This is a genomic window from Micromonospora sp. CPCC 206171 (genome assembly GCF_036906755.1).
In the GTDB taxonomy this organism is placed as follows: Bacteria; Actinomycetota; Actinomycetes; order Mycobacteriales; family Micromonosporaceae; genus Micromonospora; species Micromonospora purpureochromogenes.
In genome coordinates this window covers 112,823-168,941 of sequence record NZ_JBAKHT010000004.1, presented here as the reverse complement: position 1 = coordinate 168,941, position 56,119 = coordinate 112,823, and the positions used below count along the sequence as shown (strand labels likewise).

The window sequence follows — 56,119 nt, the reverse complement described above, 5'->3', positions numbered from 1 at the left end:
CGGCAGCGAGCCGACGCCCAGCTCGGCCATCCGCTTGGCGGCGGCCCGCAGGTCGTCCTGCTCACGGACGCAGGTCACGTCGTTGGTCATGATGTCGCGTGCGGTCGGCATGGGACACCTCGCTTTCCGGGGGTTGGTAACTGAATCGGTACCCCCGGTCCGCGCGACCATGCATCCGAGCGTCAGCCGGCCGGGTCCCAGGTGGCGGCGGCGCGACGCAACCGGTCGTTGATCGCGCGGCCCACCCCGGTGTCGGGCGCCGCCTCGGCCAGGATCTCGGTCACCCCGGCCGCGTCCAGCCGGTGCAGGGCGTCGAAGAGCCGGGCGGCGGCCTCGGTCACGTCCCCGGCCGGCGAGAGCACCTCGACCGCCGCGTACCCGTCGGCCGGCCGCTCCCGGAAGGCCAGGAAACCGCGCCGGCCGCCGTCGGCCGGCGCCGGCTGCGCCCCCGCCACCACCCGCAACGGGGTACGCGGCGCGTAGTGCGCGGCCAGCGTCCCCGGCGCCACCGGCTGCCCGGAACTGCCCGGCCGTACGCTCACCGGCCCGACCGCCTCGACCAGCTCCTCCAGCGCGAGCGCACCGAGCCGCAGCACCACCGGCTGCGCGCCGCGCGCGTCGACGATGGTCGACTCGATCCCGCACCGGGTCGGCCCGCCGTCGAGCACCACGTCCACCGCCGCGCCGAGCCCCTTGACCACGTGCTCGGCCCGGGTCGGGCTGAGCTGCCCGAAGCGGTTCGCGCTCGGCGCCGCCACCGGCACCCCGGCGGCCCGGATCAGGGCCCGCGCGGAGGGCTCGTCCGGCACCCGGACGGCCATGGTGTCCAGCCCCGAGGTGACGATCGGCGGAATCTCGGCGGGCCGGTCCACGATCAGCGTGAGCGGCCCCGGCCAGAACCGCTCGGCCAGCGCGGCCACCGCCGGCGGCACCGGCCCGACGAGCTTCTCCAGGTCGGCGGCGTCGGCCAGGTGGGTGATCAGCGGGTCGAAGCTGGGCCGGGCCTTGGCTTCGAAGATCCGGGCGGCGGCCCGGGCGTCCAGGGCGTTCGCACCGAGGCCGTAGACGGTCTCGGTCGGGAAGGCCACCAGCCCGCCGTCGCGCAGGACGGCGGCAGCCTCGGCGATGCCGCTGTCGGCGGGCAGGACGCGTGGGGATCCGGTGCTCACGCCCCGACGCTAGCCTGCCGACGTACCGGTCCTCCGGTCGGCCGGGCGGTGCGTCGCCCGGTCAGGGCCGGCCGCTGCCCACCCGGGCTCACCGTGCTGGGCGACCTCTGCCCGGCACGCCCCGCCCCGGAACTCCACTCCCGGCACGTCGTCGAGGATCCGGCTGATGTCGGCGACCGACCCGAGCGCACGGGCCGCGTCGCCGCGCAGTTCCGCGACCGCCGAGTCCAGGTCGTCCTCCTCCCGCGACCAGTCGATGTCGGCCGTGCGGAGCTGGGCCACCGCGTGTGCGGTCAGGGCGGCGGGGTCGGTGACCGACACCTCCACCCGGCAGTACAGCTGGAGGACCTGCGGCGTGGGGTCGCTCATCGGCGGTTGCGTGAGCGACGGACCGCCCAGACCCCGCCCACGACCGCCGCCGCGGTCGGTAGGAGCACACAGATCATCAGAGCGAGCAGATGCCACGGTTTGAGAGCGCCCATGGCGCAGAGGATAGGTAGCCCCTGCCGCCGCCCGCTGTCCCGGCCGACGGACTTGGCTGTACGGATCCCGTACAGCCAAGCCTCGTCGTTCCTGCCGCACGCGCTCGGTGGGGCAGGCAGCCGCGGCGGTCAGCAGCAGCTTGCGGCGGCTCCGCTGGTGGCGGGCTCCTTCTCGGCGGCCGGGGTGCAGCAGGCGCTCGCGGTCGCCTTCTCCAGCTGGGGGGAGTCGGCCTTGACGGTGTAGACCTCCCACGGCTCGTTGCCGGGTCCGCGTACCCAGACCTTGTCCTGGAGGGCGTAGCAGCACTCCGTGCTGTTCTCCTCCAGCGTGATGAGACCGGCGTCGGTGAGGCGCCGGGTCGCCGCGCTGACCTCGTCGGTGCTGAAGACCTCCACCCCGAGGTGGTCCATCACGGTGGGCTGGTCGGGCTCGCCTTCGAGCAGGACGAGCTTCAGCGGCGGGTTCTCGACGGCGAAGTTGGCGTAGCCGGGGCGACGCTTCGCCGGCTCGACGCCGAACAGCTTGGAGTAGAAGGCGACGGAGCCTTCGAGGTCGGAAACGCGCAGGGCGAGCTGGACGCGGGACATGGTTCTCCTCCTGGGACGGCTCAACCGGCTTGTCTAGACGGTTTTCGAAACAGGACCCCACTGTTGCACCTTGTTTTGAGGTCTGTCAACCTAGAGGTATGTCGAAACAAGCGCTGCCGGTGGTGGACCTGCAAGCGGTGGCCTGCTGCCCTCCGATCGCCGCGAGTCCGCTGGACGCCGCGCAGGCGGAGGTCGTCGCGCCGATGTTCAAGGCCCTGGGTGACCCGGTCCGGCTGCGGCTGATGTCGATGATCGCCTCGGTGCCGGAGATCTGCGTCTGCGACCTGACCCCCGCGTTCGACCTGTCCGGGCCGACCATCTCCCACCACCTGAAGGTGCTGCGCGAGGCGGGCCTGGTCGACTCGGAGCGGCGCGGGACCTGGGTCTGGTACCGGGCCAAGGCGGAGGCGTTCCGCCAGCTCGGCGTGCTCCTGGACATCCCCGCCCGGCCCGCCGTCGAGGCCGGCGCGTGAGCCTGGCCCTGCCGCGCCGGGCCACTGCCGAGTTCGCCGGCACCGCACTGCTCGTCGCCGCCGTCGTCGGCTCCGGGATCGCCGCCGCCCGTCTCTCGCCGGACGACGTCGGCCTCCAGTTGCTGGAGAACGCGATCGCCACCGCCCTGGCCCTCGGCGCGCTGATCCTGACCTTCGGGCCGGTGTCGGGCGCGCACTTCAACCCGGTCGTCTCCGCCGTCGACTGGTGGCTCGGGCGACGCGCCGGCACCGGCCTGACCGTCCGGGACCTCGCGGCCTACACGGCAGCCCAGGTCACCGGGGCGATCGCCGGGGCGATCCTGGCCGACCTCATGTTCGGGCTGCCCGCCGTGACCTGGTCCGGCACCGCCCGCACCGGCGGGAACCTGTGGCTGGCCGAGGTCGTGGCCACCGCCGGCCTGGTCGTCCTGGTCTTCGCTCTCGCCCGCAGCGGCCGCTCCGCCGCCGCGCCGGCAGCCGTGGGCGCCTACATCGGCGCCGCCTACTGGTTCACGTCGTCGACCTCGTTCGCCAACCCGGCGGTCACCATCGGGCGTGCCTTCACCGACACGTTCGCCGGCATCATGCCGACATCCGTGCCCGGCTTCGTCGCCGCCCAGCTCGCCGGCGGCCTGGTCGCCGTCGCCGCGCTCGCCCTCTGGTACCCCGACAGCGGGGACGCGGCCGACGCCGTCGTCGTCCCCCAGCTCGACGAGGAGAACCGGTGAACGGGATCAGGATCGCCGCGATGGGCGACGCGCACGCCGAAGCCGTGCTCGACATCTACCGGCTCGGCATCGCCACCGGCCACGCCACCTTCGAGACCGAGCCGCCGACCTGGGAGAGGTTCACCGCCACCCGGATGCCGGACCAGCGCTGGGTCGCCGTCGACCAGACCGGCCGCGTCCTGGGCTGGATCGCCTGCTCGGCGGTCTCCGACCGGTGCGTGTACGCCGGTGTGGTCGAACACTCCGTCTACGTCCACCCCGAAGCCCGCGGGCGAGGAGTCGGTCGTCTGTTGCTCGACGCCCTGATCACCTCCACGGAGCAGGCCGGGATCTGGACCATCCAGTCCGGCATCTTCCCCGAGAACACCGCCAGCCTGGCCCTGCACACCGCCTGCGGCTTCCGCGTCGTCGGCACCCGCCGGCGCATCGGCCGCCACCACGGCACCTGGCGCGACGTCACCCTCATCGAACGTCGCAGCCCCACCATCAACTGACAGGAAGACCCACTGATGAGCGACAAGACCAGCGTCCTGTTCGTCTGCGTCCACAACGCCGGCCGATCCCAGATGGCCGCCGGATGGCTGCGCCACCTCGCCGGAGACACCGTCGAGGTCCGCTCCGCCGGCAGTGAACCCGCAGACCGGATCAACCCCGTTGCCGTCGACGCCATGCGCGAGGTCGGCATCGACATCACCGGCCAGATCCCGAACCGCCTCACCTGGGACACGGCCGAAGCCAGCGACGTCATCGTCACCATGGGCTGCGGCGATGCCTGCCCCGTCTTCCCCGGCAAGCGCTACGAGGACTGGAAGCTCACCGACCCGGCCGGGCAGCCCGTCGAGGTCGTACGTCAGGTTCGCGACGAGATCAGGAGTCGGGTCGTCGAGCTGCTCGCCAGCATCGAGCAGGGCCGCTAGCGAGAGGCGGCTCGCCCGCGCCACCGGCGGGACTGGGCGCAGGTCCTACCTGCCACTCCCGCACCGACCTCTCCAAAACCGCCTTGTTGTCCTGTTGGCCCGTGTCTACCGTGCAGTGATGCTCTCCCCGATGCTGACGGTGACCTTCGATGCGCACGACCCGGCTCGCGTGGCGCAGTTCTGGGCCGGCCTGCTCGGCCGAGAGGTCGTCGAGGACGCCGGTGGCGCGCTCCTGCCTGGTGACGACGCCCAGCTCAGCCTCCGGTTCGTCCCGGGCGGCGCGGAGCAGGTGGGGCCGAACCGCCGCCTGCACCTTCACCTGACCAGCGCCAGCAACGCCGACCAGGAGCACACGGTGGCGACGGCGCTGGGGCTCGGCGCCGGCCACCTCGACGTCGGGCAGCGCCCCGAGGAGGGGCATGTCGTCCTGGCCGACCCCGAGGGCAACGCGTTCTGCGTGATCGAGCCGGGCAATGCCTTCCTCGCCGGCTGCGGCCTGCTCGGGGAGGTCGCCTGCGACGGCACCCGGGAGGTCGGCGTGTTCTGGAGCGAGGCGCTCGGCTGGCCGCTGGTGTGGGACCAGGACCAGGAGACCGCGATCCAGTCACCGCACGGCGGCACAAAGGTCGCGTGGGGAGGCCCGCCCGTGGCCCCGAAAGAGGTGCGGAACCGGCAGCGCTTCGAGCTCGCCCCGGCCGGTGGCGACCAGCAAGCGGAGGTCGACCGGCTGGTCTCCCTCGGGGCCACTCGGCTCGAGGTCGGTGAGGACGGTGCCGTCGTGCTGGCCGATCCCGACGGCAACGAGTTCTGCCTGAGAGGAAACTGACCACAGCGCGGCCGGGTAGCCCAGCGGGTCGGACCGGCTCGCCGACAAGCTGGTTGTAGCGGCGCTGGACGGGTCACCGCTTCTGGCTTCGGCTGCCGATCATCGACATCAGCAGCCCGTGGGTCTCTGCGTCGCCGGCCACCACAAGCCCGCGGCCCGCGCGCCCCATCGGGGCACCGTCGATTCCGGTGACGACGCAGCCGGCGGCCCGGCACAAGGCGATGCCGGCGGCGAAATGCACGCTCTCGGCCAGGTCACCGCCATCGGTGACGTACGCGGCGCGCTTGCCGGCCGCGACCCAGGCCAAGGCCAGCGTTGTGGACACGACCCGCGGCCGGAACCGTTCGACGAACCCAGGGTGGGCCAGCAGGTCCACGGCCCGGAATCCGGGCGCGCTCGGAAACGGCGGATCCAGGTTGACGTCCACCAGCTGGGTGGCGGGCGTGGGCGTCAGCTGCGCATCGACACCGTCATGCCGTACCCAGGCGGTCTCACCGTCGGTGAAGAAGACCTCGCCGCTGAACGGGTCGGCCACCGCCGCTGCCCCATTGCGCAGCGCCACGTTGACGGCCACCAGCATGTTGCCGACTGCGTAGTTGAGCGTGCCGCACAGGGGATCCACCAACCACTGGCGCACGGCGTCGGCCACGCCCCGCTGCCCGCCTTCCTCGCCGAGCACCGCGTCATCGGGCCGAGCAGCCCGGATGACGGCGAGAATCCTCTGCTCAGCCTCCACATCGGCGGCGGTGGCGAAATCCCCCGCGCCTTTGTCGATGCGGGTGAGCCGCTGGCCGTACATGTTGCGCACCACGTCCGCGCCGGCACCGGCCGCTGCTACCGCAACCCCGGCATCGTCAAGGTTCGCGTACGAATTGATCATGCCCCGCACAATATCGGGGCGGAAACGCTACCGACCCTTGCTCAAAGGGCTTCGCGGCTTGCCATCGTTGCTGGCTGGTTGACGGCGTCTGACGGTGTCTTGTGTTCCATCTTCGCCCCGAGCGCCTGCCGGGCGGCCTCGCCCATGGGGTCGTCGCGGGTGGGCAGCCCCTGGATGGTCGGCAGCACTTCCTGCTGGAAGACGCCGTGCAGCCGGCGCAGTTCCCACGCCGGATGCTCGGCGTCGTCGACCCGCACGTCCCAGAGCGGGTACGGCTGATCGCCGACCACCGTCACGGTCGCCGATCGTGCGCCGTGCCGGTCACCGCCGGCCTCCTCGGCGGCCGCGATGGCGAGCACGAGCCGCTCCGCCAGGTCGAGTTCCCGACTGTCCTCGAACACCCGGATGATCTCCGCGAGGGTCTCCGGGCCCCCAGGCGGTTGCCCTGCACCGCGTAATCCCGCCCGGTGCGGTGCCCCGCCCAGGCACTTGTCCGGGAGCCGGTGAAGGCGTGCGAGCGACCCTGGCGGTCGACCATGCCGACCTGCCGCACCTCCCGACCGGGGTCCCGGGCCAGCAGCTCGGTCACGACGTCCTGCGGCGAGCGGCCCTCGTCGAGCATCGGCAGGCCGTCGTAGGCCAGGAACGGGTTGGGGGTGGCCTGGGTCGCCACCGCACCCCTGCCCGAGTGGACGTGTGCGACGAGCTTGCCGACCGCGGGTCTGGCCGTCAGGGCTCCCACCCGGAGTTGGCCGGTACGCGGACACCGTGCGGCGATCGAGAAGGTCACGGTCGGCACGTACCCGGACGAACGCCCGGCATGCCGGAGCCCGCCTCGGTTGCTGTCACCGTTGGTACCGCAAGGGCCTAGCAGGCCGATGGCAGGAGTTTCGGGCGGGTCAGCGCGGGACGACGTCTGAGGGGGTCTGTCACACCCTCCCAGCGGGGCCGACGCAGAAGTTTCATGGGTCGGGAAGACGGGGATGCCGCAGCTTCCAAGACTCGGCTCGGCGCCGCAGGCACCATCAGAGCAAGGAGATACACCCGATGCGCGGAGTAGTTATGCACGCCGCCGGCGATGTCCGCGTCGAGGAGCGTGAAGACCCGAAGATCATCGAGCCCACCGACGCCATCATCCGCGTGACCGCGAGCTGTATCTGCGGTTCCGATCTGTGGCCGTACCGGGGCCTCGAGCCCGTCAAGGATCAGATCATGGGTCACGAGTACGTGGGCGTCGTCGAGGAGATCGGCCCCGAGGTGAAGAACGTCAAGGTCGGCGACTTCGTCGTCGGGTCGTTCGTCATCTCCGACAACACGTGCGAGATCTGCCGGTCCGGCTACCAGTCCCGCTGCGTGCACGGCGAATTCGTGTCGGCGACGGTAGGGACCCAGTCCGAGAAGGCGCGTATTCCCCTGGCGGATGGCACCCTGGTTGCCACGCCGGGGCAGCCGGACCCGGGGCTGATCCCGTCGCTGCTGGCCGCGTCCGACGTGCTCGGCACCGGTTGGTTCGCTGCCGTCGCCGCCGAGGCCGGCCCTGGCAAGACGGTCGCGGTCGTCGGTGACGGCGCTGTTGGCTTGATGGGCGTCCTCGCCGCCAAGCAGCTGGGCGCAGCGCGGATCATCGCGATGTCCCGCAACCCTCAGCGGCAGGAGCTGGCCCGGTTCTACGGCGCGACCGACATGGTGCAGGAGCGCGGCGACGAGGGCGTGGCGAAGATCAAGGAGCTTACGAACGGACTGGGTGCGCACAGCGTGATCGAGGCGGTCGGCACCCAGGAGTCGATGATGCAGGCCATCCGGTCCACCCGGCCCGGCGGGCACGTCGGCTTCGTGGGCGTCAGCCACGATGTCGAGCTGCCCGGCCTGGAGCTGTTCTTCGCCGACATCCATCTGCACGGCGGCCCTGCGCCGGTGCGCCGGTTCCTGCCCGACCTGATCCAGCTGATCTGGGACCGCAAGATCGACCCCGGCAAGGTCTTCGATCTGACGCTGCCGCTGGAGGAGGCCGCGGAGGGCTACCAGGCGATGGACGAGCGGCGCGCCATCAAGGTGCTCCTCACCGCCTGACGCGACCCGCACGCACTCCCCGCCCGCCCCGCACCGTCACAGCGGGGCGGGCGGAGGCGTTCTTACGAATCCGGCAGGAACCAGCCGCTTGAGGCGTCGGGGTACTGACGGGCCCCCTCAAGCGACTCTGAAGCGTGGCTACCGTGGAAGTCATGAGCACCAAGGACGAGGTCGGAGAATTTCTGATCTCTCGTCGCGCGAACGTGACCCCTGAGCAAGCGGCGTTCCCGACTACGGCGGAGAGCGACGCGTGCCGGGCTTGCGGCGCGAAGAGGTCGCCATGCTCGCCGGGGTCAGCCTCGACTACTACACCCGTCTCGAGCGTGGCAATATCCGTGGCGCTTCCGAAACGGGCCTGTCCATCCCCACCTACAGCGTTAGATCGCGTTGTCGTCCTGCCACGCCACACCCGACCACCTATCCAGGCTGGCGAGGAAGTGGGTCACGATCGGCACGACGTGGCGGACGTCGACGGTGTCACGGTCGGCGTACTGATCCACCTGGCCGTTGGCCAAGACGTACTCTCCGGACCGTTCCGGCGACGCCTCCGGGTCGATGGCGTGGAAGCCGGCGTCTCCGGACTCCGCCAGCCGCAGCACCATCGCACGGTTGCCACCGATGACGATGCCGAGGACGGGGCCCTGCTGGTGCTCTAGCCAGATCTCGCCATGGCTCGCGGAGATCGCTCTCCGGACGGCGGACAGCATCTGCTCATCTACTGGGCCCTCCAGCGTGGTCCGGTCCGCGTGCAGCATCCACACACCCACACCCACACCCACACCCTCAGCCACGACACACGCTAGAACAGACGTTGATGTCAGGCTTCCTCCGGGCCGGCGCACCGTCATTTCGGAAGGACGAAGAACACGGCCGACAAGGACCTGGTGGGCCAGGTCAAGGCAGGAAGCGCGTGACCGTTCGTGCCCCCTGGGGGCCGTCCGGGGTACCGGCTACTGGCACGTGGATGGCACGGAGACCGGAGAATTATGAGATCAAGTTGAGCGACCTGGCGAGCTGCACGTATGGACCTCTAGCTGTACCCGGCCATAACGTTGGTGACAGGCGGCTGGTCGGCGGAAGTCCTCCGAGTGCGGTGTGACACCGTTGAGTGTTGTACTGCTCGAGCCATGGGGCGAAGGCGGCTGATCGGGCATCGTTCCCTTGCGGACAGGGCCCCGATGAGTTTCCGCCCCGCCAGTTGTCCATCTCTGAGAGGCAACCCCAGTCGCGCACGTTCAACGCGACGCATACCACCGGCGGGGACGCGTAGCTTGTGCCGCCGTTCCCGCGCCACCGGTCCACTACGCCGCCCCGGAGGTTCATGATGTATCCGACGGTCCACTCGTTCCGCACGTCCGGCGGCGTCATCGCGACGGCGGAGGCATGATGACGACGGTCGAGGCGGACGGCGTCACGCTCGGGGTCGAGCACTTCGGCGACACGGCGGCGCCGCTCGTCCTGCTCGCGGGCGGCACGACCATGCTCTCCTGGCCCGACGCACTCTGCGAGGCGCTCGCGCGCGGCGGGCGCCACGTTGTGCGGTACGACCTGCGCGATTCCGGCGCGTCGACCACCGTCGATCCCGAGGCTCCGGCGTATACGCTGCGCGATCTTGCAGCCGACGCCGCGGCGCTCGCCCGCGAACTCGACGACCGGCCGGCGCACCTGGCAGGCATCGGCGTTGGCGGAATGGTCGCCCAGGTCGCCGCGCTCGACCACCCGGACGCGTTCTCGGCGCTCACCCTCGCAGGAACGCGGCCCGTCGCTCCAGGCCCGGTCGACGACGACCTGCCTGACCATGACGCGGCGACGATGGCCCGGTTGTTCTCGCGTTCGATGCCCGATTGGTCAGACCGCGCCGCGGTGGCCGAGTTCGCCGCCGCAGGCGCAGAGATCCTCGGTGACGACCCCGTCGCCGCGCGCGCGACCGCCGAGCGCAGATGGGACCGCACGCCGGGCACGGAGCCCGCGGTGCAGATGGCCAACCACCTGGGCATGGTGTTCGCCAAGCTCGACTGCGAGCCGCGCTGGCGCGAGCGCCTGTCCGAGCTCGCGATCCCGTCGCTGGTGGTGCACGGTCGCCGCGACCCGTTCTTCCCTGTCGGCAACGGCGAAGCGCTCGCGCGCGAGATCCCCGGTGCGCGGCTGCTCGTGCTCGAACGGGCCGCGACGGCGATCCCCGATGCGGCCGCCGGTGAGGTCGCGGCGGCGATGCTCGCGCTCTAGCAGCGGAAACGCCACTCGGTATCTCTCACCACTCCCTCGCCGTCCGTGGACCTCCTGCGGACCTGGCCTCGCTGGCGGATCTCCTCGTCGGGCAGTCGTAGACCGTCCAGCCTCCCCGGACGGCGACAAGGTGGAGCGCCCTACCGGACGTACGATCTTGGCCCCGTCCGGGGAGGCTGGTAGCCCTTGTGGTGCCCGGCGAGGTGATCCGCTCCCGGCCGATCTCTGAGGAGGGCCGGGGTTCGGGGCGGAGCCCCCGAGGTCTTCGAGTCCTGGTCGTCTCCAAGCATGGCCGGCCGGCCCGGCCGATGCCGGCCGGAGATCGCCAGCAGGCCGGGGCCGGGCCGGCGCGGCCCGCTTTGCGGGCCGCCTTGATCTGATAGAGCGGAATTCGGCAACTGTTCGCGCTGCCCCGGTGTCCCGTCACGTCACGCATCAGGTGGGACTAGACAGCGCACGGCAAGGCGTGTCTTGTGCCATACACGGTCTGTGATCCGGGACGGGTATCACGATCGCCTCGAAACACAGCGCCACGAGATCCTTGGGCGGCCCGAAGCCCGGGCCGATCCGAGGTTGGGGTACTCAGCGCCTGGTCTCGTACCTGGTCAGGACCACGCCGTCAGGGAACGTCCGGGTCTCCACCAGGGTCAGTTTCACCCAGTTGTCCAGGGCCGCAAAGAACGGCGTGCCGCCACCTACCAGGACCGGATGGGTGACGATCGCGTACTCGTCGATCAGCCCGTCCCGCATGGCCACTGCGGCGAGTGTGGCACCGCCGATATCCATGGGGCCGCCGTCCTCGGCCTTGAGCCGGGTGATCTCGGTGACCGCGTCGCCGGTGACCAGGCGGGTGTTCCAGTCGACCGTGCTGGTCGTCGAGGAGAACACCACCTTCGGCATGTCCCGCCAGCGGCGGGCGAACTCGATCTCCGCCGGTGTGGCACCCGGCTGCTGGTCGGCGGTCGGCCAGTGGGAGCTCATCGTCTCCCACAGTTTGCGCCCGTACAGCGCCATCCCTGTCGCCCTCACCCGGTCGGACCACCACTGGAACAGCTCGTCGCTCGGCACACTCCAGCCGAGGTCGTCGCCGGGCGCGGCGATGTAGCCGTCCAGGCTCAGGTTCATGCCGAAGGTCAGTTTTCGCATGGTGTCAGCCTCCCGTGAGTCGGTACTCGGCGTACAGACCAGCACGGCGCGGAAGAATCATCGGCCAGGCCACACCGAGGGCCGGTTCACCACCACGCCAGGACCCCGTAGCGCCAGGACGCGATGCGATCTCTGCACTTATCTCTAGGCCAACCGTCAAGCAACACCTGGGACGGATTCGTCAAGCGTCAGGTGGGACTCGCACATTCGCGCTGCCCCGGTATGATCCGCCAACTGATCCGCTACACATCTCCGTCAGGTGTGTGCGACAGAGGGTCTAGGACCTAGCGGCGAGTCGGCAGAGCGTGAGCCACGGATCAGGCGATGAGCGGATGCCCTACTGTGCCGGTCGTGCGGCTTGATCGGTTTCGCGGGGTCGGCTTCCACCGGAACGGACGGTCGGGCAGGATCTGTTCGTGATCTCCGAGGTTCATCGACTCCAGCGTGCCTTCGACGAGGCCGAGCTACGCGCTGACACTGACGTGCTGAACGCATTGCTGGCCGACGACTTTCGGTCCATCGGCGAGCAGGGCTATGTACTTGACAAAGCACAGTGGGTCGGCAAGTTCGCCGAGTTCGACTACACCAGCCTGGAGAGCAGCGAAGTAGAGGTGTGTTTCTACGGTCACGCGGCCATCGTCCGGTGCGTCCAGCGCAGCCACTCGACCTGGCGCGGGCAGGAGATGGCGTTGACCGTCCGCGTCAGCCAGACCTGGATCGAGTTACCCGAGGGCTGGCGGCTGGCCGGCATCCAGTTCAGCTCCCTTGGCGGCGCGTGACGGGGACATTCGACATGCCGCGATCCGCGCGGACGTCCAGCGGTTCCTGACCGGTCCGCGGGGCAAGCTCGCGCCGGCCAGCATCATCAATGCGCACGCCGTGCTGCGCGTCGCCCTGGCCGACGCCGAGCGGATGGACCTGTTCCCGCGCACCGTCGCCAAAGCAGCCAAGCCGCCCGCCCTCGGCCGGACCGAGCGACGTGCTCTAACTCCCGAAGAAGCCAAGACGCTGCTGTCGATGCTGACCGGTGGCTGTACGAATGGCTGTACCCGGGACCGAGGCCAACCAAGGAAAGTGCTGGTGGAGCCCAGGGGACTCGAACCCCTAACCCCTGCCTTGCAAAGGCAGTGCTCTGCCAGTTGAGCTAGGGCCCCGAGGGCGGGTGGAGCCGCCGGTGCTGGCTCGGTGCCAGCGCGATCAGCGCAGATCGGGCGCGGTGGTGGCCTCGTGCCAGAGGGCGCGCTCGTCGTTGGAAGCCTTGACCTTCTTGGCGACCAGGGCGGCCACGCCGACGACGCCGACCAGGAACAGAAGCTTCTTGAACATGGGGCGACCCCTCGCGCTCGACTAGCCGTCGGAACGGTGTGCGGTGGGGCTAGCTGGAATCGAACCAGCGACCTCAGAGTTATCAGCTCTGCGCTCTAACCGACTGAGCTATAGCCCCGCGTGGCGACGAGCAAGGTTAACCCATCGCCACGTCCGGTCCCAAATCGGGGTGGTCGTGGCGCCCGTCCCACCCGACGGTACCCGTGCCGGCGACGAGGCGGCGACTGCTTTCCCCCGGGCGGTGCCACGACAAGATCCAGAGCTGACACCGCGACACGCCGCAACCGTGCGCCGTCACGCCCGCGGGCGCGCCGACGACGGGCGGGTGGGCAGAGGGGGCCGGACACGGCGACGCCGGGGCGCCCGCGGTTGGCGGTGCCCCGGCGTCGTCGGGTGTCAGTCGCGCTCGGCGAGCGTCAGCTCGATCCCGCCGACCAGGTCGGCGCAGACGTTGTAGACGAACGCGCCGAGGGTGGCGAGCGCCGTGAACAGGACGACGTTGACCAGGCCGATCAGCGCCGAGCTGAGGATCACGCCCTTGGCGGTGATCTGGAACCCGCCGGAGCTCTGCCCGCCGGCGTTGACCAGGTCGGTGAGGCTGTCGTTGACGCTCTGGAAGACGCCCATCGCGTCCAGGGCCAGATAGAGCACCGAGGTGGCGACGACCACCACGATGAAGAGCACCACCGAGACGGCGAAGGCGAACTTCATCACGGACCACGGGTCGATCCGCTTGAGGTTCAGCCGGGCCCGGCGCGGCCCGCGGGAGGCGGCCGAGCTGACCGAGTTGCGCGCGGCGCGTACCGCGTCACCCACGCGGGCGGCCCCGACGGCCGCCGCTCCGCTGATGCCCGGCGGCAGGCCGCCGCCGTTGGCGGGGCGGGCGGTGCCGGACGGACGGCCCCCGTCGGGCGACGGCCTGGTCGGGCCGCCCACCTTCGGCTGGGTGCCGGTGCTGGACGGGGACGTGGCGGTGCCCGCCTTGATCGGCTGGGTGGTGGTGGCCGGCGCGACCGGGGCGCTGACCGGCGCGGCCACGGAAGCCGGCGCCTCACCCGGCGTCTCGGCCTTCTCGCTCGCCCCCGAGTCCTCCCCGGGCTTGTCCGGCGGCGGTGCCATGCCGGGAGCCCGGGTGAACTTCGGGGCAGGCGCGTCGGCGGGGACGGTCGCCCGGCCCACGGCGGCGCGGCCGGCCGCCGATGTGCCGCTGTTGGCGGCCTCTTCGTCGACCGGGGTGGCCGAGGTCCCCTTGTTCCCCGACTTCGCCTGTGTCTCCGTCATTCAACTAGTCCTGTTCGTCAGGCTCGTCGGCATTGCGAGCAATCGCCACGATAGTCACGCCGTCCGGGAGGTCCATCAGCTTGACCCCCATTGTGTTCCGGTCACGCGTACGGCGTACAGGCTTCACCGGAGTCCGGATGACGCCGCCGTTGCTCGTGATGGCGAACAGCTCGTCCTCCGGGTCGATCACGACCGCGCCGACCAGACCACCGCGTCGCTCGGTGATCTTCGCAGTCAGCACGCCCTTACCTCCCCGGCCCTGGACCGGGTATTCCTCGATCGGGGTACGTTTCGCGTATCCCCCGTTCGTGGCCACCAGAACGTCCAGACCCTCCCGAACCACCTCCATGGCCAGGAGCACGTCGTCGTCGGTGAAGCGCATGCCGATCACGCCCGTGGTCGCCCGCCCCATCGGCCGCAGCGCCTCGTCGGAGGCGTTGAACCGGATCGCCTGCGCCTTCTTCGACACCATCAGCAGGTCGTCGGAGGGCGCGACGAGGGCAGCACCGACCAGCTCGTCCTCATCGCGCAGGTTGATCGCGATGATGCCGCCGGAACGGGGGGAGTCGAACTCCTCGAGCCGCGTCTTCTTCACCAGGCCGTTCTTCGTGGCCAGTACCAGGTAGGGAGCCACCTGGTAGTTCGGGATTTCGATGATCTGCGCGATCTGCTCGTCCGGTTGGAAGGCGAGCAGGTTGGCCACGTGCTGGCCCTTGGCCACCCTACTGGCTTCCGGCAATTCGTACGCCTTGGCCCGGTAGACGCGGCCCTTGTTCGTGAAGAACAGGATCCAGTCGTGGGTGGAGCATACGAAAAAGTGGCTGACGATGTCGTCCTGCCGCAGCGTCGCGCCGCTGACGCCCTTGCCGCCGCGCCGCTGCGAGCGGTACAGGTCGACCTTGGTCCGCTTGGCGTACCCGGTGCGGGTGATCGTGACCACCACGTCCTCGCGGGCGATCAGGTCCTCCATGGAGACCTCGCCGTCGAACGGCACGATCTTCGTACGCCGCTCGTCGCCCCACTTCGCGACGATCTCGCCGAGCTCCTCCGAGACGATCCTGCGCTGCCGCTCCGGCTTGGCGAGGATGTCCTTGAGGTCGGCGATCTCGATCTCGAGCTTGGTGAGGTCGTCGATGATCCGCTGCCGCTCCAGGGCGGCCAGGCGGCGCAGCTGCATGTCCAGGATCGCGGTCGCCTGGATCTCGTCGATCTCCAGCAGCCGGATCAGGCCCTGCCGGGCGTCGTCCACCGTGGGCGAGCGCCGGATCAGGGCGATCACCTCGTCGAGGGCGTCCAGCGCCTTGGCCAGACCGCGCAGGATGTGCGCCCGCTCCTCGGCCTTGCGCAGCCGGAACGCGGTCCGCCGGCGGATCACGTCGATCTGGTGCTCGACGTAGTAGCGGATGAACTGGGCCAGGTTCAGCGTGCGCGGCACCCCGTCGACCAAGGCCAGCATGTTGGCGCCGAAGGTCTCCTGGAGCTGCGTGTGCTTGTAGAGGTTGTTCAGCACCACCTTGGCGACCGCGTCGCGCTTGAGCACGAGCACGATCCGCATGCCGGTACGCCCGGAGGACTCGTCGCGGATGTCGGCGATGCCGGCGAGCTTGCCCTCCTTGATCAGCTCGGCGATCCGTTCGGCCAGGTTGTCCGGGTTGACCTGGTAGGGCAGCTCGCTGACCACCAGGCAGGGGCGGCCGCGCTTGTCCTCCTCGACCTCCACCACGGCGCGCATCCGGATCGAGCCGCGCCCGGTCCGGTACGCGTCCTGGATCGCGGCCTGGCCGACGATCAGGCCGTAGGTGGGGAAGTCGGGGCCCTTGACGATCTCCAGCAGCGCTTCGAGGGTGGTCGCCTCGTCCGCCTCCGGGTGCTCCAGGCACCACTGCACCGCCGCGCCGATCTCGCGCAGGTTGTGCGGCGGGATCTTGGTGGCCATGCCGACCGCGATGCCCTCGGAGCCGTTGACCAGCAGGTTGGGGATCCGCGACGGCAGGATGGTGGGCTCCTTGGCCCGGCCGTCGTAGTTGTCCTGCAGGTCGACGGTGTCCTCGTCGATGTCCCGCAGCATCTCCATGGCCAGCGGGTCGAGCTTGCACTCGGTGTACCGCATGGCGGCGGCCGGGTCGTTGCCCGGGGAGCCGAAGTTGCCATTGCCGTCCACCAGCGGGTACCGCAGCGACCAGGGCTGCGCCATCCGGACCAGCGCGTCGTAGATCGCCGAGTCGCCGTGCGGGTGGAACTGACCCATCACGTCACCGACGACGCGGGAGCACTTCACGTAGCCGCGGTCCGGCCGGTAGCCGGAGTCGAACATGGCGTAAAGGATCTTGCGGTGGACCGGCTTGAGCCCGTCCCGGACGTCCGGCAGGGCCCGCCCGACGATGACGCTCATCGCGTAGTCGAGGTACGAGCGCTGCATCTCGACCTCGAGGCCGACCGGCTCGATCCGGTCGTGCTGCACGACGGCCGCGACGGTTGTCTCCGGGGTCTCCGGCTCGTTCGGGGTGGACTCGGGAGTATCGGTCACTGTTAACCCTTATCAGACTCAGAGTCGTTTTCGTGCTGTGGATAACGGCTGTGGAAACCGGCCAAGCTGTGGATAACTCTGTGGACCGGCGGGTCGGCCGGGGAGTCCCCGGCCGACCCGCCCACCACCGTCAGATGTCGAGGAACCGCACGTCCTTGGCGTTGCGCTGGATGAACGAGCGGCGCGCCTCGACGTCCTCACCCATCAGCACGCTGAACAGCTCGTCGGCGGTTGCGGCGTCGTCGAGCGTGACCTGGCGCAGGGTGCGGGTGGCCGGGTTCATCGTGGTCTCCCACAGCTCGGGATAGTTCATCTCGCCGAGACCCTTGAACCGCTGGATGTCGTCCGGCCGGGCGTTGGCCTTCTTCTGCTGGCGCAGCGCGATCAGCCCGTCCCGCTCCCGGTCCGAGTACGCGTACTGGGCGTCGTCGCCCTTCTTGTTCCACTTGATCTTGTAGAGCGGCGGGGCGGCCAGGTAGACGTGGCCCAGCTCGACCAGCGGCCGCATGAAGCGGAAGAGCAGGGTGAGCAGCAGTGTCTGGATGTGCTGGCCGTCGACGTCGGCGTCGGCCATCAGCACGATCTTGTGGTACCGCAGCTTCTCGATGTCGAAGTCGTCGTGGATGCCGGTGCCCAGCGCGGTGATCAGCGCCTGGACCTCGTTGTTCTTCAGCACCCGGTCGATCCGGGCCTTCTCCACGTTGAGGATCTTGCCGCGGATCGGCAGGATCGCCTGGGTCCGCGGGTCGCGCCCCTGCTTGGCCGAGCCACCGGCCGAGTCGCCCTCGACGATGAAGACCTCGGACTCGCGCGGGTCGGTGGACTGGCAGTCGGCCAGCTTGCCCGGCATCGAGCCGGACTCCAGCAGCGACTTGCGCCGGGCCAGCTTGCGCGCCTGCTGCGCGGCGATCCGGGCCCGGGCCGCCTGGGAGGCCTTCTGAATGATGGTCTTGGCCTCGGCCGGGTTCCGGTCGAACCAGTCGACCAGCCACTCGTTGCAGACCCGCTGCACGAAGCTCTTCACCGGCGTGTTGCCCAGCTTGGTCTTGGTCTGGCCCTCGAACTGCGGGTTGGCCAGCTTGACCGAGATGATCGCCGCCAGGCCCTCCCGGATGTCCTCGCCGGAGAGCTTCTCGTCGCCCTTGAGTAGCTTTTTCTCCGCGCCGTAGCGGTTGACGACGCTGGTCAGCGCGGCCCGGAAGCCCTCCTCGTGGGTGCCGCCCTCGTGCGTGTTGATCGTGTTCGCGAAGGTGTAGACCGACTCGCCGTACGACTCGTTCCACTGCATGGCGATCTCGACCGACATGCCCTCCTCCTCCGCGCCGAACTCGACCACCGTCTTGTGGATCGGGTTCTTCGAGGCGTTGAGGTGCCGGACGAAGTCGGCGATGCCGCCCTCGTAGAGGAAGGTGACCTCGCGCGGCTTGCCCTCCTCGCCCTCCGGGACCCGCTCATCGAGCAGATGGATGCGGAGGGCCCGGTTGAGGAAGGCCATCTCCTGCAGGCGCCGGTAGATGGTCTGGAAGTCGAAGTCGACGGTCTCGAAGACGTCCGGATCCGGCCAGAAGGAGACCGCCGAGCCGGTGCGGTCGGTGGTCTCGCCCTTCTCCAGCGGCGACGGCTTGGAGTTGGAGTACTGCTGCCGCCAGACGAAGCCGGACTTGTGGATCTCCACCGCCATCCGGGTGGAGAGGGCGTTCACGACGGAGACGCCGACGCCGTGCAGACCGCCGGAGACCGCGTACGCCTTGCCGTCGAACTTGCCGCCGGCGTGCAGCACGGTCAGTGCCACCTCGACACCGGGCTTCTTGAGCTTGGGGTGCAGGTCGACCGGGAAGCCTCGGCCGTTGTCGGTGACCTGGACGCCACCGTCGGCCAGCAGCACCACGTCGATGGTGTCGCAGTAGCCGGCCAGCGCCTCGTCCACGGCGTTGTCCACGACCTCCCACACGAGGTGGTGCAGACCGCGCTCGCCGGTCGACCCGATGTACATACCGGGCCGCTTGCGCACCGCCTCGAGCCCCTCGAGGACGGTGATCGACTCGGCGCCGTACTCCTGCTTGTCCTGCGCTGCCACCCTCGGCCACTTTCTCGCGCCGGTCGCGCCAGGGGCGCGCCAGGCGCGGGTTCGGCGGACAGGACGCGACGTCGGCGCACGGACCGCCCCCGGGAACTCCAGGTCACGGATCGCATACGCCGGTCGCCGCGGTTGCCCGCGGATCGCGATCGGCTCCACCCGCCGCGGTACTTTGACCAAGGGCCTCCAGGCCCGTGTCCGTCGCTCCGCGTCGGGTCTTCGTCTCGTTGTCAATCCTACTGTGCGCGGACGACAGAGACGCCACTCGGCACCCCCTGCGCGGCGTCTGAGACCTCCGTAGCGGCCCGAATCGCGCTGGCCGCGACTCCCCCTACACGCCAAGGGGGGATCGAGGGCGGGGCCGCCACGGAATCGGGCCGGGCCGCCGGCCGGTCGGGGGTCGCGCGCAGAGCGGCCGTACCGTACCTTTGCGGCGCCACCGGTGCTCGTCTTGATCTTTACCATCCGTAACCGGGACGATCGACCCGATCGATCCGACACGTGCTCACAAGGGGTGACGCCAGATGGGGCTGGACAACGTCGCGGTGCACTGGCCGCGGACCGGCCGCTTCTACGATCCGGTCGCGCCGGCCGAGTTCGTCGACTTCGGGGAGATCGTGGACATCCCGCAGATCTCCGCACCTACCGCGGCGCTGGCCGAACACATCGCCAAAACGGGGACGGTCCGGGCGACCGCCTACACCGAACTGGTCGACCTGATCCTCGGCCTGGAAAATGTGCTCTACGCCACTGATGCCGCCGCCGAGGACGAGGACCCGGTGATCGACCCGGACGGGTGCTCCTGGATCGCCGGCGGCGTGGAGAAGTTCGTCGCCCAGCACCGGCCGTTCGGCGAGCCGGTCACCTTCGAGTCGGTCAGTGAGGTGCTCCGCTCGCTGCTGGCCGACGGGCGGCTCGCCGAGCAGCAGCTGCGCTGGCTGGGCACCCGGCTCGACGCGTTGCGCGACGAGAACGGCGACCCGCCGCAGTGGGACTTCACCTGCGCCGAGCTGGGCGTGCTGGCCGCCTTCTACCGCCGCTGCGCCGACCGCGGCTTCGCCGTCTACGCCGACGCCTGATCCCGCGCCGGCCGACCCGCCCGGTCGACCTGACCGGGCGGGTCGTCGGCGTCGTCAGGACGTCGTCGGGCCGGGCGCGGCGGGGGTGCCGGTCGTGGCGCGGTTGGCCGCGCCGATCACCTCGGTCAGCATGGTGTGCAGGCGCCGCAGCTCCTCGATCGGCATTCCGAGCCGCTCCACGATCGTCGGCGGGATCTGCTCGGCGCGGGCGCGCAGGGCCTGACCGCTGGCGGTGAGCGTGACGGCGAGGCTCCGCTCGTCCGCGGCGTCCCGCTCGCGCCGCAGGTAGCCCGCCGCCTCGAGGCGCTTGAGCAGGGGCGACAGCGTGCCGGGATCGAGCTGGAGCAGGCGGCTCAGCTCCCGGACCGACAGCGGCGCGTGCTGCCACAGCGCGAGCATGACCAGGTACTGGGGGTGGGTCAGCCCCATCGGCTCCAGCAGCGGCCGGTAGACGGCGACGACCCCGCGCGCGGCGACGGAGAGGGCGAAACACACCTGCTGCTCCAACGCGAGCGGATCCCCGTCCAACTGGTCACGCACCGATCAGCCTCCTCGTGGTCGTTGCTATCGTACCAATCATTGGTGTACCAATCGTTGGGGCGCAAAACATCGAGGAGAGGTCGGCGATGGGCGAGGAGAAGCGGCAGCAGCGGGCTCCCGGGGAGGGCGGCAGGCTGTGGGCCTGGGCCTACAAGTACCTGGCCGGCCCGGCCGAGGGGGTGCCGGGCGCCGTGCAGGGCGGTTCCACCCAGGCTCGCGAGGCGTGGAAGCGGGACCTGGAGAACCGCAAGCGCTGGAGCCGTGAGCAACGGGAACGCAAGCGCGCCGAGCGGGAGGCCCGCCGCGCCGAGCGGTGAGCTCGCCTCAGCCGTAGGTGTCGCGCGGGCCGCGGCCCCGGACCCGCCGCGGGCCCTTCGACCAGGACGGCGCCGCCGGGCCGTGGATGTGCAGCTTGCGCACCACGTTGTGGCCCACCTCGCCGGCGATCCGCTTGAGCAGCGAGCCGGCGAGCAGCCGCAGCTGGGTGGCCCAGGCCGTCGAGCGCGCCTCCACGGTCAGCTCGCCGTCCTCCAGCTTGACCGGGCGACTGTGCTGGGCGATCTCCGGCCCGACGACCTTCTCCCAGGCGCCGAAGACGGTCGCCTCGGCGGCCGGCTGCTGCCAGCCGCGCGCCTTCATCAGCCGCTCCAGCACCACGCCGAGCGGCTGTGGGTCACGCGGGTCCGGGCCCGGCCCGGAGTAGCCGCGCAGCCGCCGCTCGCCGCCGTCACCGGAGACCGCGCTCTTCCGCCGGGTCTTCGCCGCCTCCGCCCGGCGGGCCTTCGCCGCGTCCAGCACCGCCCGCGCCAACTCCGGCCCGGCCGCGCCCGGCCCGGCTGCGGCGTCGGCGCCCGCACCGGCCGGCCGCGCCCCGGCTGCGTCCGCACCGGCGCCGGCCGGCCGCGCCCCGTCGACGTTGCCGGTACCGGCCGCGCCGGCCGATCGTGCCGGCCCGCCGGCTCCGGCGCCGCGACGATCAGGCGCGGCGTCCGCGCCGGCACCGGCCGCCTTGGCGGCGGCACCGCCGGCGTCGGTTCCGGCTGCTCGAGGGGTACGCGCACCGCGCTGGCCGCCCGAGGCGGCGCGGCTCGGACCGCCGGTCCGGCGGGTCGGCCCACCGCCCTCTGCGCCGCGCTCCGGCTCAGTCGACACGTCGCACCGTCCCCTCGCCCACCGCGTACCGGGTGCCGCGCAGCGCCGCGGGCACGTCGTCGTCGACCGCACAGGTCACCAGGAGCTGACCGGCCCCGCCGACCAACTCCGCCAGCCGCTCCCGGCGGCCCGCGTCCAACTCGGCGAAGACGTCGTCCAGCACCAGCACCGGCTCGATGCCGTCGGCGCGCAGCAGGTCGTACCCGGCCAGCCGCAGGGCCAGCGCGTACGACCAGGACTCGCCGTGGCTGGCGTACCCCTTGGCGGGCAGCGGGCCGAGGGTGAGGCTGAGCTCGTCACGGTGCGGGCCGACCAGGGTCGTACCGCGGTCGATCTCGTTCGGCCGGGCCTCGACCAGCGCGGCGGTCAGCGCCTCGGCCAGCACCGCCCGGTCGGTGGTCGGCTCGGCCAGGTCCAGCGACGGCCGGTACGCGATCCCCGCCGCGCCCCGGCCCGCCGCCACCGCGTCGTACGCCTTCGTCACGTGCGGGGCCAGGGCGGCCACCAGTTCCAGCCGGCCGGCCAGCAGCTCGGCGCCGTGCCGGGCCAGGTGGGTGTCCCAGACCGCCAGGGTGGACAGGTCCCCGCCCCGCGACCCACCCGTCTTGCGGGCCAGGTACGCGGTGCGCAGCAGGGCGTTGCGCTGCTTGACCACCCGCTCGTAGTCGGCGCGCACCCCGGCGTACCGGGGCTGCCGGAGCACCAGCAGGTCGTCCAGGTAGCGGCGGCGCTCGGCGGGATCGCCCCGGACGAGTTCCAGGTCCTCCGGGGCGAAGAGCACCAGCCGCAGCGCGCCGAGCACGTCCCGGGCCCGTCGGGCGGGTGAGCGGCCCAGCCGGGCCCGGTTGGCCTTGCCCGGGACGATCTCCAGCTCGACCAGGAGTTCCCGCCCCTCGTGCACCACCGCGCAGCGGATCACCGCGGCGGCGGCGCCCATCCGGACCAGGGGGGCGTCCGTGGCGACCCGGTGCGAGTCCAGGGTCGCCACGTAGCCCAGCGCCTCGACCAGGTTGGTCTTGCCGACGCCGTTGGCGCCGATCAGGACGTTCGGCCCCGGCTCCAGGTCGACGCCGACCTGCTCGTACGAGCGGAAGTCGACCAGTTCGAGCCGGCGGACGTACACAGGCTGTGGATACCGCTCAGCGCTTGTGGACGGCGTGCCCGCCGAACTGCTGGCGCAGTGCGGCGACCGCCTTCATCGCGGGCGAGTCGTCCTGGCGGGAGGCGAACCGGGCGAAGAGCGAGGCGGTGATGACGTTCAGCGGCACGGCGAGCCGGACCGCCTCGTCGACCGTCCAGCGGCCCTCGCCGGTGTCCTCGGTGTAGCCGCTCAGCTCGGCCAGCTCCGGGTCCTCGTCGAGGGCCCGGTCGAGCAGGTCGAGCAGCCAGGAGCGGACCACGGTCCCCTCGCGCCAGGACTTGAAGACGCCCGGCACGTTGGTCACCAGCTCCGAGGCGGCCAGCAGCTCGTAGCCCTCGGCGTAGGCGTGCATCAGGCCGTACTCGATGCCGTTGTGCACCATCTTGGCGTAGTGGCCGGCGCCGACCGGGCCGGCGTGCACGAAGCCGTACTCGCCCTCCGGCTTGAGCCCCTCGAAGATCGGCATCAGCCGCTCGACGTGCTCCTGGGCGCCGCCGACCATCAGGGCGTACCCGTTCTGCCGGCCCCAGACGCCGCCGGAGACGCCGACGTCCAGGTAGCCGATGCCCTGCTCGGCGAGCCGCTCGGCGCGGGGGCCGTCGTCGCTGAAGCGCGAGTTTCCGCCGTCGATGATGATGTCGCCCTCGCCCAGCACGCCGGCGAGTTCGTCGATGGTCGCGTCGGTGACACCGGCCGGGACCATCACCCAGACCGCGCGCGGCGACTCCAGCTTCTCGGCCAGCGCCGCCAGGCTCGGCACGTCGCTCAGCTCCGCGTTGTGGTCGAAGCCGACCACCTCGTGCCCGGCGGCGCGCAACCGTTCGCGCATGTTGCCGCCCATCCGGCCGAGTCCTACCAGGCCGAGCTGCATCTGCTCCTACCTCCGTGCGTCTGGGTCTGCTGGGGCTGCGATCAGCGGGACACGCGGATCGGCATGATGAGGTACCGGTACCCCGGGATGACCTCGCCATCCTCCCCGGCGGGGGAAATCACCGCCGGCTTGAAGGCGTCGACGAACGCGAGCTGCGCGAACTGGGCGCCCAGGTTGGCCAGACCGTCGATCAGGTACTGCGGGTTGAAGCCGATGGTCAGCGGCTCGCCGGTGAAGGTGGCCTCCATCGCCTCGCTGGCCCGCGCCTCCTCGGTGCCACCCGCCTCGACCACCAGGCCGTCGGAGGAGAAGCTCAGCAGCACCGGGGTGGTCCGCTCGGCCACCAGGGCGACCCGCTTGACCACCTCGATCAGCGTGCTGACCGGCACCCGCGCCTCGGCGTTGTGGGTGGCCGGGAAGAGCGAGCGCACCGGCGGGTAGTTCGCCCCGTCGAGCAGCCGGCTGGTGGTGCGCCGGGTGCCGCCGGAGAAGCCGATCATGCCCTCGCCCGCGCCGCCCTGGGAGAGCGCCATGTTCACCTGGCCGCCGAGCGGGCCGAGGGCCTTGGCCGTGTCGTGCAGGGTGCGGGCCGGCACCAGCGCGTTGATGCTGATCTCCGGGTCGTCCGGGTTCCACTCCATCTCGCGCAGCGCGAGGCGGTAGCGGTCGGTGGCGAGCATCGCCAGCGTGCCGCCGGAGAGCTCCAGCCGGACGCCGGTCATCATCGGCAGCGTCTCGTCCCGGCCGGCGGCCACGGCCACCTGGGCGACGGCGGCGGCGAAGGCGGCCGCGTCGACGGTGCCGGCGCTCTCGGGCATCTCGGGCAGGGCCGGGTAGTCCTCCACCGGCATGGTCGGCAGGGTGAACCGGGCGCTGCCGCAAACCAGCTCCAGGTGGGCGCCGACCGCGGCGATGTCCACCGGCTTGGCCGGCAGCGCCTTGGTGATCTCGGCGAGCAGGCGGCCGGAGACCAGGGCGGCGCCGTCGGCGTCCCCCTGCACCTCGACGGTCACCTGGCTGGAGACCTCGTAGTCGAAGCCGGAGACCTGCAGGTTTCCGTCGGTGACCCGGAGCATCACCCCGGCGAGCACCGGTACGGACGGCCGGTTGGGCAGGCTCTTCGCGGTCCACGCCACCGCTTCGGCGAGCGCGTCGCGCTCTACTCGGAACTTCATCAATGCCTCCGCGTCGACGTCAGCGACAACTCTCTCATGCCGACCGCTGCCCACCGTCCCGCCCGACCGTGCGGGTACCCATCGCACCTTAGGGCGCGTGGGCATCGGCTGTGCGCCCGACCCCGTTGATCCAGATGCCGGAGCGACCGCCGACGGCAGCGGCCGAACCGATCCACAGAAAGTCCAACGGTGATGATTGGTTTTTGATTCTTTTAGAAGAGATAACTCATCGTCTTCATCGCACCTGTGCAAACTGTGGAGAACCCGCGTCGGCCCAGGTCAGACAGGTTATCCACCGGTGGTTTGGCTGTGGAGAACCGGGGGGTAAACCGGTGTTGTGGTCCACAGGCCGGCCGAACCCCCAGGTTGTCCACGGTTGTCCACCGGTTGTCCACGGGTAATCCACCGGGTTTCTCCCCAGTGCTGTGGACAGCGGCGAGGGCCCCCGGAGCCGTCGTCCCCAGAACCTTCAACAGGCCGCCCACAGGTCGACCGTCGTCGGTGGACAACCGGACCGTCGTCCCCAGGCGTCCACAGCTCCGTCCCCAGGGTTTGTCCACAGTCTGTGGGTAACCGGCTCGGGACGCTACGTGGTTTTCCACCGCCTGTGGAACAGGGGGTGTGGACAACCGGGGCGTGCTGTGGACGAACACGACACCGATCCTGGGCCCTCGACCCGGTGCAGGGTCAACCGTCGGCTCTCATAGGCACGAAAAAGCGCCCGGCCGAACTGGCCGGGCGCGTCTCCGCGCTCTCTCACCGGCGGACGCCGGCGTGTCGTACGTAACGACGACCTCAGTTCGCGCGTCTGACGCCGCGCCGCGACCTGAACCCGTGGCTCAGGTGTTCTGCTTTATCCGGTTGGTCAGCTCGGCGATCTGGTTGTAGAGCGAGCGGCGCTCCGCCATCTGCTGACGGATCTTCCGGTCGGCGTGCATCACCGTGGTGTGGTCCCGGCCACCGAAGGCCTGCCCGATCCGGGGCAGCGACAGGTCGGTCAGCTCCCGGCACAGGTACATGGCGACCTGGCGGGCGTTGACCAGCACCCGGGACCGGGAGTGCCCGCGCAGGTCCTCCAGGCTCACCCCGAAGTAGTCGGCGGTGGAGACCATGATCTGGTCGGCCGTGATCTCCGGCCCGGTGCCGTCCGGGATGAAGTCCCGCAGCACCTCCTCGGCCAGCGACAGCTCGACGTTCGACCGGGTGAGGCTGGCGAACGCGGTGACCCGGATCAGCGCGCCCTCCAGTTCCCGGATCGAGTTCGACACCCGGGAGGCGATGAACTCCAGCACATCCGGCGGGGCGTACAGCCGCTCCTGGGCCGCCTTCTTCTGCAGGATCGCGATCCGGGTCTCCAGATCCGGCGGCTGGATGTCGGCCAGCAGGCCCCACTCGAACCGGGTGCGCAGCCGGTCCTCCAGCGTCGCCAGCTGCTTCGGCGAGCGGTCGGAGGTGATCACGATCTGCTTGTTGGCGTTGTGCAGCGTGTTGAAGGTGTGGAAGAACTCCTCCTGCGTCCGCTCGCGGTTCTCCAGGAACTGGATGTCGTCGATCAGCAGGATGTCGACGTCGCGGTAGCGGCGCTGAAACGCGCTGGTCTTGTCGTCGCGCAGGGAGTTGATGAAGTCGTTGGTGAACTCCTCGGTCGAGACGTACCGGACCGAGCGGGCGTTACCCAACGTGGTGGCGTAGTGCCCGATGGCGTGCAGCAGGTGGGTCTTGCCCAGCCCGGAGCTGCCGTAGATGAACAACGGGTTGTACGCCTTCGCCGGCGACTCGGCCACCGCGACGCTCGCCGCGTGGGCGAACCGGTTCGACGAGCCGATGACGAACGTCTCGAACATGTACTTCGGGTTGAGCCGGTTGCCGCCGCCCTCCGCGCCCCCGGGGCGACGGTCGTCCCGCCCGCCGGGTCGGTGGTCGGCGGGCGAGCGGCCGGGGCCGCTGTCCGTACCCCCGTCGCGCGGCAGGCCGCGCGGACCGTGCTGGTCGCGCGGCGGCCTGGCCTCGCCCCGGTACGCGGGCTCGAAGCCGCGGCCGTCGACCCCTGGCCCCTCGGGAAGGGCGCGCTCCTCGAAGCCGCGCCGATCCGACCCGGGACCGGCGCCCCGCAGCGGCTCGGCGAACGCGGCGCCGAAGAGGGTGTCCTGGCCGCCGTCCCGGCTGGCCGGGATGCGGCCCGGGCGGTGGCCGTCGGATGCCGGCGGCGCTACCGGCGGCTCCGGCTCGGGGGGCAGCTCCGGGTAGCCCGGCGCCAGGTCCGCGAAGGCGGGCGGTTCCGGGGCGAAGTCGTCCGCGGGCACGTCGAGGCCGAGCTGCGCCGGCTCCGGGCCGCTGCGGTAGACGGTGCCGGCGGGTCGACCGGCGGTGTCCTCGGGGACCCGGACGGTGACCGCGACCTGGATTGGCCGGCCCAGCCGGCGGGTGAGCGCCTCGGTGATGGCCGGCCGGAGCCGGGACTCGATCACGTCCCGGGTGAAGGCGTCCGGGACGGAGAGCAGCGCGGTGTCCTCGACGATCGCCCGCAGCCGGGTCAGCCGCAGGTACGCGCGTTGCTGCGCGGAGATGATCTCGTCGGCGAGTTCGTCCGTCGCCGCGGTCCACACCGCAGCAAGGTCGGTCGTACCGGCCACCGTCGTGCCACCCCCTCGCCTCTGCTCCCGGTCGCCGCTGTCGTCCAGTCGGCCGTTCCGGGCCCGCCACCGCGTTCGAGCGGGTGGTACCTCACCCCACCGGGCGGCTGACCGACCGGCATCCACAAGTTATCCACAGCCTGTGTGTACCGACCGATTGTGCCGCCCGCCGTGCGCGGGTCGGACCTGCCCCCCTGGTCGGGCGGGACGTTGCGCGGGTTCACCGTGCCGAACGATTCACTGCCGTGTCCGGTCTTGCCTGCCAGCGACAACCCGGACCCCCGACGCTGACCGCAATCGGGCACGGTAACAGCGACGGCGGGGCACCATCAACCGCCGACGCTCCGGCCGCTTGGCGGCATCAGTGAAAACCGCCGGTTCGGTCGGACCGCCGCCCTGCTCGTGCCTCCGGTGACCTGTTTGACGGTCATTGCCCCCCTGCGTAGGCTGGAGGGGCTGCTCTGTCGCCCTCTGCTAGGGTGATGGGTGCTTGCTGTCCGCGATCGCTTCCCCGCATCGCCGAGGTCCCGGGTCGCCGGGCAGCATGGATCGGAGGTCACCGCCGAGGTGGCCTGGACCACCACACGACCCCGGCGATCCCGCGCCGTGGACGTACGAAAACGGAGAGCCTGACGTGAGCAAGCGCACCTACCAGCCGAACAACCGCCGGCGCGCGAAGACCCACGGCTTCCGGCTGCGCATGCGCACCCGGGCCGGTCGCGCCATCATCTCGACCCGCCGCTCCAAGGGCCGCACCCGCCTGTCGGCCTGAGCCGACCGGGTCCGGTCCGGGGGACGTGGGCAGTCGTGCTGACGGCCGCACAGCGACTGCGGCGCAGCAACGACTTCGCCGCAGCGGTCAGGGGTGGCCGACGCGCCGGACGAGGTGCCGTCGTCGTTCACCTGACGCTGCCGGCGACCCCCGAACCCACCGCGACAACCTCGCCGGAGCCGGCGCGGGTCAGCGGCACGGAGACGATCTCCGCGCCGACCCGCGCCGGCTTCGTCGTGTCCAAAGCCGTCGGCCCCGCCGTGGTCCGCAACAAGGTCCGGCGCCGGCTGCGGCACCTGGTCCGCGAGCGCCTGGCCGCGCTGCCCGAGGGAAGCACCCTGGTGGTACGCGCACTGCCCGCCGCCGCCGAGGCGAACTACCTCCGGCTGGGGGCCGACCTGGACGCGGCGATCGCCGCCGCACGAGCGCCCCGGGGGCGGCGGTCCCGATGAGCACCGGATCCGCCGGTTCGCGGCCTACCAGCCTGGGTGCCCGAGTGCTGAGTGGCCCCATCGTCGCGTACCGTCGTTGGATAAGCCCGGCGCTGCCGGCCCGCTGTCGGTTCTACCCGTCGTGCAGTGCGTACGCCCTGGAGGCGGTGGCCCGGCACGGCGCGCTCCGGGGAGCTGGCCTGACGGTCCTGCGCTTGTCGCGCTGCCACCCCTTCCACCCAGGTGGACACGACCCGGTGCCCGAGCCGGGCGGCCGCCGCCGTGCCGACGTGACTGGAGCCTGAGAATTGAGTCTCGACTGGATCTACTACGCGATCTCGTGGATCCTGCTGACCTGGCACTCGGCCTGGGACGCCATCAAGGTGCCGGTCGGCTCGGTGCTCGGCACGAACTGGGCCTGGATCCTCGCGATCATCTTCCTGGTGGTCACCGTCCGGGTGATCCTCTTCCCGGTCTTCGTCAAGCAGATCAAGTCGCAGCGGGCGATGCAGGCGCTCCAGCCCAAGGTCAAGGAGCTGCAGGAGAAGCACAAGGGTGACCGGGAGACGCTCCAGAAGGAGATGATGGAGCTCTACCGGAAGGAAAAGGCCAACCCGCTGATGGGCTGCCTTCCGATGTTCCTCCAGATCCCGGTCTTCCTCGGTCTCTTCCACGTGCTGCGTCGCCTCGACCCGGCCAAGTCGAACAAGACCCTCTACGGCTGGACGGTCGACCAGTTCAACAGCGCCTCCAGCGCGAAGATCTTCACCGCCCCGATCGCCGGCAAGTTCGGCTCGACCGCCGACGAGCTGGCCCGGCTCGGCGCCAACGGCACCACCGTGAAGATCATCGCCGGCATCCTGGTCCTGGTCATGATGGGCACCACCTACCTGACCAGCCGCCAGATGATCCTCAAGACCGGCTGGGCCGAGGACCCGCAGCAGCGGATGGTGCAGCGACTGATGCTCTACGGCATCCCCCTGTCACTGCTGATCTCCGGCGCGATCTTCCCGATCGGTGTGATCATCTACTGGGTCACCAACAACCTCTTCACCCTCGGCCAGCAGCAGTGGGTGCTGCGCAAGTTCCCGCCGCTGGTGACCAACCAGAAGCCCGGCGGCACGGCGCCCCGCAACGCGGTGCAGCCGGCCAGGACCGGCGGCTTCCTCAACCGCGCCAAGCCGGCCGCGCAGGTGCCGGCCAAGCCCGCCGCGCCGAAGGTCGCCGGGCCGAAGCCGGGTGCGAAGCCGACCAACCCGAAGAAGGGTCGGCCGGCCAAGCGGCAGGGCTGACCCAGGGCCGCCGTCGGGACCACCGGCGGCGGCCTTCCGGCATCGCGCAGCCGCCGTACGGCCGGCGCCGGGCCGGAACCGCCGCGCCTGGCGCGGTCACGGGCGAGACTGCCCGTACAAGACGTGCCCGTGGGCACCGGCCTTCTCCCGCCGGGTGCCCCGGGAAACCAGCGGACCCGACGGTCCGGCCGAGCGAGTACGGAGATGACACCGTGACCGACACCAGCATCCCCAGTGCGGAGCAGTCCGTGGACGAGGAGATCGTGCCGACCGCCGCGACCGGTGACGGCGAGCCCGAGGAGGCCGGGGAGGCGGCGGCCGAGGCGGGCGCCGCCCCGAAGAAGGCCGCCGGCGAGGGCGAGCTCTTCGCGCAGAGCGAGATCGCCGCCGACTACATCGAGGGCCTGCTCGACATCCTCGACTACGACGGCGACATCGACGAGCTCGTCTCCGGCGGACGGCCGGTCGTCGAGGTGGTCGGCGCCCGGCTGCAGAACCTGGTCGGCCAGCGCGGCGCCACCCTGGAGGCGCTCCAGGAGCTGGCCCGGCTCGCGGTGTTCCGCCAGACCGGTACGCCGAGCCGCCTGCTGCTCGACGTCGGTGGCTACCGCGCCACCCGCCGCAAGGAGCTCGCCGCCGTGGCCAAGAACGCGGTGGAGAAGGTCAAGGAGCACGGCGAGCCGGTCCGGCTGGAGCCGATGTCCGCCTTCGAGCGCAAGTGCGTGCACGACGTGGTCAACGCCATGAGCGGTGTGGAGAGCGAGTCCGAGGGCGTCGAGCCGAACCGGCGCATCATCGTCCGGCCGGCGGACTGACCGGGTGACCCACGACGACGCCACGGCCGACGCCGTGACCGGCCCGGGTGGTACGCCGCCCGGGCCGTCGCCTGTCGGCCCCGTTCCCTCGCCGGAGGACGCCGCGCTGCCGGCCGCGCTGGCTCCGGCGGCCCGGACGCTCTTCGGTGACCGGCTGGACCTGGCGGCCGCGTACGCCGAGCTGCTCGCCACCGACGGGGTGGTGCGCGGCCTGATCGGCCCGCGGGAGGCGCCCCGGATCTGGGACCGGCACCTGCTCAACTGTGCCGCCGTGGCCGAGCGCATCCCGGAAGGGGCCAGCGTCATCGACGTCGGCTCCGGCGCCGGGCTGCCCGGGCTGGTGCTGGCGATCGCCCGCCCCGACCTCCAGGTGATCCTGGTCGAGCCGCTGGCCCGGCGTACCTCCTTCCTGATCGAGGCGGTGCAGCAGCTCGGGCTGGCCAAGACGGTCCGGGTGTTCCGTGGTCGGGCCGACGAGGCGGCCACCGACGCGACCGGCACCGGCCCGTTCAGCGCCGACGTGGTGACCTCGCGAGCGGTCGCGCCGCTAGACCGGCTCTCCGGCTGGTGCCTGCCGCTCGTCGTACCCGGCGGCCGGCTGATCGCCGTGAAGGGCTCTTCCGCGGCGGCGGAGATCGCGGAGCACGCCGAGATCATCGACCGGCTCGGCGGTGGCGAGCCGAGCGTGCACCTCTGCGGTGTCGGCGTCATCGACCCGCCGACCACCGTGGTGGAGATCGTGCGCGAGCGGGTGGTCCGACCGCCGTCCGCCAAGAAGGCACCCAAGCGGTCACGGGGCGGACGCAAGCGCGCTCGGTGATCCCCGCTCGGGTTCCGGCGTGTCGCCCCGGCCGGCGGACAACCGAGATGGACCCGCCGCGCCCGTCCCCCGTAGGCTGGCCGCGCGTCGATAGTGTGGGGCGGGCGGGCGTCGGGCGCACCGGGTCCCGACCGCTCCCGCCGGGACCGTACGCGCTGCGGTGCGAGTGCGCGTGTGGCCTGATTGACGGGATGCGGACCGACCATCCGGAGCGGGCAGGGATGACAGGTGCATGACGACGGCAGGTACGACGATCCACGGGTGAAACGCCCGGAGGGCCTTCCCTCCGGAGTGGACCCTGTTTCACGTGAAACCGACCACGACTTCGGGCCCGCCGACGGCCAGCCGGGTTCCGCCGGCCCGCCGGACTGCGATCCGGTGGTCCGGCGGGACGTGCCCGCGGTCGGCGCCGCACGCCCCTCTCCCGAGTCGTACATTCCGCCGCCGCCGATCGCGGACGACGCGGGCCGGCCGGTCAACGCGCCCAGCGACCGCGCCGCCCCGGTCCAACGCAACTCCGGCGCGCCGTCCCGCTTCGAGACACCGGTCGGCGGCAACGTGCCGCCCGCCGTACCCCAGCAGCCGCACCCGGGCGCGGTGGCGGACTCCGAGTCCGTCGCCGTGAACACGCCGGGGCCGGCGGCCGGGGGCGTGGCCGCCGACGCAGCCGCCGCCGCGTACGTTTCACGTGAAACCCCGACGCGCGAAGAGGATGACCCACCGTTGGCTATGGAGGCGATGCGCGCCGTGCAGATCCTGAATCCGAGTGGCGAGGTGACCATGCCTCGGCCCGACCGGACCCGGGTCATGTGCGTCGCGAACCAGAAGGGCGGCGTGGGTAAGACCACGACCACGGTGAACCTGGCGGTGGCGCTCGCCCTGCACGGCAACCGGGTGCTGGTGGTCGACCTCGACCCGCAGGGCAACGCCTCGACCGGGCTCAACGTGCCGCACCACACCGGCGTGCCGGACGTCTACGACTGCCTGATCAACAGCGTGCCCCTGGAGGAGGTCGCCCAGGAGGTCGAGGGCATCCCCAACTTGTGGTGCGTGCCGGCCACCATCGACCTGGCGGGCGCGGAGATCGAGCTGGTGTCCGTGGTCGCCCGGGAGTCCCGGCTGGCCCGGGCCATCGACGCGTACCCGGGGCACTTCGACTACGTCTTCATCGACTGCCCGCCCTCGCTCGGCCTGCTGACGGTCAACGCGCTGGTCGCCGCGCAGGAGGTGCTGATCCCCATCCAGTGCGAGTACTACGCGCTGGAGGGCCTCAACCAGCTGATCAACAACATCAACCTGGTACGGCAGCACCTCAACCCCAAGCTCGAGGTCTCCACGATCCTGCTCACCATGTACGACCGGCGTACCCGACTGGCCGACGCGGTCGAGCAGGACGTCCGGAACCACTTCGGCGACAAGGTCCTCCAGGCGGTCATCCCGCGCAACGTCCGGGTGTCCGAGGCTCCCAGCTACGGGCAGTCCGTGATGACCTACGATCCCGGTTCGCGGGGGGCGACGAGCTACTTCGAGGCCGCCCAGGAGATCGCCGAGCGCGGTGTCAAGGAGCCGGTGAGCCGGAATGCGTAGTGCGCACGAGTCGCTGGGAGGCGTCGCATGAAGAACCGTCCCCGTGGCGGTCTGGGTCGAGGGCTCGGGGCGCTGATCCCGACCGGGCCGGCACCGGAGGCGCCGGGCACCACCCTCACCGCGCCCGTCGAGGCCGATCCGGAGCGTACGACGGGTGACGTTCCCGTCGAGGCGGTGACCGCGCCGGTCGCCACTCCGTCGGCGCCGCCCGAGCCGCAGTTGAGCCCGGTCCCGGGTGCCCGCTTCGCCGAGATCCCGGTCGACGCGATCGTGCCGAACCCGAAGCAGCCCCGGCACGTCTTCGACGAGGAGGCGCTGGAGGAGCTGAAGACCTCGATCCAGGAGGTCGGCTTTCTCCAGCCGATCGTCGTCCGCCAACTCGACGCCGAGAAGTACGAACTCGTCATGGGCGAGCGCCGGTGGCGGGCCGCCCAGGCGGTGGGCCGGGAAAGCATCCCGGCGATCGTCCGGGACACCAAGGACGACGCGATGCTCCGGGACGCCCTCCTGGAGAACATCCACCGGGCGAACCTCAACCCGCTCGAAGAGGCCGCGGCCTACCAGCAGCTGCTGGAGGAGTTCGGCGCCACCCATGAGGAGCTGGCGCGGCGGATCGGCCGCAGCCGGCCGCAGATCTCCAACACGATTCGGCTGCTGAACCTCCCGGCGCAGGTGCAGCGCCGGGTCGCCGCCGGCGTGCTCTCGGCGGGCCACGCCCGGGCGCTGCTGAGCCTCGACGAGGCGGAGGCGCAGGAACAGCTCGCCCTTCGGATCGTCGCCGAGGGCTTGTCCGTACGAGCGACCGAGGAGATCGTGGCGCTCGCGCTCAACGACGGGCCGGCGAAGACGCCGGCGGCGAAGCGGCGTACCAAGCCGCACGCCCCTGCACTCACCGATCTGGCCGACCGGCTCTCCGACCGCTTCGACACCCGGGTGAAGGTCGACATCGGCCGGAGCAAGGGCAAGATCACGATCGAGTTTGCGACGGTGGACGACCTGGAGCGGATTGTGGGCATCATCGGCGTCGGCGAGCAGGAGTCGGAGGACTGATCCCCGCCCTGGTTTCGTCACCGGCCGCGTTGCCCCCCGAGGGCGCGCGGCCGGTTTGTTTGCTGCTGGCGGTGGTCTGCGATTCGGATGGCGGCGCGCGACGTGTTTCACGTGAAACGGTGCGCCCTGGTGGGTCGGGCGGCGGCAGGCGATGCAGCGTCCGGGCGGAGTGGGCACCCGATGAGTCGGACATCGGCAGGCCGACGATTCGTGCTGGGGCGGGCGGGGCCTCCAGCCCCGCCGGACTCGCCATGTGGTCGGCGGGTTCCGTCACCGGCCTGACTCATGGGGACGGACGCGCGAGGGGTGGCTCCGCCACCAACGCGGGCGTCGACCGCAGCGCGCGAGGAATGTGTCGCCGTGGTCGTTCTGCTTCACGGGGGTAGTTCCCGTACTCGGCGGACGGGTTGCTGGTGCTCGCTACCTTGCCGCTGCCCGCTGCCCGCTGCCCGCTGCCCGCCACCCGCCGGGCCGGCGTGGGTGGGGTTCGACAGTGACGGCGGTCCGTCAGAGTCAGTCGTAGGAGGCCCTGTAGGGCCTCGTAGGCCGTTGATGCGTCTGTGAGGGCAACCCGGGGTCGCAGGGAGGCGTCTCGTCCCGCCTGGGGCGTCTGAAAGGGCTTCGTCGGTTGCTTCGGGCGGGAGGAGTCACGCCTAGGCCGCCTGGGCGGTACCTCAGCGCCTCGTTTCACGTGAAACGAGGCGCCGGGAATGCACTCCCGTGACATGCCCAGGGCTCAAGCTCGCGGCGGATCGAACTGAGCGCCAGGGCCCCAGGAGGTGCTGCTGCACCACGCCGACGGCGGCCGGGGTGTCCTCCGAGCTGCCGAGTTCACCGATGTCAGCCCATGGTGTCGGCTGTCCGCGTCCCGCTCGCCGGGCAGATCCGGATCGTCATCGAGGAGGACATGTAGCTGAATCGGGTACGGCCGACCATGGCGCCGGACGTCTCGACGACGGGTCAGGCCGTTCTCGGCGGCCGTCCTGGCGCGCAGGAATGCCGCCCACACCTCCTGGTGGCAATCGTCCGATCCCAGGGAATTCTTCGTGGCAACCGGCCAGTGCCGGCGGAACCTTGGTGGGCAACCGGCCAACGCCGGCGGAGTCCTGGGGGCAGTTCGACAGGCATCCGAAGGCATCGACCCGGGCCCCAGCCCGCCTGGGGTAGCGATCGTGGGATCATGGTTCACGCCGAGAGCGAGCCACACCGCGCCCCGGCTCAGCCGACCGGGTCGAACCCGACGGGCGCCACGCGCTCGGTCGGCGCCTCACTCCAGGAGGCCGGCCCGGTTGCCATCGGACCGGCTGGACGGCCACGGGGAGGCGCTCGGCATCTGCGGGACAGCGCCGGTCGGTCCCGCAATTGCCGCGCTCGACCGCCAAGGTGCGGCTGCCTCCTTCGCGGTGTTCCACGTGAAACGGCGAGGTTCCACGTGAAACGAGCGGGCATCGTCCGGGCCCACCCATGCACCACTGCGTTCCGGCCTTGGCACCGCGACGACGGAAAGGCGATCCGGGACCGAGGATGGCCTCCTTCGGCACCGGCCACCAAGGCCGGAACGCCGACTGCGGCGGGATCGGAGATCAAGCGTCGGCACCGAATGGACCACCCCGGTGCCCCCTCGGCGCGCGACGTCCGGCAGAAACGCCGACTCCGGCAGCAGCCAACCGGCGCTTCGCTCGTTGGGAGAAACGGGCCCGCGCTGCCGGTGGTCGGGGCTGTGGATTGAACCCCCCGGTTATCCACAGCGGTTTTCCACAGGCACCCCTCGTTTCACGTGAAACACGGTGTCAGATGGCGTCCTGGCCTGTGGATGACGTGCTGTGGTGGTGATCTCACCAGCCTGTGGACAACTGCTCTCCGACGGCCTCGGCGCGCCCTCGGTTGACACTCTGCCGCCCACGAGACGGACTCACGATCACCGTCGTTCGGGTAGGGACAGCGGTCTTCGACTCGGTTAGGGTCAGCGTCGTGCACGACACCCCTCCCGCAGTCCCGGATTTCACCCAGTGGCCCTCCTTCCCCTTCGAGGGGGACCTCCACGTCAAGCAACTCGAGGATCCGGTCCCGGTCGAGCCGCCCCGCAAGGGTGAAGGGCACCGGGAATGCACGGCCTGCAATGCCCCCGACGACGCCTACATCTGGGTGGGCGAGCGCTGGCGGGTACGCGCCATGGACCGGCCCACCGGCCTGCCGATGGTCCTGATCCTGGAGTCCCGCTCCCACCTCGACCTCGGCGACCTGCCCAACCTGCTCGCCGCCGAGCTGGGGGTCATGACGGTACGACTGGAACGCGCCATCCGGTCGCTGGACGGCGTCGCCCGCGTGCACGTGAACCGCTGGGGCGACGGGTCGGCGCACCTGCACATGTGGTTCCTGGCCCGGCCGTACGGGCGGCTCCAGCTCCGGGGCACCTTCCTGTCGCTGTGGGACTCGATCCTGCCGCCCATCTCCGAGTCCCAGTGGCGGGAGAACCTCGCCATGGTGGCCGCCTGGCTGGCCGAGTTCGGCGGACGCCCGCTGGCCGAGCCGCCGCGCATCCAGTGGCAGGCACCGTCCAGCCTGTCCGCGCAGGCCTCTCGAGAGCGGGAGGCCGCAGCGCAGCAGGAGGAGCCGGTGTCGGTGATCGAGTCGGACGAGGAGACGCCCGTACCGGCGGACGACCCGGACGACGCCGCCGACGCCGCAGAAGGTGACACGGGCGATGTCAGGGCGGGCGACGATGGCACCGCGGGCGCCGACGCCACGGTGACCGCCGACGCCGGGGTGACGGCCGACGCGGACAGTGCCGACGCAGAGGACAGCGACGACGGCCGGGAGGACGACGCTCCCCGGCACGGTGGACGCTCCCGGCACGATGACGCCCCCGGCCCGGCGACGACCCCCGGCCCGGCGACGACTTCTGGATCAGCGACGACCCCAGGAACAGCGACGACTTCGGAACGCTGACTGCTCCCGCGACGCTGACAGATCCGCGACGCCGACAGATCCGCGACGCCGACCGACCCGCTGACGCCGGCGGTCAACGGGACTGGAACGGCGTCGGTGGCCAGTGCACTTCGCAACCCCACCGAGGAACCCAACCTGTGAGGTGGGGCCGCCACAGAGAGCGTGCGGCCGGCAAGCACACGTCGTGGGAGTGGTAACGGGGGAACGTCGACCCGCCGGCCGCGGCCTTCGTCCTCCTGCCGGCAGGAGCGAGCGCACCGCTGCCCGGCCCGCCCCGACAGTCGTTCCCCACCGCACTGCCCCCAACGCAGCCGACGGTTAGTTCAAACCGCCGCGCATCGGCAGCGCAGCAAGCGCGGGAAGGGCAGCAAGCGCGGGAAGCGGTCAGCCGCGGCGGGCAGCGGCGCGGCTGACCAGCGACCCCAGCACCCGACCGAAGTCCAGCCCGGCCGCCTGGATCGCCAGCGGCAGCAGCGACGTCTCGGTCATGCCCGGCGAGACGTTCACCTCCAGCACGTGCGGTCGGCCGTCGGCGTCGACGATCAGGTCGACCCGGGACAGGTCGCGCAGGCCCAGGGCGGTGTGCGCGGCCAGCGCCACCTCGGTGACCGTGTCGGCGACGGCGCTGTCCAGCCGGGCCGGGGCGTGCCAGGTGGTCCGACCGGCGGTGTAGCGGGCCGCGTAGTCGTACACGCCGTTGCGCGGGACGATCTCCACCGGCGGCAGGGCGCGCGGGCCGTCGCCGAGGTCCACCACGGAGACGGCCACGTCCATGCCGGGCACGTACCGCTCGACCAGCGCCGTCGAGTCGTACGCGAAACAACCGACCATCGCGGCGGGCAGCGCCGCGGCGTCCCGGACCACGGCAGCGCCCAGGCCGGAACCACCCTGGGCCGGCTTCACCATCAGCGGCAGCCCCAACCGGTCCACGATCCGGTCGAGCACCGCCACCGCGCCCAGCTCCGAGAAGCGGTCGTGCGGCAGCGCCACCCAGTCGGGGGTGGGGATGCCGTTCTCCCGCAGCACCGCCTTCGCCGACGGCTTGTCCCAGGCAAGCCGGGAGGCGCGGGCGTCGCAGCCCACGTACGGCACGCCGCAGAGGTCCAGCACGCCGCGCAGCGAACCGTCCTCGCCGGTCGCCCCGTGCAGCGCGATCACCACCGCGTCCGGCGGGTCGGCGGTCAGGGCGGGCAGCAGCGCCACGTCGGCGTCCCGCAGCTCCGCCTCCACGCCGACCGCGCGCAGCGCGTCGAGCACCCGGCGGCCGGAACGCAGCGAAACGTCCCGCTCGTAGGAGAGGCCACCGGCGAGCACCAGCACGTGCAGGTCGGCGGTGACGGCGGGATCGGTCACGGGGGATGCCCCGGCAGAGGTCACGGCCATGCCGGAATCATGCCAAGTCTGGTCCCGGCGCGTCCGCGCCGCCCTGCCGCCGGCGCCCGGCCGGGGTCACCGTGCCGAAGACCCGGCGCATGGCGATGTCCTGCTCCATCACGCCGGCCAGCCGGCGGACGCCCTCCCGGATCCGCTCCGGCGACGGGAAGGAGAAGTTGAGCCGCATGTTGCCGGTGCCGGAGCCGTCCGCGTAGAAGCCGGTGCCCGGCACGTAGGCGACCCGGGCGGCGATGGCGCGGGGCATCATCGCCTTGGCGTCCAGGCCGTCCGGCAGGTTCGTCCAGACGAAGAGGCCGCCGGCCGGGGTGGTCCAGGTGGTGCCGTCCGGCATCAGGTCCTCCAGCGCGGTGAGCATCGCGTCCCGCCGCTCCCGGTAGACCTCCCGGTAGACCTTCAGCTGCTCCCGCCACGGCATCGTCGACAGGTACGTCGCCACGGCCGCCTGGGCGTAGCCGCTGGGGCAGAGGATCTGCGCCTCGCTGGCGATCACCAGCTTGTCGCGGACAGCGTGCGGGGCGAGGATCCAGCCGACCCGCAGGCCGGGGGCGAAGGTCTTGGAGAAGGTGCTCAGGTAGAAGACCCCGTCGCGGCGGCGGGCGCGCAGCGGCGCGGGCGCCTCGCCCTCGAAACCGAGCTGACCGTACGGGTCGTCCTCCACCACGAGCAGGCCGGCGCGCTCGCAGATGTCCAGCACCCGCTCGCGGCGCTCCTCGCTCAGCGTCACGCCGGTGGGATTCTGGTAGGTCGGGATGGTGTAGAGGAACTTCACCCGACGCCCGGCACGGGCCAGGTCGGCGATGGCCACCTCCAGCGCCTCGGGGATCAGCCCCTCGTCGTCCATCGGCACGTGCGCCACCTGGGCCTGAGCGGCCTGGAACACCCCCAGCGCGCCGACGTACGTCGGGCCCTCGGCGAGCACCACGTCCCCAGGGTCGAGGAAGAGCCGGGCCACCAGGTCGAGGGCCTGCTGGCCGCCGACGGTCACCACCACGTCCTCCGGGGAGGCGCCGCAGGACGCGTCGATGCCGGAGAGCGCCATCACCTCGCAGATCCGCTCGCGCAGCTCCAGGGTGCCCTGGCCGATGCCGTACTGGAGGGTGGTCGCCCCGTGCTCGGAGCCGAGCCTGCCCAGCATCTCGCCGACCGCGTCGAGCGGCAGCGCGGCGATGTAGGGTGCCCCACCGGCGAGCGAGACGACCTCCGGACGGCTGGCCACCGCGAAGAGCGCCCGGATCTCCGAAGCGGTCATCCCGCGGACGCGCCGGGCGTACCGGTCGGTGTAGTCGTCGAGCGTCGTGCCGGTCATGACATCACCTCGATCGGGTGTCGGTCGGGCTCCCGCCCCGTGTGGTACCCGCGGAGCCGGCGACCATGGCGACGCGGGACGCCGGTTGGTCGATCCTAGTCCGCGGCCGCCACCCCGGAACCCCTGACGTGGGCCGCGTCCACATCCCGGACCGCCGTCCCCGGCTCGGGTGGTCGTTCGCGCGTCCCCTCCCGTACGGTCGGCTGGCGGCGTACGATCGCTCGTCGGGGGGCAGGAAGGCGGCGTCGACCGTCCGCGCTGGTTTCACCTCCGAGCCTATTGTGGGGATGCGCCAATGTCGCGACGTCTGGTCAGTCTGACCCTCGACACCCTGGAAGACCTGCCCCGCCCGTGCCGGCAGTGCGTCTACTGGGAGCTCGACCCGGTCTCCGCCGACCGGGCCTGCGCCGCCGGTGACCCCGGCCTGGAGAAGGAGGCCTGGGTCTCCCAGACCCTGCTGGAGTGGGGTTCCTGCGGCAAGCTGGCGTACGTCGACGGCATGCCCGCCGGCTTCGTCATGTACGCCCCGCCGGCCTACGTCCCCCGGTCGATGGCCTTCCCCACCTCGCCGGTCTCGGCCGACGCGGCGCTGCTGATGACCGCCAACGTGGTGCCCTCGTTCGCCGGCGGCGGGCTGGGCCGGATGCTGGTCCAGGGCGTCGCGCGGGACCTCACCAAGCGCGGCATCAAGGCGATCGAGGCGTTCGGCGACGCCAAGTTCGGCGACGGCGACGACGCGACCCGGGCCTGCGTCGCCCCGGCGGACTTCTTCCTCTCGGTGGGCTTCAAGACCGTCCGGCCGCACCCGCGCTATCCCCGGCTGCGCCTGGAGCTGCGCACCGCGCTGAGCTGGAAGTCCGACGTCGAGTACGCGCTGGAGAAGCTGCTCGGCTCGATGAGCCCGGAGACCCTGCTCCGCCCGGTACGCCCCGCCCCGGCCACCCGGGCGACCACCAGCTGAGGCCAGCCCGAGGGGTCGCCGCAAGGGAATCGCGGCTCAGTCCATCACCGCGCCGGCGGCGACCACCTTGCGCAGCTCGCTGACGTCGATCGAACCCGTCGGCACGTCCCGCTCGATCGGGAAGAACATCCGCTGCACGGCCGCCACGATGGCCTCGACCACCTTGTCCCGGAACCGGGGGTCCACCAGGCGGTTCCGGTCCCGCGGCGAGGTGAGGTAGCCGACCTCGACGCGTACCGCCGGCATCCGGGTCAGCCGCAGCAGGTCCCACGCCTTGGCGTGGGTACGGCAGTCCCGCAGCCCGGTACGCGCCACGATCTCCCGCTGCACCAGCCCGGCCAGCCGCTCCCCGGTCGCCGAGGTGACGCCGTTGTCGGTGCCGTAGTGGTAGGTGGCCACCCCGTCGGCCTCGGGGTTGGCGTGCCCGTCGGTGTGCAGCGAGATGAACACGTCCGCGCCGAGCGAGTTGGCCAGCTGCGCCCGGTCGGTGTCCGGCAGGCACGTCGCCGGCGTCGGGCCACGGGTCAGCTGCACCCGTACGCCCGCTGCGGCCAGCCGCCCCTCCAGCCGGCTGGCCAGGTCGTGCACCAGATCCGCCTCGCTCCAGCGCAGCGGGCCGTCGGGCACCACCACCCCCGGGTCGGTGCCCCCGTGGCCGGGGTCGATCACCACCGTCCGCCCCACCAGTGTCGGCCCGGACTGCCGGATCGCGTCGGACTCACGCAGCCACTGCGGCCGGCCGCCGACCACCTTTCGACCGAGGCGGCGCAGCGCACCCATGGTGTGCGGGCCGCAGGAGCCGTCCGGTTTCAGGCCCACCTCGCGCTGGAACTGGGCCACCGCGCGGGCGGTGCGGACGCCGTAGATGGCGTCGGCGTGGCCGACGTCGTACCCCATCTCCAGCAGTCGCTCCTGGAGCGACCGGACGTCCTCGCCGCTGAGGGGTTCGGGCACCGCGTGGTAGAGGGTGCGGGCGCCCAGCCGCCAGCGGGCGGCGTCCAGGGCCCGCCAGGTCTCGGCACCCACCCGACCGTCGACGCTGAGCCCCCGGGACTGCTGGAAGGCGCGGACGGCGCGTTCCGTGGCGACGTCGAACTCGTCGCAGCTGGCGGGCGGGAGCAGGTCGAGGCCGGCCAGGACCGTGCGGATCTCCGCCACCGCTGGTCCATGGTCACCGGGTCGGATCGGACGCACGCACGACCCCCTCTGCACGGATGCTGGCTGGGCGGGCGCCACGGTCGCGCGACCGGAGTGCTCTGGCGCGTAGCGGATGCCTACGGAGCGTACCGTGCCCGGTGGTCGTCCACCCGGCGTTCGCCCAGCTCAGGGCCGGGAACGACGGAACCCCCGCACCCGGGGAGGGTACGGGGGTTCCGGTGCTGCGAGCGTCAGAGCGCCGACTCGATCAGCCGGACCAGCTCGCCCTTGGGCTTGGCGCCGGCGATCGACTGCACCGGCTCGCCGTTCTTGAAGATGGTGAGGGTCGGTACGGACATCACCCGGTAGGCGCGGGCGGTCTCCGGGTTCTCGTCGATGTTGAGCTTGACGATGGTGACCTGGTCGCCCATCTCGCCCGCGATCTCCTCGAGCAGCGGGGAGACCTTGCGGCACGGCCCGCACCACTCGGCCCAGAAGTCCACCAGTACCGGCTTGTCGGACTTCAGCACGTCAGTGGCGAAGTTCGCGTCGGTGACGACCTTTGTTGCTCCCACTATGACCCTCCTCCGGGACTTTCGTTCTTCGGTTGTTCAGCCGCTGATCGTGGCGATGAAGCGCTCGGCGTCGAGGGCGGCGGCGCAGCCCGTGCCGGCCGCCGTGATGGCCTGCCGGTAGGTGTGGTCGACCACGTCGCCGGCGGCGAAGACACCCGGCACGCTGGTCCGGGTGCTCGGCGCCTCCACCTTCACGTACCCCTCGTCGTCCAGCTCCACCTGCCCCCGGAAAAGCTCGCTGCGCGGGTCGTGGCCGATCGCCACGAACACGCCGGTCACGTCGAGCACCTTGGTGTCGCCGGTGTGCACGTTGCGGACCCGTACGCCGCTGACCTTGCCGTCCTCGCCGAGGATCTCCTCGACGGTGCTGTTCCACTCGACCTTGATCTTGTCGTTGCCGAGGGCGCGGTCGGCCATGATCTTGCTGGCGCGGAACGAGTCGCGCCGGTGGATGATGGTGACCGAGTCGGCGAACCGGGTGAGGAAGCTCGCCTCCTCCATCGCGGAGTCGCCACCGCCGACGACGACGATGTGCTGGCCGCGGAAGAAGAAACCGTCACAGGTGGCGCAGGACGACACGCCGTGGCCCAGGTACTCCTGCTCGCCCGGCACGCCCAGGGGACGCCAGGCCGAACCGGTGGAGAGGATGACGGCCCTGGCCCGGTAGGCGGTCTCGCCGACCCACACGGTGCTGACCGCGTCCGACCCGATCATCCCGGTGTCCTGCAGTTCGACCCGGGTGACGTCGTCGGTGAGGAACTCGGCGCCGAACCGCTCGGCCTGCTTGCGCATGTTGTCCATCAGCTCGGGGCCGAGGATGCCGTCGGCGAAGCCGGGGAAGTTCTCCACCTCGGTGGTCGTCATCAGCGCGCCGCCGGACTGCACACCCTCGATGACGAGCGGCTTGAGGTTGGCGCGCGCGGCGTAGACCGCCGCGGTGTAACCGGCCGGCCCGGAGCCGATGATGATCAGGTTGCGGACCTCGTCCACTGCCGTCTCCCGATGTGTGTGTTCGACATCCGCCCCCGGCTGACCCACCGCCGGGACGACGCCGATCCGAGTGCCGACGGCTCAGCGACGCCGGCGGCTGACTTGCAGAACGTCATCGTACGAACCGGGGATTCCCGAACCGGTCATCCGGTGGGTCACGTCACGCGGCGACGGACGGCCGGCGACCGTAACCTCACCCTACCCGCGCCCGGTAGCGGGTGTCCGCGCCGGATCCCGGCACGCCACACTCCGCGCCGCTCGCCCAGGCCCAGCGCTCTCCCGACGGATCGGTGAACCGGAGGACGAGCGCCGGTTCCCCCTGGAAGCTGGCGTAGTCGAGCAGTTCCACGGTGATCGCCCCGCGTCCGTGCTCGGCGGCGATCTCGGTGAGACAGGCGTCCAGCGCGTCCGGCGCGGCGAGCCGGAGGAGCCCGCCGGGGGACGGTCGCCGGTCCGACTCGGAGGCCTTCGCGGTCGACCCGCCCGGTGCCAGCCCGGGGCCGTCGGTGGCCACCCGGGGCAGCGCGGTCGGGGCCGCACCACCGGCCAGGGTCTGCGGCGCCCAGTCGGTGCCGCTGGTCTGCGGTGCGCCGGTGACCCGGAAGGGCGCCGTCGCCGAGGCGGCGTCGCCCCCGGCGGCCGTCGACTCGGCCGTGCCGCCGCCGCCCGAGGTGTCGAGCAGGTGGTCGACGCCGAGCCCGACGGCCGCGAGCGACGCTGCGGCCAGCGCGACCGGGGCGGCGAGCCGCGCCCAGCGCCGGCGCCGACGGCCCGGCCCGGTCGCGTCGTCCCGGCCGGCCCCGGCGGTACGCCCCGGACCCCGCGCGGACTGCGCCGGCACCGGCTGCTGGCGCTCGTCGGCCGGCGTGACGGCATCCACCGGGGTGTTCGACGCCGGTGCGTCGGTCGGGGCGGGCCCGGCGCCGGCCAGCGCGGCGGTGAGTCGTTCGGTGACCGCGAGCGGCATCTGCGGGGCCGGTTCGGCCCAGCCGGCCAGGTCGGCGCGCACCTGGGCGACGGCCGGCGCCAGCGCCCCGTACGCCTCGGCCCAGGCCGGGTCCCGCTCGACCAGTCGGGCGACGGTGGCCTCCTCCGGGGTGCCGTCCAGCGCCCCGCCGAGGTAGTCGGCGAGCAGGTCGTGGTCGACCCCGCTGAACTCCCCGGTCGTCACGCGTCCTCCTGGTTGGGGTCCCGTCGGGAGTGCCCCGACCCCGATCCGACGCCCTCCGCGGCCCGGGGGTTCCCGAGGGTGACGTCGGGCACGCCCCGGCCGGCGACCGGGACGGCATCCGGCCCGGCGTCGTCGGAGCCGGTCCGCAGGTGGCCGAGCTGGACCGCCAGCCGGGCGCGGCCGCGGGCGCAGCGGCTCTTCACCGTCCCCTCGGCGACGCCGAGGATCCGGGCCACCTCGGCGACCGGGTAGCCCTGTACGTCGACCAGCACGAGGGCGGACCGCTGCTCGATCGGCAACGTGGCCAGGGCCTGCCGGACGACCAGCGCGGTGTCGTGGTCCGCGGCCGGAGCGGCCGGCTCGACGCCGCCCGAGCCACCCTCGTCGGCCCGGGTGCCGTCGGGCAGCGGGACGGTCGGGTGCGCCTGGCGGCGGCGGATCCGGTCCAGGCAGGCGTTCACCACGATCCGGTGCAGCCAGGTCGTGACGGCCGAGTCGCCCCGGAACCGGGCGGCGCCCCGGTGGGCGGAGAGCAGCGCGTCCTGGAGGGCGTCGGCGGCCTCCTCGCGGTCGCCGAGCGTCCGCAGGGCCACCGCCCAGAGCCGGTCGCGGTGCCGGTGGAACAGCTCGGTGAACGCGTCCCGGTCACCGGCCACGTGGGCGCGGAGCAGGTCGGCGTCGCTCGCCTCGGCGGGCGGGACCGCGCGCGGCGGTACGACCGGCACCGCCTCGCCGGTCGCCGGATCGGGCGTACGCCCGCCGCGACCGGCCATCACCACGTCCGTCGGATGCGGTGCCGGGCGCGCGGCGGACGGCTCACGACCCCTGGACCTTGATTTCCTGCACGTCGATCTTGAGGTCGCTCGCCGGCAGCTTGGTGATCCAGAAGAGCAGGTACTGGTACTTCTGCTCCGGGTTGAACCCGTTGAAGGTCATCGTCGTGCCGTCGTGCTCCTCGAACGGCTGACCGATGACGTGGTTCTTGTAGCTCGCCACCAGCTGCTTGTCGCCCGCGGAGGTGGACGGGAAGTCGGCCTCGCCCCAGAACAGCTCGGCGGACGCGCCGGTGGAGGAGAGGATCGCCTGCACCGACTTGACCGTGTGCGGGGCGCCGAGGTCGATCCAGACCCCCATGCCCTTCTTACGGTTGCCGAAGTTCGCGGTGGTGTAGGTGTCGGTGCCCCAGCCCACTTCTTCCTTGCCGTCGATGACCTTCTCGGCGTCGTCGAGCTCGTCGCGGAGCTTGCTGTCCGGGTCGATGATCCGGACATCCTCCACGTTGAGCTTGCGCACGGCGGGCGCGGGCGCGCTGGCCTGGCTGGACGGGGCGCTGTTCGACGGCCGGGCGACCGGCTCGGTGTCGGGCGACTTGTCGTCGCCGCCCAGCGCGCTGATCCCGATGAGCAGACCGACCAGGGCGACCGCCAGCAGCCCGGCGATGCCCACGGCGACCTTCCGCCCACCGGCGGCGGCCAGCGGGGACGGGTCGTCGCCCGGGTCCGCGGTGAACCGGATGGTGCCGGTCTGGTCGAGGAAGTGGTCCTCGGCCGGGACGTCGAGCCGGGCCAGTTCGGCGGCGAGCACGTCCGACGAGGGCGGGGCGATCTCGGCGTCGAGCAGATCCATGGTCAGGTCGTCGAGGTACGCCGGCACGCCGGCCCGGACCTGCCGGGGCGCGGCGATGGCGCCGCTGGCGTCCCGGACCGCGTCCGGGATGGCGGCCCGACCGTGCCCGGCGGTCGCGCCGCGCAGCGGGGCCTCGGCGTGCGGCCAGTGCCCGGTGAGGGCGAAGTAGAGGATGCCGCCGACCGCCCGGATGTCGTTCTCCTGGCTGTCCGCGCCGTCGGTGCGCGCGTCGGCCAGGACCACCCGGCCGTCGTCGCTGATCATCACGGTGCCCGGGTGCGCGTTGCCGTGCACCATGCCGGTGGCGTGCACGGCGGCCAGCGCGCTGGCGACGGCGTTGCCGATGGCCGTGGCCCGGGCCGGGTCCAGCGGCCCGTCGGCGACCATCTCGCGCAGGGAGTTGCCGTCGACCCACTCGCGGACGACGTACGCCCGCTCGTCCTCGTCGATCGCGTCGTAGACGCCGACCAGGTTGGGGTGGATGACCCGGCTCGCGGCCACCGCCGCCTGGAGCATCTCGGTGGCGGAGTCGCCGCCGGGGTAGCGCAGCACGACCGCGACCGGCCGGCGCAGCACCACGTCGACCCCCCGCCAGACCAGCCGCCCGGCGCTGTCGTTGTTGATGTGCTCGACCAGCTCGTACCGCTCGGCGAGGATCTCACCGGCCGTGGGAGCACCGAAGGTCATGACGGGCGGAGCAGTCTCCTCCGCCTCCTGACCCTCGCCGACCTGGGTCACCCGTCCTCCCTCGGTGATCGTGTCGATCGATGGACCCGCGCTGCTGGGCATGTGGCTTCCCGCTCTGCCTTCGAAGGAACCGGCCGGCGTCTCGACGCGTACGTCGGCCACCTGCCGTATCCGTCGAGAGCGACCTTACCTGGACTGCCCGTCATCCCGACATGTCATCTTCCCGCCGTGCCCGGCGACCTGCCGGATGTGGACGACCTCGCCCGGTTACGACCGTTGTCAGCCACGTTGCTGGCACATGTACTAGCCAATCTAGAGGTTGACCGCAAGTGATCGCAGCAGGGGCCGGCCCTGGTGCGGCGGTCCGCCGACGTCCTGTCAGGTTCCCTCCGAACGGCCCTCCATACTCAGCCGTACGGTTGGTTGTCCACAGGCCGACCCGGCAGCTGACCGGGGAAACGCGGAGTTATCCACAGCCACGTCCCCAGGCTGGTGATCCTCGTTCACCCTCCGTGCCGGCCAGCCGGCGACCGGTCGCGGGCTCAGCGGCCGAGCCGGCGGCGGACCATCCCGACGACCTCGGTGATCTCGCCGATCCGCAGCACCATGGCCAGCCCGAGGTAGGTCGCACCGATCACCGCTCCGCCGATCACCAGCTGGACCGCCGCCGCGAGCCAGCCCAGGTCGGCCGGGTCGCCGGGGAGCAGGCTGACCACCAGCAGGCCGACCAGCGCCGCCCCGAGCGCGGCGACAATCACCTTGCCCATGGTGCGCATGATCCCGGCGAGCCCGATCCGGCCGACCCTCGGCCGCAGCAGCATCGCCGAGACGACCGCCGCCGCGACGTACGAGATCGCGTTGCCGAGCATCATGCCGGCCGCCGCGAAGGCGGGCGAGAAGACGACGAAGAGCCCCACCTGGAGCAGGACCCGCAGCGCCACCACCGGAATGTTGACCAGGGCCGGGGTACGGGTGTCCGGCAGCGCGTAGAAGGCGAAGGTGAAGAGCTGGCTGATCGCGAACGGCACCAGGCCCACGGCCGCGACCAGCAGCACCGTGGACGTTGCCCGGGCGTTGTCGGCGTCGAAGGCGCCGTACTGGAAGACCACCCGGGAGATCGGGCCGGCGAGGACCGCGTAGCAGACCGCGATCGGGGCGAGCACCGCCGTCACCATCCGGGTGCCTCGGGACAGGTCGGCGGTGACGTCGCGGAAGCGCCCGTCCGCGGCGGCGGCGCTCATCCGGGGCATCAGCGCCGTGATGATCGAGACGGCGATGATGCCGTGCGCCATCATCAGCAGCAGGAAGACGTTGTTGTAGATCAGGATGCCGGCGCTGTCCTCGCCCGCCGCCCGGGTGAGCAGGTTGACCACCACGAAGAGGCCGAGCTGGTTGACCGCGACGTAGCAGAACATCCAGGCCCCGAGCTGGGCCAGCTCCCGCAGCCCCAGCTCACGGAAGTCGAACCGCCACTTCCACCGGAAGCCGACCTTGCGCAGCGCCGGCAGCAGCCCGGCGGCCTGCACCGCCACGCCGAGCAGGGTGCCGCCGCCGACCAGCAGGATCTGGCCCGCGCCCAGGTCGCCCGGCTTCAGCGCCTCGGCCCCGTAGACCAGGATGTAGAGGCCGAAGACGCCGATGACCACCAGGTTGTTCAGGATCGGCGCCCACATCGGCGCGGCGAAGTGCCCCCGGGTGTTCAGCACCGCGGCGATCAGCGCGCTGACACCGGTGAAGAAGAGCATCGGCAGCATCAGGTACGACAGGCTGGTGACGAGGTCGGTGTAGTCCGCGTCCTTGCCGCTGGCGTAGAGGGTGGTCAGCACGGACGCCGACGCCACCGCGAGCAGCGCGGCGGCGGCCAGCGCGATCACCGCCAGGGTGAGCAGCCGCTGCGCGTACGCCTCGCCCCGGTCGGCGTCGGCCTTGCTCCGGCGGACCAGCACCGGGATCAGCACGCTGGTGAGCACCCCGCCGAGCAGGAACTCGTACACCTGGTTCGGCAGGAACTGGGCGGTGGTGTACGCGTTGCCGACCAGGTTGCCGAGCGCGGCGCCGATCATCAGGTTGCGGATGAAGCCCGTACCCCGACTGATCAGGCTGCCGACCGCCATCACCGCGCTGTTCGCCGCGGCGCTGGCCTCCCCCACCTGCTCCGGCGGCGGCGCGGTGGCCTCCACCGCCGGCTGGTTCAGCGGCTCGGCGGAGATGAAGGTCGCCTCGTCGGTCGGCGGGATCGCACCGTCCGGCGTGGCGTTCGCGCTGCGGTAGAGCCCGCCGCTCATCTCCTGCCTCCAAGGGGTACGTCGGAGCCGGACGACCGGCCCGCACGCCCAAGACCTTAGTCAACGCCGCCCTCATACCCGCGCCCGGCGGATCAGATCCCGTCCCGGCCCGATAGGCTGGCGATCCCATGTCCGAAGCTGCCTCCGCACCCCACGCCGCCGACCGCCGCGAGCTCACCGCCGCGCAGCGCAACGCCGTCGCCGAACTGCTCCGCGTGTCCCCGGTCGCCGACGAGCTCGGTCGCCGGTTCGCGCGCGCCGGGCACGAGTTGCACCTGGTGGGTGGATCCGTCCGCGACGCCCTGCTCGGCCGGCTCGGCGAGGACCTGGACTTCTGCACCGACGCCCACCCGGACCAGACGCTGCGGATCATCAAGGGCTGGGCCGAGTCGATCTGGGAGACCGGCCGCGAGTTCGGCACCATCGGGCTGCAGCGCGACGGGCTCCGGCTGGAGATCACCACCTTCCGCGCCGAGGCGTACGACCAGGTCAGCCGCAACCCGATCGTCGAGTACGGGACCAGCCTCACCGAGGACCTGCGGCGGCGGGACTTCACCATCAACGCGATGGCGGTCAGCCTCCCCGATCACCGGTTCACCGACCCGCACGGCGGCCTGGACGACCTCGCGGCCAAGGTGATCCGTACCCCCGGCACGCCCCGGGAGTCCTTCGGCGACGACCCGCTGCGGATGCTGCGGGCGGCCCGCTTCGCCGCGCAGCTGCGCTTCGCCGTGCACCCCGACGTGCACGAGGCGATGAGCCGGATGGCCGCCGACCTGGACCGGATCACCGCCGAGCGGATCCGGGACGAGTTCACCAAGCTGCTCTGCGGCGCCGACCCGATCACCGGGCTGCGGCTGCTGGTCGACACCGGGCTGGCCGAGCGCTTTCTGCCCGAGCTGACCGGGCTCAAGCTGGAGATCGACGAGCACGCCCAGCACAAGGACGTCTACGAGCACACCCTGACCGTGGTCAGCAACGCGGTCTCCTTCGAGACCGACGGCTGCGACTTCGTGCTCCGGATGGCCGCGCTCATGCACGACGTGGGCAAGCCGGCCACCAAGTCGGTCGGGCCGGACGGCCGGGTCAGCTTCCACCACCACGAGGTGGTCGGCGCGCGGCTGACCAAGGCCCGGATGAAGGCGCTGCGTTACCCCAAGGACGTCACCGGGCAGGTGGTCGCCCTGGTCGCCCTGCACCTGCGGTTCTACGGGTACGGCCGGGGCGAGTGGACCGACTCGGCGGTGCGCCGGTACGTCACCGACGCCGGTGACCTGCTGCCCCGGCTGCACAAGCTGACCCGCTCGGACTGCACCACCCGCAACCGCCGCAAGGCGGCCCAGCTCGCGGCGGACTACGACGCGCTGGAGGAGCGGATCGCCCGGATCGCCGCCGAGGAGGACCTCGCCCGGGTCCGCCCCGACCTGGACGGCAACGCGATCATGGAGCTGCTCGGCGTACCGCCGGGGCCGGTGGTCGGGCGGGCCTGGCAGTACCTCAAGGAGCTGCGCCTGGAGCGCGGCCCGCTGGAGCGGGACGAGGCCGAGGCGGAGCTGCTGCGCTGGGCCCGCGAGCAGGGCGTCATCGACCAGAGCTGACGCCTGAGCCGGCCACGGTGATCGACTCCCTGGCGCCGGAACTGCGGTATGCCGACCGCTCCGACACCGCCACGTCGGCGACCTGGAGTGGATCAGCCGCCCGCACCACGCACGCGAGGGGCCGCCCGGTTCGCCGGGCGGCCCCGCGTCGTACCGTCAGCGGGTCTCGACCGCGCTGCCGTCGACGGCGGCCTTGCCGTTGCCCGCCGACTGCGAACCGCCGGCGGACGCCGAGCCGAGCCGGGCGAGCAGGCCGGGCAGGTCGATGCCGGTGAGGTCGGAGCCGAGCTGGAGGCCCTGCGCCACGTTGCCGGCCACCGACTTCGTCAGCGACGACGCGCCGTCGGTGGAGATGACGGTCATCTTGTCGATCGCCCCGATCGGGGCGCTGGCCGCCTCGACGACCTGCGGCAGCACCTTGACCAGCAGATCCAGCACGGCCGCCTCGCCGTACGCGGCGAACGCCTCCGCCTTGCGGGCCATCGCGTCGGCCTCGGCCTGCCCCTTGGCCAGGATGGCCGCGGCCTCCGCCTGGCCCTCCCGCTCGACCGCCTCGGCGATCGCCGAACGCCGGCGCTGCTCCGCCTCACCCTCCTTGGCGCCCTCGATCGCGTTCGCCTCGGCGAGTGCGGCCCGCCGGGCCCGCTCGCCCTCACCGGTGAGCCGGGACTGCTCGGCGGCGGCCTGGGCGGCGGCGATGACGGCCTGCCGCTGCGCGTCGGCGTTGAGCACCGCCGCGTTGCGGGCCGCCTCGGCCTCCTGCTCCACCTTGTAGCGCGCCGCGTCGGCCGGCTTGCGCACCTCGGTGTCGAGCTGGCGCTGCTTCAGCTCGGCGTTGCGTTCGGCCACCTTCTGCTGCTCGGAAAGGATCGCCTGGTCCCGCTCGGCCTGAGCCAGCGGGCCGGCCGCCGCGGACCGGGCCTTGGCGGCGTCGATCTCGGCCTGGATCCCGGCCTGCTTGAGCGACAGGTTCCGGTTCGCCTCGGCGATCGCCTCCTCGGCGAGCAGCCGCTCCTGCTCGGCCTGCTGCCGGGCGCGGGCCTCGGCGATGGCCGCGTCCTTGAGCACCCGGGCGGCCTCCGGCCGGCCCAGGTCCTGCAGGTAGGAGCCCTCGGCGAGGATGTCCTGGAGCTGGAAGGTGTCCAGCACCAGCCCCTGGTTGGTCATCGAGTGCTCGGCCTCCTCGGCCACCGCGCTGGCGAACGCCGCCCGGTCCCGGATGACCTCCTCGACGGTGAGCCGGCCGACGATCGAGCGCAGCGCGCCGGCCAGCACCTCGCGGGTGAAGTTGTCGATCTCGTCCTGCTGGTGCAGGAAGCGCTGGGCGGCGGCGCGGATGGCGTCCTCGGTGCCGCCGACCTTGACGATCGCCACGCCGTGCAGGTCGGTGCGGATGCCCTGCTTGCTCACCGCGCCCCGGATGCCCACGTCGATGCGGCGGCTGGACAGGTCGAGCGACTGGAGCTTCTGCACCACCGGCAGCACGAAGACCGAGGCGCCGAGCACCACCTTCTGGCCGGACATGTCGGTGGAGCGGCCACCGTCGGCGGTCTGCGTGGTCCGACCCTTGCGGCCGGTGACGATGAACGCCTCGTTGGGGCCGGCGACCTTGATCCGGGAGAGCACGAAGAGCACCAGGACGAGCGCCAGCAGGACCGCGCCGCCGACGGCGATGACAAGGGGCATGGGCAGTTCCGTCTCTGCGAAAGGGGGTGAGGAGAGGGTGGTCAGTAGGTCTCGACGTGGACGCTGGTCTCGCTCAGCGCCTGCACCACGAAGATCTGCGCGCCGACCGGGATCGGGTGGTCGGCACGGGCGTTGAGCTTCACCGGCTGACCGGCGACGCGTACCCGGACCTCGCCGTAACCGACGGCGGGCACCGGGGTGACCACCAGGCCGAGCGCGCCGACCAGGTCGTCGCGGGTCGGCGTGGGGTCGGTGCGCATGTCCCGCGCCGCCCGGCTCAGCCGGGCCGCGAGCCAGGCGGTGGGCACGGCGGCGAGCGCGCCACCGGCCGCCGCCGCCGCGATCATCCCCGGGGTACGGCCGCCGACCAGCTCGTTGACGATCGCGGCGCCGAAGCCGAACGCGCCGAGGAAACCGGCGACCGCCTCGACCGAGACCGGACCGTCGACATCGGCGTGACCGAAGTGGAGCAGCTCGACGCCGAGCAGGGAGAGCGCCAGCACGGCGACGCCCGCCCCACCGATGATCAGAAAGATGAAGGTCCCCGTGGCCACGACCTGCACGGTATCGACGTCGTGCAACATTCCCGCCTGATCATTTCGGGGCCACGGTGACCTTCCGGTCGACCATTTCCCGGGGCAGCGGCTGCCGTTCCAGCTCCCGGCCCTCGGTGTCGGTGAGCACGAAGTCGCCGCTGCCGGACGGCCGGCGGTAGAGCAGCCGGTCGTTCGAGACCCAGGCGACGTCGGCCGACGGCAGGGTCCGGACGACGGTCCCGGTCACCGCGTCGACCAGCAACGGATCGCGCTGGCCCTGCACGACCGCCCACTGCCCGTCGGGCGAGAACGCCCACGGTCCGGCGGGGTCTCCGGGAATCGTCACGAACCGGGTGGGTCTGCCGTCGTCGGCGGAGAAGAACTGCACCCCCCAGCGCGGATGCCGTTCGCTCTCCGACCGGGGCTTGAACGCGTCGGTCAGCGGCAGCGCCACCTCCCGCCCGTTCCGCGCCCAGGTGAAGAGGCAGCGGTCGGTGCAGAAGTACCGGGTCCGGTCCACCGCGTACTCCCGGAACGTCCCGTCCAGGGTGAGGATGCCGATGTGGTGGGCGGCCTGGCGGAACCGGGTCAGGACGAGTCGGCGACCGTCCGGCGACCACTGGGGGTCCGCTCCCGGCGCGCGGTACCAGCGCACGGTCGCCTTCCGGCTGTCGATGAGGCCGATCTGCCCGGGTCGGTCCTCGTCCGCGACGGCGGTGACGGTGCCGGTCGGGGCCGGCCACACCTCGTCGTACCCCTGGGTGCGGACGTAGCGGTCGCGGCCGCGGTCGAGCAGGTAGCCACTGCCGCCACTGACGCCGCCGGTGACCCGCCAGCCGCCCGGCAGGGCCAGCGGCGAGTCCTTCCAGCCGGTACCCGGTGTCGGGTGCACGGACGGCGTGGGCTGCGGTTCCGGCACGGCGGGACGGGTCGGCGGCGCCGGCCGGAGCAGCACGAACGGCACGGTCACCGCGAGCACCGCGACCAGCACGGCGGCGCCAGCCGTGGCCCGCCGCCGGGCCCGCAGCCGGCGACCCCGGGCGATCGCCACCACCGCCAGGTCGGGCGCCGGCCGCGCCTGGCCGACGAGTTCCTGTACGGCCGCCCGCAGCGCGTCCTCCGTCGGCCTGCTCATCGGTGCACCTCCGGACGGGTGGCGAGGTCGTCGAAGGCCGGCACCAGTTCCCGGAGCCGGGCCAGCGCGCGGGACGCCTGGCTGGCCACGGTGCCCGTCCGGCAGCCCAGCACCGCAGCGGTCTGCTCGACGCTCAGGTCTTCCAGGTACCGCAGCGTCAGCACCGCACGCTGCCGGGGTGGCAGCTCCCGCAGCGCGTCGCGCAGCAGCAGCCGCAGGTCGCTGTCGTGGCCGCTGTCCCGGCCGCCGGCCCGCTCCGGCGGCTCGGCCACCGGCACCTCCCGCCGGCGGGACAACCGCCGCCAGCCGGAGACCTGGTCGTGGTACAGGATCCGCCGCACGTACGGCTCGGCGTCGCCGCGGATCCGGGGCCAGCGGGCGTACGCCTTGGCCAGCGCGTTCTGCAGCAGGTCCTCGGCGGCGTGCTGGTTGCCGGCGAGCGCGTACGCGACGCGCAGCAACGCGTCGCCGCGCTCGTGCACGAACGCGGTGAACTCCCCGTCGGTCCCCTCGGTCACCGCCCACCTCCGTAACTCAGACGCCGGTGGGGCGGAAAAGTTTGCCTCATCCGTGGCACGGTTCGGTCCGCCGGCTTCGTCGGCTCTCCCCAGGGCCGTCATGCCGAACGCCCGGCCGTCGTACCGGCGGGGAAGAATGGCGGCATGCGCTGGACCGTGCTCGACTCGCCGATCGGGGAGTTCTCCGTGGCCACCGACGACGAGGCGGTGTGCGGCGCGCACTTCGGCCGGGTGGAGTCGGCGGTCGACGAGCCCGGTGACGAACTGGCCCGGCGGGCGGTGGCGGAGCTGCGCGCGTACTTCGCCGGGGAGCTGACCGACTTCGGGGTGCCGGTGGCAGCGCGGCGCGGCTCCGAGTTCGAGCGCGCGGTCTGGCGGGAGATGACCCGCATTCCGTACGGAGAGACGCTCACCTACGGCGAGGTGGCCCGGCTGGTCGGCGACTCCGGCGCCGCGCGGGCGGTCGGGGTGGCCTGCAACCGCAACCCGGTCCCGGTGCTCGTGCCGTGTCACCGGATCGTCGGCGCGGGCGGCAAGCTCGTCGGTTTCGGCGGTGGGCTGCCGCGCAAGGTGCGGCTGCTGGAGCTGGAGGCCGGGGTCGCCCTGCGCCGCGCCTGGTCCTGAATCCGACATCGGCGAAATCGACCGCAACCTTTGCGGTTGGTCGGACGTCTTGCTGGCACAGGGCGACCTCGATCTCTCGATCGACGGGCGCCACCGCCACCCACCACACGGGGGATTCATCGTGAGCAACGATCAGGACCACACCGTCGACCGTCGTCAGCTGCTGCGTCGGGCGGGTACCGTCGCCGCCGGCCTGGCCGGCACCGCCGCGGTGGGCGCGGCCGCCGCCGGTCCGGCCCAAGCCGCACCGGGCGACCCCGTGCTGCAGGGACGGGTCAACGAGGCGGGCGCCCCCACCACGCTGCGCGGCGGTTCGCTCACCTCCGCGCCCCTTCGGCTGGAGAACACGTTTGTCGAGACCGGCCCGGACGGCATCCCGTTCTCAGGTCCGGCCCTGCGGCTGACGCCGACCGGACGGGGCCTCGGCTGGAACTCCGAGGTGGGCTCGGTCTCGATGGACACCTCCGGGACGATCTGGGCGGTGACCAGCCCGGGCCTGCCGCCCATGGAGGGCAACTTCGTCGAGTACGTGCGGACGAACGCCAATTCGAACGAGCTGGTTCCGGTCGTGCCGCAGCGGGTGATCGACACCCGGACGGCCGCCGGTCGGGCCCGCATCGTGAACCCCGCCGGAAACCTGGACAGTGCGGGCCGGCTGCTGCGCGGCCACACGATCCAGGTCAACCTGGAGTATTTGGTCCACTTGGGTGAGGCCGTGTACGGCAACGTGACCGTCACCGGTGCGCTCGGCGCCGGTTTCCTGCAGATCTTCCCGAACCCGGGCCAGCGTCCGCCGGCCTTCTCGACGATCAACTTTCAGGCCGGCCAGACCCTGTCGAACTTCTTCCTGACCGGGATCAACCCGG

General features: G+C 71.8%; 52 protein-coding genes, 2 tRNA genes and 4 pseudogenes (2 of these 58 cut by a window edge). 24 read left to right on the top strand and 34 right to left on the bottom strand.

Annotation, left to right across the window (positions count from 1 at the left end; translation table 11 throughout):
• From V6U89_RS07860 to V6U89_RS07845, 4 genes are all read right to left on the bottom strand, one after another.
• Positions 1-111: the 5' portion of a CBS domain-containing protein gene (locus V6U89_RS07860; RefSeq protein WP_154940985.1), read on the bottom strand. Its footprint begins 309 nt before the window's first position; the window shows 111 of its 420 coding nt (coding positions 1-111); its start codon is at positions 109-111; its stop codon lies beyond the left edge, outside the window.
• Positions 112-182: 71 nt separating this feature from the next.
• Positions 183-1,145, bottom strand: coding sequence for an L-threonylcarbamoyladenylate synthase (locus tag V6U89_RS07855; RefSeq protein WP_334570148.1), 963 nt, complete (start codon positions 1,143-1,145; stop codon positions 183-185).
• Positions 1,146-1,178: 33 nt separating this feature from the next.
• Positions 1,179-1,538, bottom strand: a complete 360-nt coding sequence (locus V6U89_RS07850; RefSeq protein ID WP_334569999.1) for a hypothetical protein — start codon at positions 1,536-1,538, stop codon at positions 1,179-1,181.
• A gap of 242 nt (positions 1,539-1,780) precedes the next feature.
• A complete protein-coding gene (locus V6U89_RS07845; protein ID WP_238448616.1) occupies positions 1,781-2,239 on the bottom strand; it encodes an ArsI/CadI family heavy metal resistance metalloenzyme in 459 nt (152 codons plus the stop codon).
• A gap of 98 nt (positions 2,240-2,337) precedes the next feature.
• Between V6U89_RS07845 and V6U89_RS07840 the strand changes: the two genes are divergently transcribed.
• From V6U89_RS07840 to V6U89_RS07820, 5 genes are all read left to right on the top strand, one after another.
• A complete protein-coding gene (locus tag V6U89_RS07840; protein ID WP_334569998.1) occupies positions 2,338-2,712 on the top strand; it encodes an ArsR/SmtB family transcription factor in 375 nt (124 codons plus the stop codon).
• A complete protein-coding gene (locus V6U89_RS07835; protein WP_442933885.1) occupies positions 2,709-3,440 on the top strand; it encodes an aquaporin in 732 nt (243 codons plus the stop codon). Before V6U89_RS07840 ends, V6U89_RS07835 begins: the two co-directional genes overlap by 4 nt.
• 20 nt (positions 3,441-3,460) lie before the next feature.
• Positions 3,461-3,934: a GNAT family N-acetyltransferase gene (locus V6U89_RS07830; RefSeq protein ID WP_334570147.1), complete on the top strand. Its 474-nt coding sequence runs from the start codon at positions 3,461-3,463 to the stop codon at positions 3,932-3,934.
• A 15-nt stretch (positions 3,935-3,949) separates the two neighbouring features.
• A complete protein-coding gene (locus tag V6U89_RS07825; RefSeq protein ID WP_334569997.1) occupies positions 3,950-4,357 on the top strand; it encodes an arsenate reductase ArsC in 408 nt (135 codons plus the stop codon).
• 118 nt (positions 4,358-4,475) lie between these two features.
• Positions 4,476-5,183, top strand: coding sequence for a VOC family protein (locus V6U89_RS07820; protein ID WP_334569996.1), 708 nt, complete (start codon positions 4,476-4,478; stop codon positions 5,181-5,183).
• 73 nt (positions 5,184-5,256) lie between these two features.
• Here the strand turns inward: V6U89_RS07820 and V6U89_RS07815 are convergent, their stop codons facing one another.
• Positions 5,257-6,063 carry an inositol monophosphatase family protein gene (locus V6U89_RS07815; protein ID WP_334569995.1) on the bottom strand — a complete coding sequence of 269 codons (807 nt, stop codon included), beginning with the start codon at positions 6,061-6,063 and terminating at the stop codon, positions 5,257-5,259.
• Positions 6,064-6,104: 41 nt separating this feature from the next.
• Positions 6,105-6,805 (bottom strand): annotated as a pseudogene (locus tag V6U89_RS07810) (DUF1028 domain-containing protein).
• Positions 6,806-7,125: 320 nt separating this feature from the next.
• On the opposite strand from V6U89_RS07810, the gene V6U89_RS07805 reads away from it, so the two are divergent.
• Both V6U89_RS07805 and V6U89_RS07800 read left to right on the top strand, forming a co-directional pair.
• Complete coding sequence (locus tag V6U89_RS07805) at positions 7,126-8,133, top strand: zinc-dependent alcohol dehydrogenase family protein (protein WP_334569994.1); 1,008 nt, start codon at positions 7,126-7,128, stop codon at positions 8,131-8,133.
• Positions 8,134-8,285: 152 nt separating this feature from the next.
• Positions 8,286-8,482, top strand: a pseudogene (locus V6U89_RS07800) (transcriptional regulator); the annotation flags it as partial.
• Positions 8,483-8,510: 28 nt separating this feature from the next.
• Here the strand turns inward: V6U89_RS07800 and V6U89_RS07795 are convergent.
• Both V6U89_RS07795 and V6U89_RS07790 read right to left on the bottom strand, forming a co-directional pair.
• On the bottom strand, positions 8,511-8,888 hold the full coding sequence (locus V6U89_RS07795; RefSeq protein ID WP_334570155.1) for a hypothetical protein: 378 nt from the start codon (positions 8,886-8,888) through the stop codon (positions 8,511-8,513).
• A 295-nt stretch (positions 8,889-9,183) separates the two neighbouring features.
• Positions 9,184-9,291, bottom strand: a pseudogene (locus V6U89_RS07790) (integrase core domain-containing protein); the annotation flags it as partial.
• A gap of 228 nt (positions 9,292-9,519) precedes the next feature.
• Between V6U89_RS07790 and V6U89_RS07785 the strand changes: the two are divergent.
• Positions 9,520-10,359 carry an alpha/beta fold hydrolase gene (locus tag V6U89_RS07785; protein WP_334569993.1) on the top strand — a complete coding sequence of 280 codons (840 nt, stop codon included), beginning with the start codon at positions 9,520-9,522 and terminating at the stop codon, positions 10,357-10,359.
• Between the two features lie 582 nt (positions 10,360-10,941).
• On the opposite strand, the gene V6U89_RS07780 is transcribed toward V6U89_RS07785, so the two are convergent.
• A complete protein-coding gene (locus tag V6U89_RS07780; protein WP_334569992.1) occupies positions 10,942-11,505 on the bottom strand; it encodes a dihydrofolate reductase family protein in 564 nt (187 codons plus the stop codon).
• Positions 11,506-11,921: 416 nt separating this feature from the next.
• On the opposite strand from V6U89_RS07780, the gene V6U89_RS07775 reads away from it, so the two are divergent.
• Entirely contained in the window at positions 11,922-12,284 is a 363-nt protein-coding gene (locus V6U89_RS07775) for a nuclear transport factor 2 family protein (RefSeq protein WP_334569991.1), read from the top strand.
• A 299-nt stretch (positions 12,285-12,583) separates the two neighbouring features.
• On the opposite strand, the gene V6U89_RS07770 is transcribed toward V6U89_RS07775, so the two are convergent.
• The 6 genes from V6U89_RS07770 to gyrB all read right to left on the bottom strand — a co-directional run bounded on the left by V6U89_RS07770 (position 12,584) and on the right by gyrB (position 18,716).
• Positions 12,584-12,659: transfer RNA gene (locus tag V6U89_RS07770), tRNA-Ala, on the bottom strand.
• Between the two features lie 43 nt (positions 12,660-12,702).
• Positions 12,703-12,831, bottom strand: coding sequence for a DLW-39 family protein (locus V6U89_RS07765; RefSeq protein WP_210774060.1), 129 nt, complete (start codon positions 12,829-12,831; stop codon positions 12,703-12,705).
• Between the two features lie 44 nt (positions 12,832-12,875).
• A tRNA-Ile gene (locus V6U89_RS07760) sits at positions 12,876-12,949 on the bottom strand.
• A 278-nt stretch (positions 12,950-13,227) separates the two neighbouring features.
• Positions 13,228-14,112, bottom strand: a complete 885-nt coding sequence (locus V6U89_RS07755; RefSeq protein ID WP_334569990.1) for a DUF3566 domain-containing protein — start codon at positions 14,110-14,112, stop codon at positions 13,228-13,230.
• A 4-nt stretch (positions 14,113-14,116) separates the two neighbouring features.
• On the bottom strand, positions 14,117-16,639 hold the full coding sequence (gene gyrA / locus V6U89_RS07750) for a DNA gyrase subunit A (RefSeq protein WP_334569988.1): 2,523 nt from the start codon (positions 16,637-16,639) through the stop codon (positions 14,117-14,119).
• A gap of 130 nt (positions 16,640-16,769) precedes the next feature.
• The gene (gene gyrB / locus V6U89_RS07745) at positions 16,770-18,716 is read right to left on the bottom strand and encodes a DNA topoisomerase (ATP-hydrolyzing) subunit B (RefSeq protein ID WP_334569987.1); all 1,947 of its coding nucleotides are present in this window, start codon (positions 18,714-18,716) and stop codon (positions 16,770-16,772) included.
• Between the two features lie 524 nt (positions 18,717-19,240).
• Here gyrB and V6U89_RS07740 point away from each other — a divergent pair.
• Positions 19,241-19,795 (top strand): hypothetical protein, encoded by a 555-nt coding sequence (locus V6U89_RS07740; RefSeq protein WP_334569986.1) that lies wholly within the window; start codon positions 19,241-19,243, stop codon positions 19,793-19,795.
• Between the two features lie 54 nt (positions 19,796-19,849).
• On the opposite strand, the gene V6U89_RS07735 is transcribed toward V6U89_RS07740, so the two are convergent.
• Positions 19,850-20,335: a MarR family winged helix-turn-helix transcriptional regulator gene (locus V6U89_RS07735; RefSeq protein ID WP_334569985.1), complete on the bottom strand. Its 486-nt coding sequence runs from the start codon at positions 20,333-20,335 to the stop codon at positions 19,850-19,852.
• A gap of 86 nt (positions 20,336-20,421) precedes the next feature.
• Between V6U89_RS07735 and V6U89_RS07730 the strand changes: the two genes are divergently transcribed.
• Positions 20,422-20,652 (top strand): hypothetical protein, encoded by a 231-nt coding sequence (locus V6U89_RS07730; RefSeq protein WP_210774051.1) that lies wholly within the window; start codon positions 20,422-20,424, stop codon positions 20,650-20,652.
• Positions 20,653-20,659: 7 nt separating this feature from the next.
• Here the strand turns inward: V6U89_RS07730 and V6U89_RS07725 are convergent.
• The 5 genes and pseudogenes from V6U89_RS07725 to dnaA all read right to left on the bottom strand — a co-directional run.
• A pseudogene (locus V6U89_RS07725) lies at positions 20,660-21,247 on the bottom strand (DUF721 domain-containing protein); the annotation flags it as partial.
• Positions 21,248-21,476: 229 nt separating this feature from the next.
• A complete protein-coding gene (gene recF, locus V6U89_RS07720; protein ID WP_334569984.1) occupies positions 21,477-22,610 on the bottom strand; it encodes a DNA replication/repair protein RecF in 1,134 nt (377 codons plus the stop codon).
• 16 nt (positions 22,611-22,626) lie between these two features.
• Complete coding sequence (gene gnd / locus V6U89_RS07715) at positions 22,627-23,499, bottom strand: phosphogluconate dehydrogenase (NAD(+)-dependent, decarboxylating) (RefSeq protein ID WP_334569983.1); 873 nt, start codon at positions 23,497-23,499, stop codon at positions 22,627-22,629.
• A 41-nt stretch (positions 23,500-23,540) separates the two neighbouring features.
• The gene (gene dnaN / locus V6U89_RS07710; RefSeq protein ID WP_334569982.1) at positions 23,541-24,674 is read right to left on the bottom strand and encodes a DNA polymerase III subunit beta; all 1,134 of its coding nucleotides are present in this window, start codon (positions 24,672-24,674) and stop codon (positions 23,541-23,543) included.
• A gap of 839 nt (positions 24,675-25,513) precedes the next feature.
• The gene (dnaA, locus tag V6U89_RS07705) at positions 25,514-27,307 is read right to left on the bottom strand and encodes a chromosomal replication initiator protein DnaA (RefSeq protein ID WP_334569981.1); all 1,794 of its coding nucleotides are present in this window, start codon (positions 27,305-27,307) and stop codon (positions 25,514-25,516) included.
• A gap of 634 nt (positions 27,308-27,941) precedes the next feature.
• Here dnaA and rpmH point away from each other — a divergent pair.
• From rpmH to V6U89_RS07660, 9 genes are all read left to right on the top strand, one after another.
• Complete coding sequence (gene rpmH, locus V6U89_RS07700) at positions 27,942-28,079, top strand: 50S ribosomal protein L34 (protein WP_117668129.1); 138 nt, start codon at positions 27,942-27,944, stop codon at positions 28,077-28,079.
• 35 nt (positions 28,080-28,114) lie between these two features.
• Positions 28,115-28,531, top strand: coding sequence for a ribonuclease P protein component (gene rnpA, locus V6U89_RS07695; RefSeq protein WP_179802436.1), 417 nt, complete (start codon positions 28,115-28,117; stop codon positions 28,529-28,531).
• A complete protein-coding gene (gene yidD, locus V6U89_RS07690; RefSeq protein ID WP_334569980.1) occupies positions 28,528-28,815 on the top strand; it encodes a membrane protein insertion efficiency factor YidD in 288 nt (95 codons plus the stop codon). Before rnpA ends, yidD begins: the two co-directional genes overlap by 4 nt.
• A gap of 3 nt (positions 28,816-28,818) precedes the next feature.
• Positions 28,819-29,802, top strand: coding sequence for a membrane protein insertase YidC (yidC, locus tag V6U89_RS07685; RefSeq protein WP_334569979.1), 984 nt, complete (start codon positions 28,819-28,821; stop codon positions 29,800-29,802).
• Positions 29,803-30,014: 212 nt separating this feature from the next.
• On the top strand, positions 30,015-30,617 hold the full coding sequence (locus V6U89_RS07680; RefSeq protein ID WP_334569978.1) for a Jag family protein: 603 nt from the start codon (positions 30,015-30,017) through the stop codon (positions 30,615-30,617).
• 106 nt (positions 30,618-30,723) lie between these two features.
• Positions 30,724-31,437, top strand: coding sequence for a 16S rRNA (guanine(527)-N(7))-methyltransferase RsmG (rsmG, locus tag V6U89_RS07675; protein ID WP_334570145.1), 714 nt, complete (start codon positions 30,724-30,726; stop codon positions 31,435-31,437).
• A gap of 228 nt (positions 31,438-31,665) precedes the next feature.
• Entirely contained in the window at positions 31,666-33,024 is a 1,359-nt protein-coding gene (locus V6U89_RS07670; protein WP_442933884.1) for an AAA family ATPase, read from the top strand.
• Between the two features lie 27 nt (positions 33,025-33,051).
• Positions 33,052-34,074 carry a ParB/RepB/Spo0J family partition protein gene (locus V6U89_RS07665; RefSeq protein ID WP_334569976.1) on the top strand — a complete coding sequence of 341 codons (1,023 nt, stop codon included), beginning with the start codon at positions 33,052-33,054 and terminating at the stop codon, positions 34,072-34,074.
• A 1,971-nt stretch (positions 34,075-36,045) separates the two neighbouring features.
• On the top strand, positions 36,046-37,023 hold the full coding sequence (locus tag V6U89_RS07660) for a hypothetical protein (RefSeq protein WP_334569975.1): 978 nt from the start codon (positions 36,046-36,048) through the stop codon (positions 37,021-37,023).
• 384 nt (positions 37,024-37,407) lie between these two features.
• Here V6U89_RS07660 and V6U89_RS07655 read toward each other — a convergent pair whose 3' ends face one another.
• Both V6U89_RS07655 and V6U89_RS07650 read right to left on the bottom strand, forming a co-directional pair.
• Positions 37,408-38,406 carry a D-alanine--D-alanine ligase family protein gene (locus V6U89_RS07655; protein WP_334569974.1) on the bottom strand — a complete coding sequence of 333 codons (999 nt, stop codon included), beginning with the start codon at positions 38,404-38,406 and terminating at the stop codon, positions 37,408-37,410.
• Between the two features lie 7 nt (positions 38,407-38,413).
• On the bottom strand, positions 38,414-39,724 hold the full coding sequence (locus V6U89_RS07650; RefSeq protein ID WP_334569973.1) for an aminotransferase-like domain-containing protein: 1,311 nt from the start codon (positions 39,722-39,724) through the stop codon (positions 38,414-38,416).
• A 295-nt stretch (positions 39,725-40,019) separates the two neighbouring features.
• Here V6U89_RS07650 and V6U89_RS07645 point away from each other — a divergent pair, with 295 nt between their 5' ends.
• Entirely contained in the window at positions 40,020-40,685 is a 666-nt protein-coding gene (locus V6U89_RS07645; RefSeq protein WP_154941042.1) for a GNAT family N-acetyltransferase, read from the top strand.
• 36 nt (positions 40,686-40,721) lie between these two features.
• On the opposite strand, the gene V6U89_RS07640 is transcribed toward V6U89_RS07645, so the two are convergent.
• The 7 genes from V6U89_RS07640 to murJ all read right to left on the bottom strand — a co-directional run bounded on the left by V6U89_RS07640 (position 40,722) and on the right by murJ (position 49,156).
• Positions 40,722-41,879 (bottom strand): N-acetylmuramoyl-L-alanine amidase, encoded by a 1,158-nt coding sequence (locus V6U89_RS07640; RefSeq protein WP_334569972.1) that lies wholly within the window; start codon positions 41,877-41,879, stop codon positions 40,722-40,724.
• Positions 41,880-42,073: 194 nt separating this feature from the next.
• Entirely contained in the window at positions 42,074-42,397 is a 324-nt protein-coding gene (trxA, locus tag V6U89_RS07635) for a thioredoxin (RefSeq protein WP_088959679.1), read from the bottom strand.
• Between the two features lie 36 nt (positions 42,398-42,433).
• Positions 42,434-43,387 (bottom strand): thioredoxin-disulfide reductase, encoded by a 954-nt coding sequence (gene trxB / locus V6U89_RS07630; protein ID WP_334569971.1) that lies wholly within the window; start codon positions 43,385-43,387, stop codon positions 42,434-42,436.
• A gap of 193 nt (positions 43,388-43,580) precedes the next feature.
• Entirely contained in the window at positions 43,581-44,558 is a 978-nt protein-coding gene (locus V6U89_RS07625) for a hypothetical protein (RefSeq protein WP_334569970.1), read from the bottom strand.
• Positions 44,555-45,331: an RNA polymerase sigma factor SigM gene (sigM, locus tag V6U89_RS07620; RefSeq protein ID WP_334569969.1), complete on the bottom strand. Its 777-nt coding sequence runs from the start codon at positions 45,329-45,331 to the stop codon at positions 44,555-44,557. Before sigM ends, V6U89_RS07625 begins: the two co-directional genes overlap by 4 nt.
• A 43-nt stretch (positions 45,332-45,374) precedes the next feature.
• A complete protein-coding gene (locus V6U89_RS07615; protein WP_334569968.1) occupies positions 45,375-46,973 on the bottom strand; it encodes a protein kinase family protein in 1,599 nt (532 codons plus the stop codon).
• A gap of 440 nt (positions 46,974-47,413) precedes the next feature.
• Positions 47,414-49,156 (bottom strand): murein biosynthesis integral membrane protein MurJ, encoded by a 1,743-nt coding sequence (gene murJ, locus V6U89_RS07610; RefSeq protein ID WP_334569967.1) that lies wholly within the window; start codon positions 49,154-49,156, stop codon positions 47,414-47,416.
• Positions 49,157-49,284: 128 nt separating this feature from the next.
• On the opposite strand from murJ, the gene V6U89_RS07605 reads away from it, so the two are divergent.
• The gene (locus V6U89_RS07605) at positions 49,285-50,754 is read left to right on the top strand and encodes a CCA tRNA nucleotidyltransferase (protein ID WP_334569965.1); all 1,470 of its coding nucleotides are present in this window, start codon (positions 49,285-49,287) and stop codon (positions 50,752-50,754) included.
• Positions 50,755-50,910: 156 nt separating this feature from the next.
• On the opposite strand, the gene V6U89_RS07600 is transcribed toward V6U89_RS07605, so the two are convergent.
• The 4 genes from V6U89_RS07600 to V6U89_RS07585 are packed head-to-tail and all read right to left on the bottom strand — an operon-like array spanning position 50,911 to position 54,629.
• Positions 50,911-52,440 (bottom strand): flotillin family protein, encoded by a 1,530-nt coding sequence (locus tag V6U89_RS07600; RefSeq protein WP_334453744.1) that lies wholly within the window; start codon positions 52,438-52,440, stop codon positions 50,911-50,913.
• A 41-nt stretch (positions 52,441-52,481) separates the two neighbouring features.
• On the bottom strand, positions 52,482-53,024 hold the full coding sequence (locus tag V6U89_RS07595) for a hypothetical protein (RefSeq protein WP_334569964.1): 543 nt from the start codon (positions 53,022-53,024) through the stop codon (positions 52,482-52,484).
• A 10-nt stretch (positions 53,025-53,034) separates the two neighbouring features.
• Positions 53,035-54,111 (bottom strand): hypothetical protein, encoded by a 1,077-nt coding sequence (locus V6U89_RS07590; protein ID WP_334569963.1) that lies wholly within the window; start codon positions 54,109-54,111, stop codon positions 53,035-53,037.
• Complete coding sequence (locus V6U89_RS07585; protein WP_334569962.1) at positions 54,108-54,629, bottom strand: SigE family RNA polymerase sigma factor; 522 nt, start codon at positions 54,627-54,629, stop codon at positions 54,108-54,110. The genes V6U89_RS07590 and V6U89_RS07585 overlap by 4 nt, the downstream gene beginning before the upstream one ends.
• Positions 54,630-54,773: 144 nt before the next feature.
• Between V6U89_RS07585 and V6U89_RS07580 the strand changes: the two genes are divergently transcribed.
• Together V6U89_RS07580 and V6U89_RS07575 are read left to right on the top strand one after the other, a co-directional pair.
• Positions 54,774-55,253, top strand: a complete 480-nt coding sequence (locus tag V6U89_RS07580) for a methylated-DNA--[protein]-cysteine S-methyltransferase (protein WP_334569961.1) — start codon at positions 54,774-54,776, stop codon at positions 55,251-55,253.
• Positions 55,254-55,374: 121 nt separating this feature from the next.
• A protein-coding gene (locus V6U89_RS07575) for a hypothetical protein (RefSeq protein ID WP_334569960.1) crosses the window boundary here: on the top strand, positions 55,375-56,119 show its 5' portion. Its footprint extends 179 nt past the window's final position; the window shows 745 of its 924 coding nt (coding positions 1-745); its start codon is at positions 55,375-55,377; its stop codon lies beyond the right edge, outside the window.

Coding starts and splice junctions, on each gene's coding strand:
- V6U89_RS07850 (WP_334569999.1), bottom strand. CDS start 1,538: ATGAGCGACCCCACGCCGCAGGTCCTCCAGCTGTACTGCCGGGTGGAG.
- V6U89_RS07845 (WP_238448616.1), bottom strand. CDS start 2,239: ATGTCCCGCGTCCAGCTCGCCCTGCGCGTTTCCGACCTCGAAGGCTCC.
- V6U89_RS07840 (WP_334569998.1), top strand. CDS start 2,338: ATGTCGAAACAAGCGCTGCCGGTGGTGGACCTGCAAGCGGTGGCCTGC.
- V6U89_RS07830 (WP_334570147.1), top strand. CDS start 3,461: ATGGGCGACGCGCACGCCGAAGCCGTGCTCGACATCTACCGGCTCGGC.
- V6U89_RS07825 (WP_334569997.1), top strand. CDS start 3,950: ATGAGCGACAAGACCAGCGTCCTGTTCGTCTGCGTCCACAACGCCGGC.
- V6U89_RS07820 (WP_334569996.1), top strand. CDS start 4,476: ATGCTCTCCCCGATGCTGACGGTGACCTTCGATGCGCACGACCCGGCT.
- V6U89_RS07815 (WP_334569995.1), bottom strand. CDS start 6,063: ATGATCAATTCGTACGCGAACCTTGACGATGCCGGGGTTGCGGTAGCA.
- V6U89_RS07805 (WP_334569994.1), top strand. CDS start 7,126: ATGCACGCCGCCGGCGATGTCCGCGTCGAGGAGCGTGAAGACCCGAAG.
- V6U89_RS07795 (WP_334570155.1), bottom strand. CDS start 8,888: ATGCTGCACGCGGACCGGACCACGCTGGAGGGCCCAGTAGATGAGCAG.
- V6U89_RS07785 (WP_334569993.1), top strand. CDS start 9,520: ATGACGACGGTCGAGGCGGACGGCGTCACGCTCGGGGTCGAGCACTTC.
- V6U89_RS07780 (WP_334569992.1), bottom strand. CDS start 11,505: ATGCGAAAACTGACCTTCGGCATGAACCTGAGCCTGGACGGCTACATC.
- V6U89_RS07765 (WP_210774060.1), bottom strand. CDS start 12,831: ATGTTCAAGAAGCTTCTGTTCCTGGTCGGCGTCGTCGGCGTGGCCGCC.
- V6U89_RS07755 (WP_334569990.1), bottom strand. CDS start 14,112: ATGACGGAGACACAGGCGAAGTCGGGGAACAAGGGGACCTCGGCCACC.
- V6U89_RS07740 (WP_334569986.1), top strand. CDS start 19,241: ATGGGGCTGGACAACGTCGCGGTGCACTGGCCGCGGACCGGCCGCTTC.
- V6U89_RS07730 (WP_210774051.1), top strand. CDS start 20,422: ATGGGCGAGGAGAAGCGGCAGCAGCGGGCTCCCGGGGAGGGCGGCAGG.
- gnd (WP_334569983.1), bottom strand. CDS start 23,499: ATGCAGCTCGGCCTGGTAGGACTCGGCCGGATGGGCGGCAACATGCGC.
- dnaN (WP_334569982.1), bottom strand. CDS start 24,674: ATGAAGTTCCGAGTAGAGCGCGACGCGCTCGCCGAAGCGGTGGCGTGG.
- yidD (WP_334569980.1), top strand. CDS start 28,528: ATGAGCACCGGATCCGCCGGTTCGCGGCCTACCAGCCTGGGTGCCCGA.
- V6U89_RS07665 (WP_334569976.1), top strand. CDS start 33,052: ATGAAGAACCGTCCCCGTGGCGGTCTGGGTCGAGGGCTCGGGGCGCTG.
- V6U89_RS07655 (WP_334569974.1), bottom strand. CDS start 38,406: ATGGCCGTGACCTCTGCCGGGGCATCCCCCGTGACCGATCCCGCCGTC.
- V6U89_RS07650 (WP_334569973.1), bottom strand. CDS start 39,724: ATGACCGGCACGACGCTCGACGACTACACCGACCGGTACGCCCGGCGC.
- V6U89_RS07645 (WP_154941042.1), top strand. CDS start 40,020: ATGTCGCGACGTCTGGTCAGTCTGACCCTCGACACCCTGGAAGACCTG.
- sigM (WP_334569969.1), bottom strand. CDS start 45,331: ATGGCCGGTCGCGGCGGGCGTACGCCCGATCCGGCGACCGGCGAGGCG.
- V6U89_RS07615 (WP_334569968.1), bottom strand. CDS start 46,973: ATGCCCAGCAGCGCGGGTCCATCGATCGACACGATCACCGAGGGAGGA.
- murJ (WP_334569967.1), bottom strand. CDS start 49,156: ATGAGCGGCGGGCTCTACCGCAGCGCGAACGCCACGCCGGACGGTGCG.
- V6U89_RS07605 (WP_334569965.1), top strand. CDS start 49,285: ATGTCCGAAGCTGCCTCCGCACCCCACGCCGCCGACCGCCGCGAGCTC.
- V6U89_RS07600 (WP_334453744.1), bottom strand. CDS start 52,440: ATGCCCCTTGTCATCGCCGTCGGCGGCGCGGTCCTGCTGGCGCTCGTC.
- V6U89_RS07595 (WP_334569964.1), bottom strand. CDS start 53,024: ATGTTGCACGACGTCGATACCGTGCAGGTCGTGGCCACGGGGACCTTC.
- V6U89_RS07590 (WP_334569963.1), bottom strand. CDS start 54,111: ATGAGCAGGCCGACGGAGGACGCGCTGCGGGCGGCCGTACAGGAACTC.
- V6U89_RS07580 (WP_334569961.1), top strand. CDS start 54,774: ATGCGCTGGACCGTGCTCGACTCGCCGATCGGGGAGTTCTCCGTGGCC.